The 57077-nt window shown below is 69.5% G+C and carries 54 protein-coding genes (2 of these 54 running past the window's edge); 28 read left to right on the forward strand and 26 right to left on the reverse strand.

Translation table 11 applies throughout. The features are described from left to right. Positions 1 to 1722 carry the 5' portion of a phosphomethylpyrimidine synthase ThiC gene (gene thiC, locus ACZ45Q_RS22705; protein ID WP_468264275.1) on the reverse strand. It extends 72 nt beyond the left edge of the window, so only the first 1722 of its 1794 coding nucleotides appear in the window; the start codon lies at positions 1720 to 1722; the stop codon falls past the left edge of the window. A gap of 253 nt (positions 1723 to 1975) precedes the next feature. Here thiC and ACZ45Q_RS22710 point away from each other — a divergent pair, with 253 nt between their 5' ends. After that, on the forward strand, positions 1976 to 3319 hold the full coding sequence (locus ACZ45Q_RS22710; protein ID WP_468264278.1) for a YibE/F family protein: 1344 nt from the start codon (positions 1976 to 1978) through the stop codon (positions 3317 to 3319). An 81-nt stretch (positions 3320 to 3400) separates the two neighbouring features. On the opposite strand, the gene ACZ45Q_RS22715 is transcribed toward ACZ45Q_RS22710, so the two are convergent. The 4 genes from ACZ45Q_RS22715 to ACZ45Q_RS22730 all read right to left on the reverse strand — a co-directional run bounded on the left by ACZ45Q_RS22715 (position 3401) and on the right by ACZ45Q_RS22730 (position 5726). Beyond that, positions 3401 to 3838 carry an SsgA family sporulation/cell division regulator gene (locus tag ACZ45Q_RS22715; RefSeq protein ID WP_468264281.1) on the reverse strand — a complete coding sequence of 146 codons (438 nt, stop codon included), beginning with the start codon at positions 3836 to 3838 and terminating at the stop codon, positions 3401 to 3403. Positions 3839 to 3961: 123 nt separating this feature from the next. Beyond that, positions 3962 to 4747 (reverse strand): IclR family transcriptional regulator, encoded by a 786-nt coding sequence (locus tag ACZ45Q_RS22720; RefSeq protein WP_468264284.1) that lies wholly within the window; start codon positions 4745 to 4747, stop codon positions 3962 to 3964. A 242-nt stretch (positions 4748 to 4989) separates the two neighbouring features. Next, positions 4990 to 5202, reverse strand: coding sequence for a DUF5326 family protein (locus ACZ45Q_RS22725; RefSeq protein WP_095756015.1), 213 nt, complete (start codon positions 5200 to 5202; stop codon positions 4990 to 4992). A gap of 206 nt (positions 5203 to 5408) precedes the next feature. Next, positions 5409 to 5726 (reverse strand): cupin domain-containing protein, encoded by a 318-nt coding sequence (locus ACZ45Q_RS22730; RefSeq protein ID WP_468264287.1) that lies wholly within the window; start codon positions 5724 to 5726, stop codon positions 5409 to 5411. Positions 5727 to 5786: 60 nt separating this feature from the next. Here ACZ45Q_RS22730 and ACZ45Q_RS22735 point away from each other — a divergent pair, with 60 nt between their 5' ends. The 6 genes from ACZ45Q_RS22735 (at position 5787) to ACZ45Q_RS22760 (ending at position 10540) form a co-directional block, all read left to right on the forward strand. Continuing rightward, the gene (locus ACZ45Q_RS22735; protein ID WP_468264290.1) at positions 5787 to 6164 is read left to right on the forward strand and encodes a phage holin family protein; all 378 of its coding nucleotides are present in this window, start codon (positions 5787 to 5789) and stop codon (positions 6162 to 6164) included. 4 nt (positions 6165 to 6168) lie between these two features. Next, complete coding sequence (locus ACZ45Q_RS22740; RefSeq protein ID WP_468264292.1) at positions 6169 to 6663, forward strand: low molecular weight protein-tyrosine-phosphatase; 495 nt, start codon at positions 6169 to 6171, stop codon at positions 6661 to 6663. Then, on the forward strand, positions 6660 to 7838 hold the full coding sequence (locus ACZ45Q_RS22745; RefSeq protein ID WP_468264295.1) for a cystathionine gamma-lyase: 1179 nt from the start codon (positions 6660 to 6662) through the stop codon (positions 7836 to 7838). Before ACZ45Q_RS22740 ends, ACZ45Q_RS22745 begins: the two co-directional genes overlap by 4 nt. Before the next feature lie 205 nt (positions 7839 to 8043). After that, the gene (locus ACZ45Q_RS22750; RefSeq protein WP_468264299.1) at positions 8044 to 8949 is read left to right on the forward strand and encodes a LysR family transcriptional regulator; all 906 of its coding nucleotides are present in this window, start codon (positions 8044 to 8046) and stop codon (positions 8947 to 8949) included. Positions 8950 to 9022: 73 nt separating this feature from the next. After that, the gene (locus tag ACZ45Q_RS22755; protein ID WP_468264302.1) at positions 9023 to 9505 is read left to right on the forward strand and encodes an NUDIX domain-containing protein; all 483 of its coding nucleotides are present in this window, start codon (positions 9023 to 9025) and stop codon (positions 9503 to 9505) included. A gap of 168 nt (positions 9506 to 9673) precedes the next feature. Further along, positions 9674 to 10540: a GNAT family N-acetyltransferase gene (locus ACZ45Q_RS22760; protein WP_468264305.1), complete on the forward strand. Its 867-nt coding sequence runs from the start codon at positions 9674 to 9676 to the stop codon at positions 10538 to 10540. 69 nt (positions 10541 to 10609) lie between these two features. On the opposite strand, the gene ACZ45Q_RS22765 is transcribed toward ACZ45Q_RS22760, so the two are convergent. Then, positions 10610 to 11029 carry a GlcG/HbpS family heme-binding protein gene (locus ACZ45Q_RS22765; protein ID WP_468264308.1) on the reverse strand — a complete coding sequence of 140 codons (420 nt, stop codon included), beginning with the start codon at positions 11027 to 11029 and terminating at the stop codon, positions 10610 to 10612. A 152-nt stretch (positions 11030 to 11181) separates the two neighbouring features. Continuing rightward, entirely contained in the window at positions 11182 to 12390 is a 1209-nt protein-coding gene (locus ACZ45Q_RS22770) for an MFS transporter (RefSeq protein ID WP_468264311.1), read from the reverse strand. Between the two features lie 140 nt (positions 12391 to 12530). Between ACZ45Q_RS22770 and ACZ45Q_RS22775 the strand changes: the two genes are divergently transcribed. Both ACZ45Q_RS22775 and ACZ45Q_RS22780 read left to right on the forward strand, forming a co-directional pair. After that, the gene (locus tag ACZ45Q_RS22775) at positions 12531 to 12995 is read left to right on the forward strand and encodes a MarR family winged helix-turn-helix transcriptional regulator (protein ID WP_468264314.1); all 465 of its coding nucleotides are present in this window, start codon (positions 12531 to 12533) and stop codon (positions 12993 to 12995) included. Positions 12996 to 13050: 55 nt separating this feature from the next. Further along, positions 13051 to 13503: a GNAT family N-acetyltransferase gene (locus ACZ45Q_RS22780; protein WP_468264316.1), complete on the forward strand. Its 453-nt coding sequence runs from the start codon at positions 13051 to 13053 to the stop codon at positions 13501 to 13503. 85 nt (positions 13504 to 13588) lie between these two features. Here ACZ45Q_RS22780 and ACZ45Q_RS22785 read toward each other — a convergent pair whose 3' ends face one another. Both ACZ45Q_RS22785 and ACZ45Q_RS22790 read right to left on the reverse strand, forming a co-directional pair. Further along, entirely contained in the window at positions 13589 to 14986 is a 1398-nt protein-coding gene (locus tag ACZ45Q_RS22785) for a serine hydrolase domain-containing protein (RefSeq protein WP_468264319.1), read from the reverse strand. Between the two features lie 101 nt (positions 14987 to 15087). Then, on the reverse strand, positions 15088 to 15516 hold the full coding sequence (locus tag ACZ45Q_RS22790) for a VOC family protein (protein ID WP_468264322.1): 429 nt from the start codon (positions 15514 to 15516) through the stop codon (positions 15088 to 15090). Positions 15517 to 15679: 163 nt separating this feature from the next. Here ACZ45Q_RS22790 and ACZ45Q_RS22795 point away from each other — a divergent pair, with 163 nt between their 5' ends. After that, positions 15680 to 16246 (forward strand): dihydrofolate reductase family protein, encoded by a 567-nt coding sequence (locus ACZ45Q_RS22795; RefSeq protein ID WP_468264326.1) that lies wholly within the window; start codon positions 15680 to 15682, stop codon positions 16244 to 16246. Between the two features lie 36 nt (positions 16247 to 16282). Here the strand turns inward: ACZ45Q_RS22795 and dnaB are convergent, their stop codons facing one another. Further along, positions 16283 to 17761 (reverse strand): replicative DNA helicase, encoded by a 1479-nt coding sequence (gene dnaB, locus ACZ45Q_RS22800; protein WP_468264329.1) that lies wholly within the window; start codon positions 17759 to 17761, stop codon positions 16283 to 16285. Positions 17762 to 18221: 460 nt separating this feature from the next. Between dnaB and ACZ45Q_RS22805 the strand changes: the two genes are divergently transcribed. After that, positions 18222 to 19559: an MATE family efflux transporter gene (locus ACZ45Q_RS22805; RefSeq protein ID WP_468264332.1), complete on the forward strand. Its 1338-nt coding sequence runs from the start codon at positions 18222 to 18224 to the stop codon at positions 19557 to 19559. A gap of 122 nt (positions 19560 to 19681) precedes the next feature. Here the strand turns inward: ACZ45Q_RS22805 and rplI are convergent, their stop codons facing one another. From rplI to rpsF, 4 genes are all read right to left on the reverse strand, one after another. Continuing rightward, entirely contained in the window at positions 19682 to 20128 is a 447-nt protein-coding gene (rplI, locus tag ACZ45Q_RS22810; protein WP_468264335.1) for a 50S ribosomal protein L9, read from the reverse strand. 18 nt (positions 20129 to 20146) lie between these two features. Further along, positions 20147 to 20383: a 30S ribosomal protein S18 gene (rpsR, locus tag ACZ45Q_RS22815; RefSeq protein ID WP_003949403.1), complete on the reverse strand. Its 237-nt coding sequence runs from the start codon at positions 20381 to 20383 to the stop codon at positions 20147 to 20149. Between the two features lie 45 nt (positions 20384 to 20428). Next, on the reverse strand, positions 20429 to 21010 hold the full coding sequence (locus ACZ45Q_RS22820) for a single-stranded DNA-binding protein (RefSeq protein ID WP_468264338.1): 582 nt from the start codon (positions 21008 to 21010) through the stop codon (positions 20429 to 20431). 77 nt (positions 21011 to 21087) lie between these two features. After that, positions 21088 to 21378 carry a 30S ribosomal protein S6 gene (gene rpsF, locus ACZ45Q_RS22825; protein ID WP_003991486.1) on the reverse strand — a complete coding sequence of 97 codons (291 nt, stop codon included), beginning with the start codon at positions 21376 to 21378 and terminating at the stop codon, positions 21088 to 21090. 275 nt (positions 21379 to 21653) lie between these two features. Between rpsF and ACZ45Q_RS22830 the strand changes: the two genes are divergently transcribed. From ACZ45Q_RS22830 to ACZ45Q_RS22840, 3 genes are all read left to right on the forward strand, one after another. After that, entirely contained in the window at positions 21654 to 21968 is a 315-nt protein-coding gene (locus ACZ45Q_RS22830; protein WP_468264342.1) for a hypothetical protein, read from the forward strand. Positions 21969 to 22140: 172 nt separating this feature from the next. Further along, entirely contained in the window at positions 22141 to 23262 is a 1122-nt protein-coding gene (gene femX / locus ACZ45Q_RS22835; protein ID WP_468264344.1) for a peptidoglycan bridge formation glycyltransferase FemX, read from the forward strand. An 88-nt stretch (positions 23263 to 23350) separates the two neighbouring features. Continuing rightward, positions 23351 to 24382, forward strand: coding sequence for an alanine racemase (locus tag ACZ45Q_RS22840; RefSeq protein ID WP_468264346.1), 1032 nt, complete (start codon positions 23351 to 23353; stop codon positions 24380 to 24382). 131 nt (positions 24383 to 24513) lie between these two features. On the opposite strand, the gene ACZ45Q_RS22845 is transcribed toward ACZ45Q_RS22840, so the two are convergent. Next, entirely contained in the window at positions 24514 to 26022 is a 1509-nt protein-coding gene (locus ACZ45Q_RS22845; RefSeq protein WP_468264348.1) for a glycosyltransferase family 87 protein, read from the reverse strand. 138 nt (positions 26023 to 26160) lie between these two features. After that, positions 26161 to 28854, reverse strand: coding sequence for a transglycosylase domain-containing protein (locus ACZ45Q_RS22850; RefSeq protein WP_468264350.1), 2694 nt, complete (start codon positions 28852 to 28854; stop codon positions 26161 to 26163). 395 nt (positions 28855 to 29249) lie between these two features. Between ACZ45Q_RS22850 and ACZ45Q_RS22855 the strand changes: the two genes are divergently transcribed. The 4 genes from ACZ45Q_RS22855 (at position 29250) to ACZ45Q_RS22870 (ending at position 33037) form a co-directional block, all read left to right on the forward strand. Next, a complete protein-coding gene (locus ACZ45Q_RS22855) occupies positions 29250 to 29927 on the forward strand; it encodes a PadR family transcriptional regulator (protein WP_468264352.1) in 678 nt (225 codons plus the stop codon). 44 nt (positions 29928 to 29971) lie between these two features. Further along, the gene (locus tag ACZ45Q_RS22860) at positions 29972 to 31054 is read left to right on the forward strand and encodes an inositol-3-phosphate synthase (RefSeq protein ID WP_468264354.1); all 1083 of its coding nucleotides are present in this window, start codon (positions 29972 to 29974) and stop codon (positions 31052 to 31054) included. A gap of 129 nt (positions 31055 to 31183) precedes the next feature. Further along, positions 31184 to 32446 (forward strand): MFS transporter, encoded by a 1263-nt coding sequence (locus ACZ45Q_RS22865; protein WP_468264356.1) that lies wholly within the window; start codon positions 31184 to 31186, stop codon positions 32444 to 32446. Between the two features lie 126 nt (positions 32447 to 32572). Next, positions 32573 to 33037, forward strand: coding sequence for an LppU/SCO3897 family protein (locus ACZ45Q_RS22870; protein ID WP_468264358.1), 465 nt, complete (start codon positions 32573 to 32575; stop codon positions 33035 to 33037). 118 nt (positions 33038 to 33155) lie between these two features. Here ACZ45Q_RS22870 and ACZ45Q_RS22875 read toward each other — a convergent pair whose 3' ends face one another. Continuing rightward, positions 33156 to 34625 carry a CCA tRNA nucleotidyltransferase gene (locus ACZ45Q_RS22875; protein ID WP_468264360.1) on the reverse strand — a complete coding sequence of 490 codons (1470 nt, stop codon included), beginning with the start codon at positions 34623 to 34625 and terminating at the stop codon, positions 33156 to 33158. 226 nt (positions 34626 to 34851) lie between these two features. Here ACZ45Q_RS22875 and ACZ45Q_RS22880 point away from each other — a divergent pair, with 226 nt between their 5' ends. The 7 genes from ACZ45Q_RS22880 to trxA all read left to right on the forward strand — a co-directional run bounded on the left by ACZ45Q_RS22880 (position 34852) and on the right by trxA (position 44682). Further along, a complete protein-coding gene (locus tag ACZ45Q_RS22880; RefSeq protein WP_468264362.1) occupies positions 34852 to 37242 on the forward strand; it encodes a DUF6049 family protein in 2391 nt (796 codons plus the stop codon). A 43-nt stretch (positions 37243 to 37285) separates the two neighbouring features. Next, positions 37286 to 39652: a murein biosynthesis integral membrane protein MurJ gene (gene murJ / locus ACZ45Q_RS22885; RefSeq protein WP_468264364.1), complete on the forward strand. Its 2367-nt coding sequence runs from the start codon at positions 37286 to 37288 to the stop codon at positions 39650 to 39652. A gap of 138 nt (positions 39653 to 39790) precedes the next feature. Next, complete coding sequence (locus ACZ45Q_RS22890; protein ID WP_468264366.1) at positions 39791 to 41512, forward strand: protein kinase family protein; 1722 nt, start codon at positions 39791 to 39793, stop codon at positions 41510 to 41512. A gap of 31 nt (positions 41513 to 41543) precedes the next feature. Continuing rightward, on the forward strand, positions 41544 to 42296 hold the full coding sequence (gene sigM, locus ACZ45Q_RS22895; protein WP_468264368.1) for an RNA polymerase sigma factor SigM: 753 nt from the start codon (positions 41544 to 41546) through the stop codon (positions 42294 to 42296). A gap of 17 nt (positions 42297 to 42313) precedes the next feature. Continuing rightward, entirely contained in the window at positions 42314 to 43210 is an 897-nt protein-coding gene (locus ACZ45Q_RS22900; RefSeq protein WP_468264435.1) for an anti-sigma factor family protein, read from the forward strand. A 129-nt stretch (positions 43211 to 43339) separates the two neighbouring features. Beyond that, the gene (trxB, locus tag ACZ45Q_RS22905; RefSeq protein ID WP_468264369.1) at positions 43340 to 44308 is read left to right on the forward strand and encodes a thioredoxin-disulfide reductase; all 969 of its coding nucleotides are present in this window, start codon (positions 43340 to 43342) and stop codon (positions 44306 to 44308) included. Positions 44309 to 44349: 41 nt separating this feature from the next. Continuing rightward, entirely contained in the window at positions 44350 to 44682 is a 333-nt protein-coding gene (trxA, locus tag ACZ45Q_RS22910) for a thioredoxin (protein ID WP_468264370.1), read from the forward strand. A gap of 95 nt (positions 44683 to 44777) precedes the next feature. On the opposite strand, the gene ACZ45Q_RS22915 is transcribed toward trxA, so the two are convergent. The 9 genes from ACZ45Q_RS22915 to rpmH form a co-directional block, all read right to left on the reverse strand. Then, on the reverse strand, positions 44778 to 45395 hold the full coding sequence (locus ACZ45Q_RS22915; protein ID WP_468264372.1) for a GNAT family N-acetyltransferase: 618 nt from the start codon (positions 45393 to 45395) through the stop codon (positions 44778 to 44780). 337 nt (positions 45396 to 45732) lie between these two features. After that, entirely contained in the window at positions 45733 to 46833 is a 1101-nt protein-coding gene (locus ACZ45Q_RS22920) for a ParB/RepB/Spo0J family partition protein (protein ID WP_468264374.1), read from the reverse strand. After that, positions 46830 to 47903 carry a ParA family protein gene (locus tag ACZ45Q_RS22925; RefSeq protein WP_468264437.1) on the reverse strand — a complete coding sequence of 358 codons (1074 nt, stop codon included), beginning with the start codon at positions 47901 to 47903 and terminating at the stop codon, positions 46830 to 46832. Before ACZ45Q_RS22925 ends, ACZ45Q_RS22920 begins: the two co-directional genes overlap by 4 nt. Before the next feature lie 332 nt (positions 47904 to 48235). Next, positions 48236 to 48955, reverse strand: coding sequence for a 16S rRNA (guanine(527)-N(7))-methyltransferase RsmG (gene rsmG, locus ACZ45Q_RS22930; RefSeq protein ID WP_468264376.1), 720 nt, complete (start codon positions 48953 to 48955; stop codon positions 48236 to 48238). Between the two features lie 127 nt (positions 48956 to 49082). Next, on the reverse strand, positions 49083 to 49595 hold the full coding sequence (locus ACZ45Q_RS22935; RefSeq protein WP_468264378.1) for a Jag family protein: 513 nt from the start codon (positions 49593 to 49595) through the stop codon (positions 49083 to 49085). A gap of 15 nt (positions 49596 to 49610) precedes the next feature. Continuing rightward, positions 49611 to 50924, reverse strand: coding sequence for a membrane protein insertase YidC (gene yidC, locus ACZ45Q_RS22940; RefSeq protein ID WP_468264380.1), 1314 nt, complete (start codon positions 50922 to 50924; stop codon positions 49611 to 49613). A gap of 3 nt (positions 50925 to 50927) precedes the next feature. Further along, entirely contained in the window at positions 50928 to 51281 is a 354-nt protein-coding gene (gene yidD / locus ACZ45Q_RS22945; RefSeq protein WP_468264382.1) for a membrane protein insertion efficiency factor YidD, read from the reverse strand. Continuing rightward, positions 51278 to 51649 (reverse strand): ribonuclease P protein component, encoded by a 372-nt coding sequence (rnpA, locus tag ACZ45Q_RS22950; RefSeq protein ID WP_323375921.1) that lies wholly within the window; start codon positions 51647 to 51649, stop codon positions 51278 to 51280. Before rnpA ends, yidD begins: the two co-directional genes overlap by 4 nt. A gap of 21 nt (positions 51650 to 51670) precedes the next feature. Next, on the reverse strand, positions 51671 to 51808 hold the full coding sequence (gene rpmH, locus ACZ45Q_RS22955) for a 50S ribosomal protein L34 (protein WP_003956500.1): 138 nt from the start codon (positions 51806 to 51808) through the stop codon (positions 51671 to 51673). Positions 51809 to 52178: 370 nt separating this feature from the next. On the opposite strand from rpmH, the gene dnaA reads away from it, so the two are divergent. The 3 genes from dnaA to gnd form a co-directional block, all read left to right on the forward strand. Further along, positions 52179 to 54212 carry a chromosomal replication initiator protein DnaA gene (gene dnaA, locus ACZ45Q_RS22960; protein ID WP_468264384.1) on the forward strand — a complete coding sequence of 678 codons (2034 nt, stop codon included), beginning with the start codon at positions 52179 to 52181 and terminating at the stop codon, positions 54210 to 54212. Positions 54213 to 55127: 915 nt separating this feature from the next. Beyond that, positions 55128 to 56258, forward strand: a complete 1131-nt coding sequence (dnaN, locus tag ACZ45Q_RS22965) for a DNA polymerase III subunit beta (protein ID WP_468264386.1) — start codon at positions 55128 to 55130, stop codon at positions 56256 to 56258. A gap of 264 nt (positions 56259 to 56522) precedes the next feature. Continuing rightward, positions 56523 to 57077, forward strand: partial view of a phosphogluconate dehydrogenase (NAD(+)-dependent, decarboxylating) gene (gene gnd, locus ACZ45Q_RS22970; RefSeq protein ID WP_468264388.1) — the 5' portion only. Its footprint extends 321 nt past the window's final position; 555 of the gene's 876 nt are visible here — the first part of the coding sequence; it begins with the start codon at positions 56523 to 56525; its stop codon lies beyond the right edge, outside the window.

Here is a 57077-nt window from a genome sequence, read left to right on the forward strand (position 1 = left end):
CTCGATCTCCGCCTGACTGCCGCCGTGCTCACGGCGGATGTCCTGCGAGATCTTCATCGAGCAGAACTTCGGCCCGCACATCGAGCAGAAGTGCGCCGTCTTGGCGGGCTCGGCCGGGAGTGTCTCGTCGTGGAACTCCCGGGCCGTGTCCGGGTCGAGGGCCAGATTGAACTGGTCCTCCCACCGGAACTCGAAGCGCGCGTCGGACAGCGCGTCGTCCCACTCCTGCGCACCGGGGTGCCCCTTGGCGAGGTCGGCAGCGTGCGCGGCGATCTTGTAGGTGATCACACCGGTCTTGACGTCGTCACGGTTGGGCAGGCCCAGGTGCTCCTTGGGTGTGACGTAACAGAGCATGGCCGTGCCCCACCAGGCGATCATCGCGGCGCCGATGCCGGAGGTGATGTGGTCGTACGCCGGCGCGATGTCCGTGGTCAGCGGGCCGAGCGTATAGAACGGGGCTTCCTCGCAGATCTCCTGCTGAAGGTCGATGTTCTCCTTGATCTTGTGCATCGGGACATGGCCCGGGCCCTCGATCATGGTCTGGACGTTGAAGCGCTTCGCGATCCGGTTGAGCTCCCCGAGCGTCTCCAGCTCGGCGAACTGGGCCCGGTCGTTGGCGTCCGCGATCGATCCCGGACGGAGACCGTCACCGAGGGAGTACGTGACGTCGTAGGCGGCGAGGATCTCGCACAGCTCCTCGAAGTTCTCGTAGAGGAACGACTCCTTGTGGTGCGCCAGGCACCACGCCGCCATGATCGAACCGCCCCGCGAGACGATGCCCGTCTTGCGGTTCGCGGTCAGCGGCACATACGGCAGACGCACGCCCGCGTGGACGGTCATGTAGTCCACGCCCTGCTCGGCCTGCTCGATGACCGTGTCCTTGTAGATCTCCCAGGTGAGCTCCTCGGCCTTGCCGTCGACCTTCTCCAGGGCCTGGTACAGCGGCACGGTGCCGATGGGGACGGGGGAGTTGCGCAGCACCCATTCCCGGGTGGTGTGGATGTTCCGCCCGGTGGAGAGGTCCATGACCGTGTCGGCGCCCCAGCGGGTCGCCCAGGTCATCTTCTCGACCTCTTCCTCGATGGAGGAGGTGACGGCCGAGTTGCCGATGTTGGCGTTGACCTTCACCAGGAACCGCTTGCCGATGATCATCGGCTCGATCTCGGGGTGGTTGACGTTGGCCGGCAGCACGGCCCGTCCCGCCGCGATCTCCTCGCGCACCACCTCCGGGGAGACGTTCTCCCGGATGGCCACGTACTCCATCTCGGGTGTGATCTCCCCCCGGCGGGCGTACGCGAGCTGGGTGACCGCCTGTCCGTCCCGGCCACGCCGCGGCTGACGCGGCCGTCCGGGGAAGACCGCGTCGAGATTGCGCAGGCCGCCACGGGGAGACGTGTGCTTGATCCCGTCGTCCTCGGGACGGACGGGACGGCCCGCGTACTCCTCGGTGTCGCCACGGGCGATGATCCAGTTCTCCCGCAGCGGCGGCAGGCCCCTGCGGACGTCGGTGTCCACCCGTGGGTCGGTGTACGGGCCGGATGTGTCGTACAGCGTGACGGACTGCCCGTTGGTGAGATGCACCTGCCGGACCGGCACGCGCAGATCGGGGCGGGAGCCCTCGATGTACGCCTTGTGCCAGCCGATGGACTTCCCGGCCTCCGCGGCGTCACCGCTGGCGGAGTTCTGCGTGGAGGCAGGCGTGCGTGTGTCCTTGCTGGTCATGAGACCTACTCCCTACGCCGGCATTACCCGGTAACAGGTTCGGCGGTCGACGCAGCGGTGTCCGTCCTCCGACGTTCCGTGTGAAACATCACTCGGCGTCGGTGATGTTTCATGTGAAACATCGCTGGGACGAAGGTCAGCGCCCTCTCAGCCCGGTGCTCCGAGCTCCCGCGTGTACAAACGTGCCCCCACGCTAGCGTCAATTCGGGCGTGCTGAACAGGGGGCCCTCTCGGTTCTTGCGATGATCGGTCGGTGACCACATCGCAGCAGCCCCCCACGCAGCCGCCCGGCGGCCATGGACATGTGCACGGACACAGTCACAGCCATGGGCCCGCGACGCCGGTCTCCCAGCACCTGCGCAAGGTCATCGCCGCGGTCCTCATCCCGTTCGCCGCGGCGGTGGTCGTGGGGCTGGCGGTGCTCTGGCCGGGCGGTGCGCCGCCGCACGAGCGCACCGGCGTCGGTTTCGACCGGCAGACGCAACAGGCCACGGTCACCGAGGTGGTGGAGATCAGTTGCCAGGACGCCAACGCCTCGGGTGTCCCGCCGACCGGCGACACCTCCACGGCCGAGGGTTCCTCGGCGGTCCAGCGGCAGAACGGCACCTGCAACAAGGCGACGATCCGGGTCGACACCGGCAAGGACAAGGGCCGGACGTTCACCGAGATCGTGCAGCCCGACCAGTCACGCCAGTTGCACGAGGGCCAGGAGGTGGTGGTCGCCTACGAGCCCTCCGCCCCCGAGGATCTCCAGTACTCGGTGGCCGACATCAACCGACGGCTCCCCCTGGCGCTGCTCGCCGGGATCTTCGCGGTCGCCGTGGTGATCGTCGGACGGCTGCGGGGCCTGATGGCGCTGATCTCGCTGGCCCTCAGCTTCCTGGTGCTGAACTTCTTCATCCTGCCCGCGATCCTCCAGGGCTCGAACCCGTTGCTCGTGGCGGTGGTCGGGGCGAGCGCCATCATGCTGATGGCCCTGTACCTGTGTCACGGGCTGTCGGCACGGACCTCCGTCGCGGTGCTCGGCACCCTGATCTCACTGGTGCTGATCGGCATCCTGGGCTCGCTGTTCATCGGCTGGGCGGCACTGACCGGCAACACGGACGACAACACCGGGCTGATCCACGGGCTGTACCCGGGCATCGACATGAGCGGCCTGCTGCTGGCCGGCGTCATCATCGGCTCGCTCGGTGTCCTGGACGACGTGACGGTCACGCAGACGTCGGCGGTCTGGGAGCTGCACGACGCCAACCCGACGATGGGCTGGCGGGGCCTGTACCGGGCGGGCATCCGCATCGGGCGCGACCACATCGCGTCCGTCGTCAACACGCTGGTCCTCGCCTATGCGGGCGCCGCCCTGCCGTTGCTGCTGCTGTTCTCGATCGCGCAGAGCGGGGTGGGGACGGTGGCCAACAGCGAGCTGGTCGCCGAGGAGATCGTGCGCACGCTGATCGGTTCGATCGGCCTGGTGGCGTCGGTGCCGGTCACCACGGCGCTGGCGGCGCTGGTGGTCTCGGCCGACCGTCCCGGGCGCGAGGCGGCGGCAGCCGGTGCCGCGCCAGTACGCGGTGGGCGGGGCCGCCGCCGCAAGCGGTGAGGTGACGACCCAGGCTCACGGCCGGGCCGTGGCAGTCACCGGCGAAGCGTTACAGCACCGTCGTAGAGCTGCCGTAACGCTTCAGCCGGCGCTCTGTTCCTCCGCCAGGATGCGGTCCAGGGCCTCGTCGAGGTGGGCGTCGAAGTCGGCGAGCGCCCCCTCCTGGCCCAGGGGCACCAGCTTGTCGGTGCGGTCGAGGAAGGCCACCAGGGGAGCCGCCGAGGAGCGGAACAGGGCCTGGTCGCTGCCGACCTGAAGGCGGATCAGCACCTCTGCCAGCGGCTCCGGATCGACGGGCGAGATGCGCACGTCGCCGTCCCCACAGGGCCGCCCCACCCCGTCGATCAGCAGCTCACGGCCGAAGGCCCAGGTCACCGGGGCATCACCGGGCAAATGGAAGGTCAGCCGCACGGCATAGGGATCACAGGTCTCGTAGCGCAGCTCCACCGGGATGCGGAAGGAGAGCTCCTCGGACACGAGAAAGCTCATCATGACCTCTGCCTGTACGGACTCGCGCATCGCCTACCCCGTCATTCGCCGTCGACTGGCCGGGAATCAAAGTGCTCGGAACCATCTGCATCAAACCTCTGACACAGGTGGCATCTTGCTGAACGTACACACCAGATCACAAGGAGTGAGTTTTCAGATACTGATAGAGAGGGCGAGCGAGCCGATGAGCCGCCCCATCTCCTCCTGGAGCCGCAACGCCGCGGGCAGCAGCCGGTCGGCTTGGTGGACCGGCAGGGAGATCGCCACCGTCGCGGCGGTGGTGCCGACCGTGATGGGGATCGCCGCGCAGACGGTGCCCAGGGCGTACTCCTGGTGTTCGACCACGGGGTCCATCCGCCGGAGGCCGCTCAGCCGGCACAGCAGCCGCTGTTGGTCACGGACCGTGTACGGCGTGACGGGGTGTACGGGGTAGCGGTCGAGGTGGTCCCGGCGGGCCTCCTCGTCCAGCTGGGAGAGCAGGCACTGCCCGATCGCGTGCGCGTGCCCGGTCTCGCGGAAGTCGGCCCACTCCTCGACCGCCGGATTGCCCGGGGTGTCGGAGACGCAGACGACGTCGATCTCGCCGTCGCGGTACATGGCGTAGTACACGGGCACGCCGATCACGTCCCGCCAGCGGGCGAGCGCGTCGACGACCGTGGTGCGACGTTTCTGCCGAGCGCCGCTGCTGCCCAGCCGCTCGGTCGCCTCGCCCAGGAAGAAGAGCCCCTTGTCCCGCCGGAGGTAGCCCTCGTGCACGAGCGTCCGCAGCAGGTGGTACGCCGTGGGCAGGGCCAGCCCGGTCTCGCGGGCCAGTTGCTTGGCCGGGGCTCCGTACGGGTGCTCGGCCACGCACTCCAGCAGGCGCATGGCCCGCTGCACGGAACCGATGAGGGTCGCGGTGGGCGGATCCGCGGAGGCGGGCGCCGCTTGGGGCTGCACAGGGAGTGCGTGCAGCGAGGCGGATGCGGTCTGAGCCGTGGCCAAGGGTCACTCCCGAAGCGCGAGGGGGCAGCCCGTGCGGGTAGACACGGGTGGGGGTGTACGCCGCTCGCGGGGATCGTCCCCGCGTCGAGTTCCGGACTCTAACGGCCTGTCATCGCCCGTATACGCGCCGTGCAGCAAACTTCCCTCGCGCGAGGGAACCAGCGATTCCTGTTACCCCCACCCGTGTCCCACAGCCCTCACCAGTCGCTACGGGAGGAAGAACTCGTCGTGAACTTCCGGACGACGTAGATCAGTCCGCCGACCAGTGCGACGAAGACCAGCACCTTGAACAGCAGTCCGATCACGAAGCCGACCACGCTGGCGATCAGCCCGCCGAACACGACCAGGGCGATGACCGGCACCGCGACCCACTTCACCCACCACGGCAGTCCCGCGAAGATCTCTCGCATCGCCCTCGTCCTCACGTCGTCCGCCCGCCCCCGCCACCCGGCCGACATGCCGGGTTCCGCGGAGTCCGGGACACCTGTTCGGGAGCCCTGTGCCGGAGTCTCCCCCTGTCCTGCCCTCGATGCTAGAGCCGCGAGGTGCCCCCGCGGGGCCCCCGCGGCCCCCGTCCTCCCCTGAGCCGTCCCCTAGGGAATCCCGGGCCCGCGGCTCAGCTCTCGGGCGGAGAGAACACCACCAGGACCCTCAGGTCCTCGCTGATGTGGTGGAACTTGTGGGCGACCCCGGCCGGCACGTACACCACGCTGCCGCGGGCCACCTCGGTCGTCTCCATGCCGACGGTGATCGAGGCGCGGCCGCTCACCACGAAGTAGACCTCGTCCTGCTCGTGCGGCTTCTGCGGATCCACCGTCCCCGCGTCCAGCGCGTACAGCCCCACCGACATGTTCCGCTCCCGCAGGAACTGGAGGTACGCACCGTCGTTGGCGGCGCGCTCCGCCTCCAGTTCGTCCAGCCGGAATGCCTTCATCGTCCCTGTCCGCCCCTGCCTCGCCAGTCGTTTCCGAGCGTGTCTGCCACGATCAGACACATGAGGAATTTCCTAGTCAAGACGATCGCCAACGCGGGGGCCCTCGCGGTCGCGGTGTGGCTGCTGGACAAGATCACCCTGACCGGCGGCAGCACGGGCGAGAAGGCCGGCACGCTGATCCTCGTCGCGCTGGTCTTCGGCCTGGTGAATCTGCTGGTCAAGCCGATCGTGCAGCTGCTGACCCTGCCGCTGTTCATTCTGACCCTCGGCCTGTTCACGCTGGTCGTCAACGCACTGATGCTGCTGCTCACGTCCTGGCTGGCCGACCAGCTCGACCTGAGCTTCCACGTGGAGGGATTCTGGACCGCGGTCCTGGGCGGCCTGATCATCTCGGTCGTCTCCTGGGCCCTGAACGCCTTCCTGCCCGACAAGGACTGAATCGATGACGTACCGCGTCTGTTTCGTCTGCACCGGCAACATCTGCCGTTCCCCGATGGCCGAGTCGGTCTTCCGCGCGCGGGTGGCGGGGGCCGGCCTTGAGAGCCTGGTCGAGGTGGACAGCGCCGGCACGGGCGGCTGGCACGAGGGCGAGGGCGCCGACCCGCGCACCCTGACCGTCCTGGAGCGCAACGGCTACGAGCTGGACCACACGGCCCGCCGGTTCCAGGCCTCCTGGTTCCCCCGCCTGGACCTCGTCGTCGCGCTCGACGCCGGGCACCTGAGGGCCCTGCGCCGGCTGGCCCCGACCGAGCAGGACGCGGCCAAGGTACGGCTGCTGCGCTCCTACGACCCCGCCGCCCAGGGCGCCGCCCTCGACGTCCCGGACCCCTACTACGGGGGCGCGGACGGCTTCGAGGAGTGCCTTGAGATGGTGGAGGCGGCGAGCACCGGACTGCTCGCCGCGGTACGGGAACAGGTGGAAGGACGGGCGGCATGAGCGATTCCGCTGCGCACGACGGGGACGGCAGCACCACGGAGGGCCTGCCCCCGGGCACCGGCGACGGCACCCGCGCGGTGCGGGCGGGGCTGCCGGAGCCGGTCAAGCACGAACCGACGCTGCCCGGCCCGGTGTTCGCCGCCCACTTCCATCTGCCGGGCGACCCCACCGGCCCGTACACCTACGGACGGGACGAGAACCCGACCTGGACCCTGCTGGAGCGGGCCGTCGGCGAGCTGGAGGCGCCGGGGCGGGACGACGCGGAGACGCTCGTCTTCGCGTCGGGCATGGCCGCGATCTCGTCGGTGATCTTCTCGCAGCTGCGGGCGGGCGACGCCGTCGTCCTGCCCAGCGACGGCTACCAGGTGCTCCCACTGGTGCGCGAGCAACTGGAGGCGTACGGCGTCGAGGTCCGCACCGCCCCGACCGGCGGCGACGCCCAGCTCGACGTCCTGGACGGCGCCCGGCTGCTGTGGATCGAGACACCGTCGAACCCGGGGCTCGACGTGTGCGACGTCCGGCGGCTCGTCGAGGCCGCACACGCGCGCGGCGCGCTCGTCGCCGTCGACAACACTCTCGCCACCCCGCTGGGTCAGCGGCCGCTGGAGCTCGGCGCCGACTTCTCCGTGGCGAGCGGGACCAAGCAGCTCACCGGACACGGCGACATCCTGCTGGGCTACGTCGTCGGCCGCAGGGGCGCGGCCATGACCGCCGCACGGCGCTGGCGCAAGATCGTCGGCGCGATTCCCGGGCCGATGGAGGCCTGGCTCGCCCACCGGTCCATCGCCACCCTCCAGCTCCGCGTCGACCGGCAGGACGCCACCGCGCTGAAGGTGGCCGAGGCCCTGCGGGAGCGGCCCGAGGTGTCCGGGCTGCGCTACCCGGGGCTGCCCGACGATCCGTCGCACAAGGTCGCCTCCCAGCAGATGCGGCGCTATGGGTGCGTCGTCTCCTTCACGCTGCCCACGCGCGCGCGTGCCGATCGTTTTCTCGACGCCCTGCGACTCGTGGACGACGCGACGAGCTTCGGCGGGGTGCGGTCCACGGCCGAGCGGCGCGGACGCTGGGGCGGCGACGCGGTGGAGGAGGGCTTCATCCGGCTGTCGGTCGGGGCCGAGGACCCCGCGGACCTGGTGGCGGACATTCTGCGGGCCCTGGACGTCTCGGCCGGCTGAGCCGGGGCCAGGGGCGACGGGCGGTCCGAGCCTCCCCCCTCGTGGCTCGGACCGCCTTCGGTTCCGCGCGCGAAGAACCGCGCGACCAAGGCTAGTTGACTCTGTGTCAGTGTCCAATCACCGTAGCGACGGAGACCTATCGACATATTTATAGTGGTGCGTGGTCGGGGGGCCGGGAGAAGGGCCGTGGAGGGGAAGGTTTTCCGTGGATCTGGCCTTGCTGCGCACCTTCGTGACCGTGCACCGGGCCGGTTCCTTCACACGCGCGGCCGCCCTGCTCGGCCTCTCCCAGCCGGCCGTCACCTCACAGATCCGCACGCTGGAGCGGCAGCTCGGACGGCCCCTGTTCCTGCGCCAGGCCCGCGGAGTGACGCCGACCAGCATCGGCGACGAACTCGCCCACCGAGCCGCGCCCCATCTCGACGCCCTGGTGGAGATCGCGGAGTCCGGGCTCGACGACGCCTCCTTGTTGCGCACGCTGCATCTGGCCGGTCCCCCCGAATTCACGGCCGAGCGCGCACTGCCCGCCCTCATGGAACTCACCGGGGAGGACGGACAGGGATTCGCCCTGCGCGTCTCCTTCGGAACCGCCGAGGAGTCCCTGGAGGGGCTCGCCGCCGGACATCATGATCTGGCCATCAGCACCGTCCGCCCGCGCGGCGCCCTGCTCACGGCGACTCCGCTCTGTGACGAGGAGCACGTACTCGTCGCCGCGCCGCGCTGGGCCAAGCAGGCCGACGCCACCGCCCCCGGCCATGACGGCGCACCGGCCCTCGACCAGGTCCCGGTCGTCGAGGTGCACGAGTCACTGCCCTTGGTCACCCGCTACTGGGCGTCCGTCTTCGACTCCTGCCCGGCCGCCACGGGCACGGTCATCGTCCCCGATCTGCGCGCGGTGCTCGCCTGTGCGGTCGCGGGCGCCGGTCTCGCCGTCCTGCCCCGCTATCTGTGCACGGAAGCGCTGCGGCGCGGTGATGTCGTCGCCCTGCACGAGCCCGCCGTGCCACCGCTGCGGACGTACTTCCTCGCCGTGCGCACCGGCACCCTGGCGATGCCGCACATCGCGAGAGCGCACGAGTGGCTGCTGCGGTCGGCGGCCGAGTGGGCCTGAGGCCGTCGCCCGCGTCGCCGAGGCCATCACCCTGCGAGGTTTCACGTGGAACCAGCCGGGCCACATTTCCTCCATGACCGACCGACCCGTGGTCAAGCGCACCGCCCGCGCCGTTCTCCTGGACGGCGACGACCTCATTCTGATCAAGCGCACCAAGCCCGGCGTGGACCCCTACTGGGTCACTCCTGGGGGCGGGGTCGAGCCGGACGACACCACAGTTGTCGATGCCCTGCACCGCGAGGTGTACGAGGAGTTGGGCGCCAAGATCACCGATGTGGTTCCGTGCTTCGTCGACACCGTGGAACACATCGGCGAGGACGGCGGGGCAACCGGTGTGAAGGTCCAGCACTTCTTCGTCTGCCGTCTGGAGTCCATGGACCCGGCCCTGAGGCACGGCCCTGAGGTCGAGGAGCCCTCGGGCGAGTACGAAATCGTGCGGGTGCCGTTCACACGGGTCGGGATCGCCTCCGTGCATCTCGTCCCGCTGTCGCTGCGGCACTATCTGGACGGCAACATCGAGGGGGTACGTGCCATGCACGCCCCGGATCTGGGGTGACGTTCGACCACCACCTGTCCTCGCGTGTGCTCGCCCTCTGGGTGTTTCACGTGAAACATCGCGCGGGTGGCCCTGCGCTGTGCAGCCGGACACAACATGGCCAAAAGCTCGCGTCTCTCCGGTGAAACAGGTGGACGCCGGGGTCCGCCGTCGGACAGCCTGACCTGCGTGCCGACTCCTTCCCTTGCCGATCTGCCGATCCGCCGTCTGACGCTTCGCGATCTCACCGCGTGCTCCGATCTGTCCGAGGATCGGGGGTGGCCACGCGAAGAGCACAAGTGGAGCCTGCTCCTCACTGCCGGGAGGGCATACGGCATCGACGACCCCGACGGCGGACTCGTGTGCGCCTGCACCGTCACGGAGTACGGGCCGCAGGACAATCCCGCCCTAGCCGCCATCGGCATGGTGCTGGTCGCCGAACGGCACGCCCGGAAGGGGGTCGGGCGTCGGCTGATGCGTCATGTGACGGCCACGATGGGCCCCACCCCCCTCACCCTGCACGCGACACCCAGCGGCCGTCCGCTCTACGAGGAGATCGGCTTCAAGATCACCGGGCGCGCGGAGATGGTGCGCGGACACTTCACGCCGGACGACGAGGTACCGCCGGTCGTCACGCGAGCGGCGACGGCCGAGGATCTCACCGCCATCCTCCGGCTCGACGAGGAGGTGTTCGGCGTCGACCGCACGCACATCGTCACCCGGCTGCCCGCCTTCGCCGATCAGCTGCGTGTGGCGGAGGAGAAGGGCCGGCTCATCGGCTACGCGGCGGCCTGGCCCAACATGGACACCCACGTCGTGGGGCCGCTGATCGCCCGGGACACGGACACCGCCAAGGCCCTGGTCGCCTCCCTCGCCGCCCACACCGGCCGGCCGCTGCGCACGGACATCGACGTGCGCCACGAAGAGCTGCTGGCCTGGGTCAAGGCCCACGGCCTGGCGCCCGTCGCCTTCAACGCCGTCATGACGTACGGCATCCCGGAGCTGCCCGGCGACTGGCGTCGGCGGTTCGCCCCGCTGACGGTGGCGGCGGGCTGACCGCGCCGTACGACGCGGTCAGCGGAGTGCCCGGCCCCTCGGGTCAGCCGAGGGGTCGGGCCTTTCGCGTCAGCCGAGGGTCGCCACGGCGGCCGTCGCGAAGGCGTGGTCCTGCTCCGGAGCGCCGCCACCGACACCGATCGCGCCGACGAGCCGGCCGTCGCGGTGGATCGGCACACCGCCCGCGATGAACAGCAGCGGCCGGTCGAGTGCGGTGGGCAGGGTGTGGAAGAGGCCACCCGGCTGGACGGCGTCGACGACGTCGGCCGTGGCGGTGTTCAACTGGAGTGCCGTGTAGGCCTTGCGGGTGCTGGTCTCCCCGGAGATCAGCACGGCGCGGTCGTCCCGCCGGAAGGCGAGCAGATGGCCGCCGGCATCGAGGACGGTGACACTGACGGTCACCCCGGCGGCCTCGGCGGCCCGGTGCGCCGCGGCGACGAGCGCGTCGGCGTCCTGGGTGGTCAGCGGGGTGACGGCGGTGGTGCTCATGGGAACTGCTCCTTGGCTGGTACGAGATGGTGCCGCACCCGGCGGAAGGCCGGGGCGCTGCCGGGCACCGGCGCGGGGACGGCCCTGGCCCCGCGTCGTGGCGGCCCGGTGGTCGAAGGGCCAGTGGTGGAAGGGGTCGGTGGGGGAAGGGGTCAGTGGTGGGCGGCGGTCCGCCGCTCGGCGGGTTCCGAGGCCGCCACCACGGTGCCGACGCCGCTGCCGCGCCGCTCGAGGGCGGCGGAGAGGACGGCGAGGACCAGGGCGGCCGCGGCCAGGACGGCACCGACCCAGTTGGGGGCGGTGTAGCCGAACCCGGCGGCGATGACCAGGCCGCCGAGCCAGGCGGACAGCGCGTTGCCGAGGTTGAAGGCGCCGATGTTCACCGCCGAGGCCAGGGTCGGGGCGCCGTGTGCCTGGTCCAGCACGCGCTTCTGCAGCGGCGGGACGGTGGCGAAGCCCAGCGCGCCGATCAGGGCGATGGTCACGGCGGCCGCGAGCTTGTTGTGCGCGGTGAACGTGAACAGTGCGAGCACGACGGCCAGGGCACCCAGGGAGACGTAGAGCATCGGCATCAGGGCGCGGTCCGCGAACCGGCCGCCGACGAGGTTGCCGCCGACCATGCCGAGTCCGAACAGGACCAGCAGCCAGGTGACCGAGCCGTCGGCGTAGCCGGCGACATGGGTCATCATCGGCGCGATGTAGGTGATGGCCGCGAAGACGCCGCCGAAGCCGAGGACGGTCATCGCCATGGCGAGCAGGACCTGGACGTTCTTGAGGGCGGCCAGTTCGTGGCCCAGTCGCACGCCCTCGGGCTTCGGCATGTCGGGAACCAGCCGGGCGATGCCCAGCAGGCCCACGACACCGAGCGCGGCGACGATCGCGAAGGTGACGCGCCAACCGACGGACTGGCCGATGAGGGTGCCCAGCGGGACGCCGACGACGTTGGCGACGGTCAGACCGGTGAACATCGTCGCGATGGCGCCGGCCCTCTTGTGCGGAGCGACCAGGTCGGCCGCGACGACCGAGCCGATGCCGAAGAAGGCGCCGTGGGCGAGCGAGGCGACCACACGGCCGATCAGCATGAGCGAGAAGGCGGGCGCGACGGCGGAGATCAGGTTGCCGGCGATGAACAGACCCATCAACAGCATCAGCATCCGCTTGCGGGAGACCTTGGTGCCGAGCACGGTCATCAGCGGGGCGCCGAGCATCACGCCGAGCGCATAGCCGGTCACCAGGAAGCCTGCGGTGGGGATGGAGACCCCGTAGTCACTCGCGACCTCGGGCAGCAAGCCCATGATCACGAATTCGGTCGTTCCGATCCCGAAGGCCCCGATCGCGAGGGCCAGAAGCGCGAGAGGCATGGGGGTACACCTTCCCAGAAGATTGCATGAGCGCTTTGCGTGCGTCGACAATAGTTGCAGACGCGGGCTATATGCACAAGCTGTCTATTGCGGCCCTGGTCTACTCTTGTGTCAGCCTCTCCGGGATGGAGGAAACGCCCATGACAGCGACGGACCCCGCGCTCACCGCTCTCGCACAGGGCTGGTGCGCCCTCTCCCTGCTGCACGGGAGGATCGAGGCACACATCGAACGCGCCCTGCAGGCCGGACACGGACTGAGCGCACGCGAGTACTCCCTGCTCGACGTGCTCAGCCGGCAGCACGACGGCGACGGCGGGCATCTGCAGATGAAGCAGGTCGCCGACGCCGTGGTCCTCAGCCAGAGCGCCACCACCCGCCTGGTCACCCGGCTCGAGGACCGTGGGCTGCTCGAGCGCTATCTGTGCCCCACCGACCGTCGCGGCATCTACACCAACGTCACCGAAGCCGGTCTGAAGCTCCTGGAAGAGGCTCGGCCCACCAACGACGCCGCACTGCGCGAGGCCCTCGACGCGGCTGCGCGGAACCCCGAGCTGGCACCTCTGGTCCGTGCCGTGGAGACCCTCAAGGCGCCGGTCGTGGCGTAGGCCCTGGAGGCCCGGACCTGCCCACTGTGTGCCCGCGCCTGCATAGGGTGCGGTCATGGAAGATCTTGAAATACGGCCCGCGGCCGAGAACGACGTGCCCGCGATCGTCGCGATGCTCGCCGACGACCCCCTGGGCGCGCAGCGCGAGTCACCCGACGACCTGAGTCCCTATCTCTCGGCGTTCGCCCGGCTCAGCGCCGACCCGAACCAGCACCAGGTGGTCGCCGTCCGAGACGGCCGGGTCGTCGGCACTCTCCAGCTGACGATCATCCCCGGGCTCTCCCGGCGGGGAGCGACGAGGTCGGTCATCGAAGGAGTCCGGATTCACGCCGACGAACGCGGTAGCGGTCTGGGCACACGCCTCATCGAGTGGGCGATCGACGAGTCCCGTCGCCAAGGCTGCCAGTTGGTGCAACTGACCTCCGATGCCAGCCGCACCAAGGCTCATCGCTTCTACGAGCGGCTGGGTTTCACGTCCTCCCACTTGGGCTTCAAGCTCGCACTGTGATCGACACGGGCCTTGTTTCACAGGAAAGCGGGGTCCTGTTTCACGTGAAACAGGACCCCGCACAGTCCGTCCCGCAGTCGGTCCGTCAGCGCCTGTCCTGGCCGATGCCCCGCCAGCCCTCCGGGTCCACCCCGCCCGGCACGGGAGCCTCCTCGTCGTACGGCTCACGGGTGAACACGAAGGACCCCAGGTCCAGATGGCTCACGCTCCCGTCCGGGCGGCGCACGGCCTGCAGCAGCTCACCCGCGTAATAGCCCTCCAGCCCGGTCCAGGTCCCGTCCGCGTTCGCCCGGAAGCGTGAGCGGCGGCCGCTGCCGGACAGCGGCTCCAGCGAGACGCCCCCGTCTGCCGTGATGCGCAGGGCGAAGGACTGGGTCCCCCAGTACCACGGCCCGGCCAGTTCGAGCACGGATGCGTCGACCTCGGGCGACGGACGCCACGGCTCGGGAATCCGGGGCTCGGCCTCGGCGACGATGCGCACCAGATCGGCACCCACCGTGGCGAGAGGCGGCCCGGAGGTGCAGTTGGCGAGCACCACCGCCGCCACGTCGTCCTCGGCGCTGATGGTGAGATTCGCCAGGAAGCCCGGCAGCGAGCCGGAGTGCCCCACCAGCAGCCGGCCGTGCTGGTGCCGGACCTGCAGTCCGAGTCCGTACGTGACCCCGTCCGCGAGGTCCGCCGCCTCGGCCGGCGCTGCCGGGACCCGCATCTCCCGTACGGCCTCCGGGCCGAGCACCTTCTCGTCGCCGTACGTCAGGAACGCCGCGAACCGCGCAAGGTCCCCGGTGGTGGACCAGAGCTGTCCGGCCGGGGCCATCCGGCCGAGGTCCTCGGCGGGCTCGGCCAGCATCACATCGGCCCAGGGATGCACCGCCCAGCCCCCGGCGTGCGGCGCCCGCGGCCGACCGGTGGTGCGCTCCAGACCGAGGGGTTCGAGCACCTCCTGCCGCAGGACGTCCTCCCAGGGGGCGCCACGCAGTTTCTCGACCAGCGCGCCGAGCAGCGTGTATCCGGGGTTGGAGTAGTGGTGTCGCCGGCCCACCCGATGAAGGAAGGGCTGGTCGCCCAGTACGTCGGTGAGCTCCGGGCGCAGTGAGCCGGGCGTCCGCTCCCACCACGGCGCGGGTGACTCCGCCGCCAGTCCCCCGGTGTGCGCGAGCAGTTGCGCGATCGTGGCCTCGCCCGCCCCCGTGTCCGGCAGATGCTTCTCCAGCGGGTCCCCGAGATCGAGCAGGCCCTCGTCACGCAGCCGCAGAACGAGAACGGCGGTGAAGGTCTTGGTGATCGAGCCGATCCGGTACTGCACGTTCTCGTCGGGGCCGTGCCCGTCCACCGAGGTCCGTGCCCCGTGCCAGACGGCCCGACCGCCCCGGACCACCGCCGCGACCAACGACGGTGCCCGGCCCTCGGCCTGGGCGACGGCGATCCGGTGCAGCAACGCACGTCGAGTACTGGGGAGCAGCTCATCCTGAGGTGTCGTCATACGCCCAGTCCATCCGCCGTTCCTGCTCCAGTCGAGTCCATTTCCCCTGGGAACGGTCCCCTGCGGTGGGCGCGGACCGGGGCAGTGCGTGGCTGCGGCCTCTAGTCGAGGCAGAACTCGTTGCCCTCGATGTCCAGCATCGGGATGCAGGCATCCTTGCCGTCATACAGCGTTCGCACGTGGACCGCGCCGAGCGGGACCAGTCGTGCGCACTCGGCCTCGAGTGCGGCGAGGCGCTCCTCACCCACGAGCCCGGTGGCGACCCGCACATCAAGATGCACCCGGTTCTTGGCGGCCTTCCCTTCGGGAACCCGCTGGAAGTACAGGCGCGGGCCCACACCCGAGGGGTCCACGCAGGCGCACCACGCATCCCGCTCCTCGGGCGGCAGCGACCGCTGGAAGTCGTCCCACGTGGCGAACCCCTCCGGTGGCGGCGGTATGACATAGCCCAGCACCTCGCACCAGAAGCGAGCGAGACGCTCGGGTTCCGCGCAGTCGAAGGTGACCTGGAATTTCTTGATCGCTGACATGGGGCCACCCTAGGGGCCGCGACATCCACCTGTGAGGGCTTCCCGCTCATGCCATGCTGAGCCCCGGGCACGAGGACTCTCGGCGAGCCCGGGTCGCACACCGATGAGTTTCCCGCGCCGCGCCGGTCTCCACGTCGGACACCCACGGACGGAAGGCTGGGTCATGCGGAAACTGATCTACGGCATGAACCTGTCCCTGGACGGCTACATCGCCGCGGCCGGCGACGACATCGACTGGAGCGGACCGCCGAGCCACGAGCTGTTCCAGTGGTGGCTCGAACAGGAGCAGGCGAGCGGCCTGTCACTGTACGGGCGCAAGCTCTGGGAGACGATGAGTTCCTACTGGCCGACCGGCGACCAGCAACCCGGCGCCAACCCGGCGGAGATCGAGTTCGCGCGGAACTGGCGGGACACCCCGAAGGTGGTGTTCTCCTCGACGATCGACACGGTCGACTGGAACACCCGCCTGGTCACCGGCGACGCGATCGCCGAGATCACCCGGCTCAAGGCCGAGGACGGCGCCCCCATGACCATCGGCGGCGCCACGCTCGCCGGGGCGGCCATGCGCGCCGGCCTGATCGACGAGTACGTGATCGCCACCCATCCGGTCCTGGTGGGCGGCGGCACGCCGTTCTTCACCGCGCTGGACAGCTGGGTGAACCTGGACCTGGTGGAGACGCGGACGTTTCCCGGCGGCGTGGTCATGACCAGGTACGAGACGAGGCGCTGAACGGCTTCCCACCATCCGGGCCCTGCACCGCAGGGCTCAGGTCTGCGCCATGTCGACGAAGCGCGAATAGTGGCCCTGGAAGGCGACGGTGATGGTCGCCGTCGGGCCGTTTCGGTGCTTGGCGACGATCAGGTCGGCCTCGCCCGCGCGCGGGGACTCCTTCTCGTAGGCGTCCTCGCGGTGCAGGAGGATGACCATGTCGGCGTCCTGCTCGATGGACCCGGACTCGCGCAGGTCGGAGACCATCGGCTTCTTGTCGGTGCGCTGCTCGGGACCGCGGTTCAGCTGGGACAGCGCGATGACCGGGATCTCCAGCTCCTTCGCCAGCAGCTTCAGGTTCCGGGACATGTCCGAGACCTCCTGCTGACGGCTCTCGGCGCGCTTGGAGCCGCCGGACTGCATCAGCTGGAGGTAGTCGATGACCACCAGCTTCAGGTCGTTGCGCTGCTTGAGGCGGCGGCACTTGGCACGGATCTCCATCATCGACAGGTTCGGTGAGTCGTCGATGTAGAGCGGCGCGGCGGAGACATCGGGCATCCGCCGCGCCAGCCGGGTCCAGTCGTCGTCCGTCATCGTGCCGGACCGCATGTGGTGCAGGGCGACCCGGGCCTCGGCGGACAACAGGCGCATCGCGATCTCGTTGCGCCCCATCTCCAGGGAGAAGATCACGCTGGGCAGGTTGTTCTTGATCGAGGCCGCCCGGGCGAAGTCCAGCGCCAGCGTCGACTTGCCCATCGCCGGACGCGCGGCGATGACGATCATCTGGCCCGGGTGCAGCCCGTTGGTCAGCGAGTCGAAGTCCGTGAAGCCCGTGGGCACGCCGGTCATCTCACCGCTGCGCGAGCCGATCGCCTCGATCTCGTCGAGGGCACCCTCCATGATGTCGCCGAGCGGCAGATAGTCCTCGCTGGTGCGCTGCTCGGTCACCGCGTAGATCTCCGCCTGGGCGCGGTTGACGATCTCGTCGACGTCGTCGTCGGCCGCATAGCCCATCTGCGTGATTCGCGTGCCCGCCTCGACCAGGCGTCGCAGCACGGCGCGCTCATGGACGATCTCCGCGTAGTACGCCGCGTTCGCCGCCGTCGGCACCGTCTGGACCAGCGTGTGCAGATACGCGGCCCCGCCGACCTTGTTGATCTCGCCCCGCTTGGTCAGCTCGGCCGCGATCGTGATCGGGTCGGCCGGCTCGCCCTTGGCGTAGACGTCGAGGATCGCCAGGTAGATGGTCTCGTGGGCCGGCTTGTAGAAGTCGTGGCCCTTGAGGATTTCCACGACGTCGGCGATGGCGTCCTTGGACAGCAGCATGCCGCCGAGGACCGACTGCTCGGCCTCCAGATCCTGGGGCGGCACCCGCTCGAACGACGGGCCGGGCTCTTCCCACATGCCGGCGTCCCGGCCGCGCTCGTGCTGCTCGTCACGGCCACGGCCACCGTCGCCACGACGGCGGGAGGCAGGCAGACGATCACTGGGCCCGCTGTCGGCCCACGGCTCGTCCAAGGGCTCGGAAATGCTCACCGAGCCACCTCCTCCCGTCCGCCACGCGGACCTCGCCGTGCCCCTCATTTCTACGGCACGGCACTGACAAACAAGAGACCCAACTCCGGTTGCGGCGCGTCGGTTTTGGGCCTTTTGGCAGGGCGACGGTCGGAGCGGGCGCCGCACCACGGTAGGCCTGCGGGCACCGTCAGCCAATCTGGTTATCCACAGGCCATGTGGACGACGGCCCAGATGCTGTGGAGAACTCCGCCAAACCTGTGCACGAGCCGGTGGACAGCCCTGTGAACAAGCCCTCGACGCCTCCACCGAGACACCCTGTGACCTGCGCTTTTCCCATCCACCGGCTGTGCAGAAGAAAAACTTCCCCAGTCGGCTCAAGATCACTGGGGACCACGCACAGGAGTGCGCACACCTCATCCACAAGTAAGGGCCCCAAGCCCTTTGCATCTCTTACTTGTGGACGATTAGATTGGTGCACATGACACAGGCCCCCGAGCGCCCGCGGACCGACCGCCGCCGGCACGACCGAGAGATCATCGCGCTGGCCGTCCCGGCCTTCGGCGCGCTCGTCGCCGAGCCCCTTTTCGTCATGGCCGACAGCGCGATCGTCGGCCATCTCGGCACCGCCCAGCTCGCCGGTCTCGGTGTCGCGTCGGCCCTCCTCACAACCGCCGTGAGCGTCTTCGTCTTCCTCGCCTACGCCACCACGGCGGCGGTGGCCCGCAGGGTCGGAGCCGGGGATCCACAGGCCGCCATCCGCCAGGGGATGGACGGCATCTGGCTCGCCCTGCTGCTCGGAGCGGCTGTCATCGCCGTCGTGCTGCCCACGGCACCGTCCCTCGTGGAACTCTTCGGTGCCTCGGACACCGCGGCCCCCTACGCGACCGCCTATCTGCGGATCTCCACGCTCGGCATCCCCGCCATGCTCGTCGTCCTCGCCGCGACCGGCGTTCTACGGGGGCTGCAGGACACCCGTACACCCCTCTACGTGGCCGTCGCCGGGTTCGTCACCAACGCCCTCCTCAACGTCGTCCTCGTCTACGGCTTCGACCTGGGCATCGCCGGGTCCGCCTGGGGCACCGTCATCGCCCAGTGCGGCATGGCCACGGTCTACCTGGTGGTGGTCGTCCGCGGAGCCCGGCGCCATGGTGCCTCCCTGCGCCCGGACGCCGCCGGGATAAGGGCCTCCGCACAGGCAGGTGTGCCACTCCTGGTGCGCACCCTGTCGCTGCGGGCGATCCTGATGATCGCCACGGCGGTCGCCGCCAGGCTCGGTGACGCCGACATGGCCGCCCACCAGATCATCCTCTCCCTGTGGAGCCTGCTCGCCTTCGCCCTGGACGCGATCGCGATCGCCGGGCAAGCGATCATCGGACGCTACCTGGGGGCCGGCGACGCGCAGGGCGCCCGCGACGTCTGCCGCCGGATGGTGGCCTGGGGCATCGTGGTCGGCATCGTCCTGGGGTTGCTGGTGGTGCTCAGCCGTCCTGCCTTCCTCCCCCTGTTCACCAGCGACTCCGCGGTCAAGGACGCAGCCCTGCCCGCTCTGGTGATCGTGGCGCTCTCCCAGCCGATCTGCGGTGTCGTCTTCGTGCTGGACGGTGTGCTGATGGGCGCGGGCGACGGCCCGTATCTGGCCTGGGCGATGCTGGTCACCCTGGCGGTGTTCACGCCCGTGGCACTGCTCGTCCCCACCGTCGGTGGCGGGCTCACCGCCTTGTGGGCCGCCATGACGCTGATGATGACCGTGCGGATGCTGACCCTGTGGCTGCGCACGCGGTCGGGGCGCTGGATCGTGACCGGCGCAACGCGCTGACTGTTTCACGTGAAACGTCCCCCAGACGCACTGTCCGTTTCACGTGAAACACCCGGCACGACGATGGGGCCGCCCCCCGAAGGGAGCGGCCCCATCGCTCACTCGTCCAGCGAGTGCAGCCCTTACGCGGCGACAACCTCGACGTTGACCGTAGCGGCAACCTCGGGGTGCAGACGCACGGACGCCTCGTGGGCGCCCAGCGTCTTGATCGCCGAGGCGACCTCGATACGGCGCTTGTCGACCTCGGGGCCACCGGCAGCCTTGATCGCCGAGGCGATGTCGGCCTGGGTGACGGAACCGAAGAGACGACCGGCGTCGCCGGCGCGGACGGCCAGGCGGACCTTGACGCCCTCGAGCTGGGCCTTCACCTGGTTGGCCTGCTCGATGGTCTGGATCTCGTGGATCTTGCGAGCACGACGAATCTGCTCGACGTCCTTCTCGCCGCCCTTGGTCCAGCGGATCGCGAACTTCCGCGGGATCAGGTAGTTACGGGCGTAACCGTCCTTGACGTCGACGACGTCGCCCGCGGCACCGAGGCCGGAGACCTCGTGGGTGAGGATGATCTTCATGAGTCGGTCACCCTTCCCTTATCGCGCGGTGGAGGTGTAGGGCAGCAGCGCCATCTCACGGCTGTTCTTCACGGCCGTGGCGACGTCACGCTGGTGCTGGGTGCAGTTGCCGGTCACGCGGCGGGCACGGATCTTGCCGCGGTCGGAAATGAACTTCCGCAGCATGTTCGTGTCCTTGTAGTCCACGTACGTGACCTTGTCCTTGCAGAACGCGCAGACCTTCTTCTTCGGCTTGCGCACAGGCGGCTTCGCCATGGTGTTTCTCCTGTGTGATCAAGAAGTTGGGGTACGAGCCCGCCCTTAGAAGGGAGGCTCGTCCGAGTAGCCGCCGCCCTGGCCGCCGCCGGGGCCACCGCCCCAGCCACCGCCGCCACCCTGCTGGCCGCCGGCGGGAGCGCCGGTCGCCCACGGGTCGTCGGCGGGAGCGCCGCCGCCCTGCTGGGCGCCACCGGGGCCACCGCCCCAGCCGCCGCCCTGCTGGCCGCCACCGCCGCCGTAGCCGCCCTGGCCACCGCGGCCCGAGGTCTTGGTGACCTTGGCCGTGGCGTTGCGCAGGCTGGCGCCGACCTCGTCGACGTCCAGCTCGTAGACCGTGCGCTTGACGCCCTCACGGTCCTCGTAGGACCGCTGCTTCAGCCGGCCCTGCACGATGACGCGCATGCCTCGCTGGAGCGATTCGGCGACGTTCTCCGCCGCCTGGCGCCAGACCGAGCAGGTGAGGAAGAGGCTCTCGCCGTCCTTCCACTCGTTCGTCTGGCGGTCGAAGGTGCGGGGGGTCGACGCGACACGGAACTTCGCGACGGCCGCACCGGACGGGGTGAAGCGCAGCTCGGGGTCGTCGACAAGATTGCCGACGACCGTGATGACGGTCTCGCCTGCCATGGGGGAACCTCTCGGCGGGTTTGCTGCTGGCTGCTTGTGCTGCTACTCGGAGCCCGGGATCAGCTGAGCGGAAGGGCTCAGTGGGTCTCGGGACGGAGGACCTTGGTCCGGAGGACCGACTCGTTCAGGTTCATCTGGCGGTCGAGCTCCTTGACGACCGCAGGCTCGGCCTGCAGGTCGATGACCGAGTAGATGCCCTCGGGCTTCTTCTTGATCTCGTACGCGAGACGACGACGGCCCCAGGTGTCGACCTTCTCGACCTTTCCGCCACCGTCACGGACGACGGAAAGGAAGTTCTCGATCAGCGGAGAGACAGCGCGCTCCTCGACGTCGGGGTCGAGGATGACCATCACCTCGTAGTGACGCATGTGGAACCCACCTCCTTTGGACTCAGCGGCCACGGTCGTTCCGTGGCAGGAGGGTTGTGATGCGTACGCCTCGGTGTCTGTCAGTAAAACAGCGGCCACTGACAATCGGGTGATGGTCAGGGCTCTCGGGGCTGTGCCTGGGCAGACGCCGACGCAGACGGTACACAGTACCCGTACACCGGCTTCCGGTTGAAATCCGGCGGCTGAGCCGGTCAATCTGTACACATCGGGTGTGTATGGCGCTACGATGCGCCGCTTTTCGCAGGAGGTGCCCTATGGCACAGGCATTGCGACCCAACACCGGCGGAGGCCTCTTCGCCACGGACGGCAAGCCCCACCCCCTCCAGGACGCCCTGCTCGCGGTGACCCTGGTGCTGGGGATCACGTCGTTCATCACGGCGATGTTCCACCATCTGCACCTGCTCAGCTCCTGGACCGGCCTGCTGGGGATCCTCACCGGCGCGTACGGCCAGTGGGTCTCGGAGACGACCCGTGAGCGCTTCGGCCTGATCGTGGGCCTGGGAGCGGCGGGCATCGGCTTCTTCCTGGGCATGGCCCACGGCGGCCTCTTCGGCGGAGTCGTCGACTGACGCCAGGGACACCACGACCACACTCCGCACACCGTCGCAGGCCCCGGCCGACCGCCGGCCGGGGCAAAGGTGTCGTGCGCCCGGTCGGGGCGCCCGGCTGGCGCAGTAGGCTTCGCGCGAGAGCCGGAGCCCCTGTACCCATGGGGACACACCAGCCCGAGGAGCGCCCCGAATGAGCCTGACCCTGAGGACCATCAGTCGCGAGCAGCATCTGGCGTACATCCAGAGCCTGCCCTCGGCGAGTCACATGCAGGTCCCGGCCTGGGCTGACGTCAAGGCGGAATGGCGTTCGGAGAACCTCGGCTGGTTCGACGACCGGACCGGCGAACTGGTGGGCGCGGGCCTGGTCCTCTACCGGCAGCTGCCCAAGATCAAGCGCTACCTCGCCTACCTGCCCGAGGGCCCGGTCATCAACTGGTTCGCGCCGAATCTCCAGGAGTGGATCGAGCCGATGCTGGCGCACCTGAAGCAGCAGGGCGCCTTTTCGGTCAAGATGGGCCCCCCGGTGATCATCCGCCGCTGGGACGCGGCGTCCATCAAGAAGGGCATCCAGGACCCCGACGTCAAGCGTCTGCGCGACATCGAGGCCGACCACATCGAGCCGCGCGCCTTCGAGGTCGCCGACAAGCTGCGCCGGATGGGCTGGCAGCAGGGCGAGGACGGCGGCGCCGGCTTCGGCGACGTGCAGCCCCGGTACGTCTTCCAGGTGCCGCTGGCGGGCCGCTCCCTGGAAGAGGTCCACAAGAACTTCAACCAGCTGTGGCGCCGCAACATCAAGAAGGCCGAGAAGGCCGGTGTCGAGGTCGTCCAGGGCGGCTACCACGACCTGGAGGAGTGGCAGCGGCTGTACGAGATCACGGCCGTGCGCGACCACTTCCGGCCGCGTCCGCTGTCGTACTTCCAGCGCATGTGGACGGCCCTGAACTCCGAGGACCCCAACCGCATGCGGTTGTACTTCGCCCGCCACAACGGCGTGAACCTCTCGGCGGCGACCATGCTGATCGTCGGCGGCCACGTCTGGTACTCCTACGGCGCCTCGGACAACATCGGCCGCGAGGTCCGGCCCTCCAACGCGATGCAGTGGACGATGCTGCGCGACGCCTACGCGCTCGGCGCCACCGTGTACGACCTGCGCGGCATCTCCGACTCGCTGGACGAGACCGACCACCTCTTCGGCCTGATCCAGTTCAAGGTCGGCACGGGCGGGCAGGCGGCCGAGTACCTCGGCGAGTGGGACTTCCCGCTGAACAAGCTGCTGCACAAGGCGCTCGACATCTACATGTCGCGCCGCTGACCACGGCAGCTCGGCACAGCCGCTGAACCACACCCCCTTTCGCACTCTCCGACACACCACAGCCACGAGAAAGGTTCCAGGTCCGGCCATGGCGCTCACGCTCTACGTCGACACCGCGCGCTGGCGGGCGCACCACAAGCACGTGCAGGAGCAGTTCCCCGGGCTGGTCCCGGTCTGCAAGGGCAACGGCTACGGCTTCGGGCACGAGCGCCTGGCGGAGGAGGCCACGCGGCTGGGCGCGGACATCCTCGCCGTCGGCACGACGTACGAGGCCGCCCGGATCAAGGATTTCTTCAGCGGTGACCTGCTGGTCCTGACGCCCTACCGGCGCGGTGAGGAGCCCGTGCCGCTGCCCGACCGGGTGGTGCGCTCGGTCTCGTCCGTCGACGGCGTGTACGGCCTCGTCGGCGCCCGCGTGGTCATCGAGGTGATGTCCTCGATGAAGCGGCACGGCATCAGCGAGCAGGACCTCCCGCAGCTGCACGCCGCCATAGAGAACGTCCGCCTGGAGGGCTTCGCGATCCACCTGCCGCTGGACCGCACCGACGGCTCCGACGCCGTCGAGGAGGTCATCGGCTGGATGGACCGGCTGCGGGCGGCCCGCCTGCCGCTGCACACCATGTTCGTCAGCCACCTCAAGGCCGAGGAACTCGCCCGGCTCCAGCAGCAGTTCCCGCAGACCCGGTTCCGCGCCCGCATCGGCACGCGGCTGTGGCTCGGGGACCACGAGGCCACCGAGTACCGCGGCTCGGTCCTGGACGTCACGCGGGTCGCCAAGGGCGAGCGGTTCGGCTACCGGCAGCAGAAGGCCGCCTCCGACGGCTATCTGGTGGTCGTGGCGGGCGGTACGTCGCACGGGGTGGGTCTGGAGGCCCCGAAGGCCCTGCACGGCGTCATGCCGCGTGCCAAGGGCGTCGCCCGGGCCGGCCTCGCCACCGTCAACCGGAACCTGTCCCCGTTCGTCTGGGGCGGCAAGCAGCGCTGGTTCGCGGAGCCGCCGCACATGCAGGTCTCGATCCTGTTCGTCCCCGCGGACGCGCCGGAGCCCACGGTCGGGGACGAGCTGGTCGCCCATCTGCGCCACACCACGACGCAGTTCGACCGCCTCGTCGACCGCTGAGCCGATCTCGTCGACGGTGAGCCTGCTTCGTCGCCCGGTGAGCCGGCTCACCGACCGCTGAGACGCCCTCGTCGAACCGGTGAGGCGCTGGACGCCGGGCGCTGACGGCCGGGCGCCGCCCGCCGCTCCCCTCAGCCCGGACCGCCGCCCGGCCTCCCGGCCCCCCACTCCACGGGCGGCCCCTCGACGGGCGCCGCATGCCGCGGTGGGCGGGCGGCGGGACCCAGCACGAACACGTCCTTCGCGCCGTCGAGTACCCCGCCCGAGGGGTCGTCGTCCCCGGCCCGTCGCACCGGGTCCCGTTCCGGCATGAAGATGTCGCGCAGGACCATGACGCACAGGAACAGGGTCCCGGCCAGGTGCGCCCCGATCGCCCAGTGGTAGCCATCGGTCGGCAGCCCCTTGTGGGCGTCACCGCTGGTCGTGTACGCCAGGTACATCCAGATGCCCAGGAAGTACGCCACCTCGCACGCCTGCCAGATCAGGAAGTCCCGCCACCTCGGCCGGGCCAGTGCGGCGAGCGGCACCAGCCACAGGACGTACTGCGGTGAGTAGACCTTGTTGGTGAGGATGAACGCCGCGACGATCAGAAACGCCAGCTGGGCGAAGCGCGGACGGCGCGGAGCGGTCAGGGTGAGCGCCGCGACGCCGCCGCAGCACAGCAGCATCAGAAGCGTGGCGAGCGTATTGACCGTCTCGGTGCTGAGCGGGTCGTCCGAGTTCTGGGCCATGATCAGCCAGAAGGAACCGAAGTCGACGCCCCGTTCCTGGCTGAACGTGTAGAACTTCGACCAGCCCTCGAAGGCGAAGAGCATCACCGGCACGTTCACCACGAGCCACGCGCCCGCCGCACCGGCCAGCGCGATCCCGTACTGCCGCCACTTACCGGCCCGCCAGCACAGCACCAGCAGGGGGCCGAGCAGCAGGAAGGGATAGAGCTTGGCGGCCGTGGCGAGCCCGAGCAGTACACCGAAGGCCAGGGAGCGGCCCCGCGACCACATGAACATCGCGGCGGCGGTCAGGGCCACCGCCAGCAGATCCCAGTTGATGGTGGCGGTGAGGGCGAAGGCGGGCGCCAGTGCGACCAGCAGGCCGTCCCAGGGACGCCGGGCGTGGGTACGGGTCACACAGACCGCGATGACGGCGGCGCAAGCCATCAGCATCCCGGCGTTGACCATCCAGTACCACTGCTCCTGGTCCTGGATGCTGCCGCTGCCCGGTGTGAGCCAGGCGGCCACCTCCATGAACACACCGGTCAGCACCGGGTACTCGAGGTACTGCATGTCACCGGGGAGCTTGTCGAAGTACGGCACCAGGCCGTCGGCGAACCCTCGCCCCTGGTAGAGGTGCGGGATGTCCGAGTAGCAGGCGTGCGTGTACTGCGAGCTGGCGCCGAAGAACCAGGCCCCGTTGTAGCAGGGAGCCTTCTGGACCATGCCGAGGGCGAACATGCCGATCGCCACGAGCGCGATCACCCGTACCGGGGTCCACCAGGACGCCCCCAGCAGGGCTCGTCGGCCGATGGGGCCGCCGATCAGCTCGCTGCCGCTCGCGGCTACCTCGTCCTCCCTGGTCGGCCGCACCGGGTCCGGCTCGTGCGCGCTCGGTTGCGTCGTTTCTGCACTGGGCATGGGGCACATCCTGCCGTACGCGACGGGGGAAACGGCGGGGCCGCCGCACCGGGTGGGTGCGGCGGCCCCTGTTTCACGTGAAACAAGCGGCTGTTTCACGATCAGGCGGATGTTTCACGTGAAACACCCAAGGCGGTCCATCAGCGGCTAACCGTTCGGCCCTCCGAAGAGACCGCCGTTCTGATTACCTCTGCTGGCGTCCCCTTCCGACTCGCTGGTCGACGGTGAGGGAGTCGGCCCCTCGTCCCCGCCACCGGTGTTGCCGCCGTTTTCGTTGCCGCTATTGGCGTTGCCGCCGTTCTCGCCCTCCTCGTCGCACCTCCAGTCGAAGACGCCGCAGGTGTCGCTCGGCGTCGGCGAGGGGCTGGTCTCCGTCTGGCTGGGCGTCGGACTCGGAGACGGGGTGGTCTCCTCCGACTCGGTGGGCGACGGGGTGGGAGTCGGCGACGGAGCGTCGTTGATGACCTCACCGATCGGCTGCGGCTTCGGGAACCTCTCCTTCGGCAGCCCCTTCATGGCGTCCGCCATGAAGTCCTGCCAGATCTGGGCCGGGAACGAGGCACCGTGGATCTTCTCCTCGCCGCCCGTGCCGAACATCTCCAGGAAGGTGCGGTTCTTGTTGTTCTCGTCGTCGTCCATCCGGAACATGCTGACCGCGGTCGCCAGCTGCGGGGTGTAGCCGACGAACCAGGCGGACTTGTTGCCGTCCGTGGTACCGGTCTTGCCCGCCACCTCACGGCCGGGGAGCTGGGCGTTGGTGCCCGTTCCGTCCTCCACGACCGTCTTCAGGACGTCCGTGACGTTGTCCGCGACCTTGCGCTCGAACGCCTGCTTGGTCTCCACCTTGTGCGTGAAGAGGGTGCCGTCCTTGTTCGTGACCTTGGTGACGGAGTACGGCTCACGCTGCTTGCCACTGTCCGCGAACGTGGCATAGGCGGCCGCCATGCGGATCGCGCTGGGGTCGGAGATGCCGATGGAGAATGACGGATACGTGGTACCGGTCAGGCTGCTCTCCAGGAGGCCGGCGTCGACCGCGGCCTCCTTCACCTTGTCCAGGCCGACGTCCATGCCGAGCTGGACGAAGGAGGAGTTCACCGACTCCCGCATCGCCTCACGCAGGTCGACCTTGTACTCGGGCGGCTCGCCGTAGGAGACGTCACCGTCGTTGACCTGAAGCCACTCCTCGCCCTTTTCGTTGTGCCAGACCGAGCCGTCGTAGTTCTTGATCTTGTACTTGTTCTTGCCGGTGTACAGGCTCTTCGGGGAGACGATGGTGCGCTCGTCCTGGGCCTGCTCCACGGGGCCGTCCGGGTCGCGCACGCCCCACTTCATCGCCGCCGCGAGCACGAACGGCTTGAACGTCGAGCCGACCTGGGCACCGGTGACGTCCGCGTTGTTGGTGAAGTGCTTGGTGGCGTCCGTGCCGCCGTAGATGGCCTTGATCGCTCCGGTCTCAGGATCGACGGAAGCCCCGCCGAACTGGACGTGGGTGTCCGTGTCCGGGCGCTTCTCGGGGTCGATGTTCTTCTTGTAGACCTTCTTGACCGACTTCTCGAGCTCCTCGACCTGCTTCTTGTCGAAGGTCGTGTGGATCGAGTAGCCGCCCTGCTCCAGCTGGTCCGCCGTGGCGATGTCGTTCTTGATCACCGACGCCTTGGCGAGGTCGACGAGGTAGCCGATCTGCCCGCTGAGCGCGGTGTTCGACCGCGGGTTCTGCGTCGTGGGCAGCGTGGTGTGCTTGGCGCGCTCCTCCTGGCTCAGATAGCCGTACTCGACCATCTTGTCGAGCGTGTCCTGCATCTGCCCCAGGGCCCGCTTCTTGTTCGCCGCGGGAGTGGCGGCGGGGTCGATCGAGGTGGCGCCCGCCGGGTCGTAGTACGTGGCGCCCTTGACCATGGCTGCGAGGAACGCGCACTCGCCCGCGTTGAGGTCGACGGCGTCCTTGTTGAAGTACGCCCGGGCCGCCGCCTGGATGCCGTAGGCACCGCGACCGTAGTAGGTGGTGTTCAGATAGCCGGCGAGGATGTCGTCCTTGTCGACCTCGGCGCCCACCTTGATGGAGACGAAGAGCTCCTTGACCTTCCGGGAGATCGTCTGCGACTGGTCGTTCAGCATGGCGTTCTTGACGTACTGCTGGGTGATGGTGGAGCCGCCCTGCGTCTCCCCGCCCCTGGCCATGTTGAACACCGCGCGCGCGATGCCCTTGGGGTCGATGCCGCTGTCCGTGCGGAAGGTCTTGTTCTCCTGGGCGATGACGGCGTTCTGCATCTCCTTGGGGATCTGCGCCAGGTCGATGATCTGGCGGTTCCGCTCACCGCCCGTGGCGACCATCTGGGAGCCGTCGGCCCAGTAGTAGACGTTGTTCTGGGCCTGCGCCGTCTTGTCGACGTCCGGGACGCCGACCATCGCGTACGCAAGGCCCGCGGCGGCCAGCATCGTGCCGAAGAACGCGACACACAGCCCCGACACAAGGCGCCAGGACGGCACCCAGCGGCGCCATCCGTCCCTGTCGTAGCGCGGATAGTCGATCATCCGCTTCTGGCCGGGCGCCGCGGCCCGGGAGCGCCCGGCCGGCGCCGCACGCCGGCCACGGCCCGGCTCGGCGGCTCTGCGGCGGCCGCCTCCGCCCCGCTGGGCGGCACGGCGGGCTTCGGCGCGGCCGCCATAGGGCCGCTCCGTGTCTCCCGGACCGTACGAGCCCGACCCATGGGAGCCGGCGGAGGATCCGGTGGCGCCTCGCGGTGCCGCGCGGCGGCCGGAGGACGAGCCGGACTGGCCGCGTCGGGCCGCGGCACGTCCGCCTCCCTGCGGCTGCGGCGGTTTGCGACGGTGCTCGCTCATCGAACGACTTCTCCTCGGGCAGGCGCACCCCTGCGCGCCTGGAAACGGCAGCTGGTTTCCGGTCCCCCCGAAGTACGGATGCGGCCCCTACCGCACTCAGCCCGTACTGCACCAGGGACAGGGACGCCCTCTGGCGTCACTCGGTTCCCTGTGGTCTGCATGGCGCACAGACTACGCATCGCCAAAACACCCGAGCTCCGAAGTTCACCTCAAATCAGGCAACTTGCCTCCTGTGAATCGGTGATGTGACCCCGTTCACCAACCTCCCTCTTGTCGCAGACGGAAGGCCGTTCTATCGTCGTGATGTATCGAGTCGATACATCAGCTCGGCATAAAGACCAGGACGAGCCCGTCACGGCCCCGCCGCCACGGGACGCGGCAGGAAGGAGGCGACGATGAGCCGGCGTTCCGGGATCCTCGAGTTCGCTGTCCTCGGCCTGCTCCGCGAATCCCCGATGCACGGCTATGAGCTGCGCAAACGACTCAACACATCACTGGGTGTGTTCCGGGCGTTCAGCTACGGGACGCTTTACCCCTGCCTCAAGACGCTGGTCGCCAATGGCTGGTTGATCGAGGAGCCGGGGAACACCGCCGAGGCCGCCGCTCCGCTCGCGGGGCGCCGCGCCAAGATCGTCTACCGGTTGACGGCGGAAGGTAAGGAGCACTTCGAGCAGCTCCTGTCGCAGACGGGGCCCGACGCGTACGAGGACGAGACCTTCGCCGCCCGGTTCGCGTTCTTCGGACAGACCTCGCGCGACGTACGGATGCGGGTGCTCGAAGGCCGCCGCAGCCGGCTGGAGGAGCGCCTGGAGAAGATGCGGGCCTCGCTGGCCCGCACCCGGGAGCGCCTCGACGACTACACGCTTGAGCTCCAGCGCCACGGTATGGAGTCCGTGGAGCGCGAAGTGCGCTGGCTGAACGAGCTCATCGAGAGCGAGCGGGCGGGGCGGGACCTGAAGGGTTCCGCCTCCGAGGGGACCGCTCACCAGGACACGACACATGGAGCGACGGGCGGCCTGCCCCGGCCCGGAGGCGACTCCCGGCCGGATACGCCCGACGACACCGCCACGTGAGCGCCCGGCCAGGGCCTCACTCGTACACACAGGGAGCAACCGGAATGGGTTCGGTTCGCGTAGCCATCGTCGGTGTGGGCAACTGCGCCGCATCGCTGGTGCAGGGCGTCGAGTACTACAAGGACGCCGACCCGGCGTCGAAGGTCCCGGGCCTGATGCACGTCCAGTTCGGCGACTACCACGTCGGCGACGTCGAGTTCGTCGCCGCGTTCGACGTGGACGCCAAGAAGGTCGGCCTGGACCTCGCGGACGCCATCGGCGCCTCCGAGAACAACACCATCAAGATCTGCGACGTCCCGCGGACCGGGGTGACGGTCCAGCGCGGCCACACCCTCGACGGCCTCGGCCGGTACTACCGCGAGACGATCGAGGAGTCCGCCGAGGAGCCGGTCGACGTCGTCCAGGTCCTCAAGGACAAGCAGGTCGACGTCCTGGTCTGCTACCTGCCGGTCGGCTCCGAGGACGCGGCGAAGTTCTACGCCCAGTGCGCCATCGACGCCAAGGTCGCCTTCGTCAACGCCCTGCCGGTCTTCATCGCCGGCACCAAGGAGTGGGCGGACAAGTTCACCGAGGCGGGCGTGCCCATCGTCGGTGACGACATCAAGTCGCAGGTCGGTGCCACCATCACGCACCGGGTCATGGCGAAGCTGTTCGAGGACCGGGGCGTGATCCTGGACCGCACGATGCAGCTGAACGTCGGCGGCAACATGGACTTCAAGAACATGCTCGAGCGGGACCGCCTCGAGTCCAAGAAGATCTCCAAGACGCAGGCCGTCACCTCCCAGATCCCCGACCGGGACATGGGCGAGAAGAACGTCCACATCGGCCCGTCCGACTACGTCGCCTGGCTCGACGACCGCAAGTGGGCCTACGTCCGCCTCGAGGGCCGCGCCTTCGGTGACGTCCCGCTGAACCTGGAGTACAAGCTCGAGGTCTGGGACTCCCCGAACTCCGCGGGTGTCATCATCGACGCCCTGCGCGCCGCGAAGATCGCCAAGGACCGCGGTATCGGCGGCCCGATCCTGTCGGCGTCGAGCTACTTCATGAAGTCCCCGCCGGTCCAGTACTTCGACGACGAGGCCCGCGCCAACGTCGAGAAGTTCATCGCGGGCGAGGTCGAGCGCTGACCCGCTCTGCAACACCAGCGGGCTGAGCCGCTCTGCCGCACGAGCGGCCGACCCGCTCTCCCGCACCAGCGGTTGGGGTCCCCCGGGCGTCGTGCCCGGGGGACCCCGCTCGTATGTGAGGCTGTGCCCATGGCCGTCGTCCGTGATCTGCGCGTGCTGCTGCGCGTGCGGGGCTTCCGCCGTCTGCTCGCCGTGCGTCTGCTCTCCCAGGGAGCCGACGGCGTCTACCAGATCGGACTCGCCACCTACGTGGTCTTCGCGCCCCAGGAGGAGACCTCGCCCGCCGCGATCGCCGCCGCCATGGCGGTGCTGCTGCTCCCGTACTCCCTCGTCGGCCCCTTCGCCGGCGTCCTGCTGGATCGCTGGCGCCGCCGGCAGGTCTTCCTCTACGGCAACCTGCTGCGCGCGCTGATGGCCTCGGTGACGGCCGTCCTGATGATCGCCTCCGTCCCGGACTGGCTGTTCTACGTCTCCGCGCTCTGCGTCACCGCCGTCAACCGCTTCGTCCTGGCCGGCCTGTCCGCCGCGCTGCCGCGTGTGGTCGACGCCGAGCGGCTGGTGATCGCCAACTCGCTCTCTCCCACGGCCGGAACCCTGGCCGCCACCGCCGGCGGTGGTCTCGCCTTCGTCGTCCGCCTGGTGGTGGCCGATTCCGACGCTGCGGTGGTGCTGCTGGGAGCCGTGCTGTACCTGTGCGGGGCGCTGGCCTCCCTGCGCCTGGCCGTGGGGCTGCTCGGCCCCGACCAGGCACTGGTACGCCCCCGGCTGGTCAAGGCCGTCGCCGGCAACGCCCGGGATCTGGTGGCGGGCCTGCGCCACCTGGCCGCGCCGGAGCGCCGGGAGGCGGCGTGGGCGCTCGCCGGGATGGCACTGCTGCGGTTCTGCTACGGCGCGCTGCTGGTCATGGTGCTGATGCTGTGCCGGTACGCCCTCACCTCGGACACCGACGAAGGGCTCGCCCTGCTGGGGCTCGCGCTGGGTTTCTCGGGCGCCGGCTTCTTCGCGGCGGCGGTCGTCACTCCGTGGGCGGCGGGCCGGCTCGGGCCACGCCGGTGGATGGCCGTGTGCGCCGCGCTCGCCGCAGTGCTCGTACCCGCGCTCGGGCTGCCCTTCGCCACCGTTCCCATGCTCGCCGCGGCCTTCCTCCTCGGCCTGACCACCCAGGGCTCGAAAATCGCGACCGACACCATCGTGCAGTCCTCCGTCGAGGACTCCTACCGTGGCCGGATCTTCTCGGTCTACGACGTGCTCTTCAACGTCGCCTTCGTCGGTGCGGCCGGTGTCGCCGCCCTGATGCTGCCGCCGGACGGCCGATCCGTGCCGCTCGTCGTCACGGTCACGGCGGTCTACGCAGCGGTTGCTGTGGCTATGGGCAGATTTGCCCGGCAGTAAGTGTTACATCAGTGCCACAGAGTCCCGTGCGATTAGAGGGTTGTCAGTGGGGACCGATAGCTTACGTGCGTCTTAGGCGCGACATGTTCGCGTCATGCATCAACGCTTCTCGAGGGGGACTCCCACGTGACCACTCCGCCGCCCCAGGGCAACCCGTTCGCGCAGAGCCAGCCGCCGGCTCCGCAGCCGGCTCAGGGGATGAACCCCTACGCCCAGGGCCAGCAGGGCTTCCCCCCGCCGGGCGCTCCCGTGCCGCCGCCCACGCGCTCCAGCCGTGTGAAGAAGAAGCTGATCAGCGTCCTCACCCTGGTCGTGATCGCCGCCGTCATCGGCGTCGTGAAGTGGCAGCTGGGCAAGACCGACGCCGAGACCACCGCGGTGGGCAGCTGTATGCACAACGAGGGCACGCAGTTCAAGCCCGACCTCAAGACGGTGGACTGCTCCTCCAGCGAGGCCGAGTTCAAGGTGGTCGAGAAGTTCGACGACACCAGCGACGACAGCAAGTGTGAGGCCGTCAAGGAGGCGACGATCTCCTACTACCAGACGGGCCAGGGTCACAACGTGGTGCTGTGCCTGAAGGAAGTGGCGTAACCGGAAGTGGCATAACGCCCACGCCTTCTCTCTGCCCGAGGGGCTGTGTTTCACGTGAAACACAGCCCCTCGGGCAAGTTCATCGGCGATGTTTCACGTGAAACATCGCCCGGCGCAGTCAGCCCTGCTGTGCGGCCCACCACTCCTTGAGAGCGGCCACGGCCTCGTCATGCGCCATCGGCCCGTTCTCCAGCCGCAGCTCCAGCATGTGCTTGTAGGCCTTGCCGATCACCGGCCCCGGAGGCACTCCGAGGATCTCCATGATCTGGTTGCCGTCGAGGTCGGGGCGGATCGCGTCCAGCTCCTCCTGCTCCTGGAGCTTCGCGATGCGCTCCTCCAGCCCGTCGTAGGCGCGAGACAGGGCAGCGGCCTTGCGCTTGTTCCGGGTGGTGCAGTCCGAGCGGGTCAGCTTGTGGAGCCGGTCGAGCAGCGGGCCGGCGTCCCGGACGTAGCGGCGGACCGCGGAGTCCGTCCACTCACCGGTGCCGTACCCATGGAACCGGAGGTGCAGCTCGACCAGGCGCGAGACGTCCTTCACCAGTTCGTTGGAGTACTTCAGCGCGGTCATGCGCTTCTTGGTCATCTTCGCGCCGACCACCTCATGGTGGTGGAACGAGACACGGCCGTCCTTCTCGAACCGACGGGTGCGCGGCTTGCCGATGTCGTGCAGCAGCGCGGCCAGACGGAGGGTGAGATCGGGGCCCTCGTCCTCCAGCGCCATGGCCTGCTCCAGGACGATCAGCGTGTGCTCGTAGACGTCCTTGTGCCGGTGGTGCTCGTCGCTCTCCAGGCGCAGGGCGGGCAGCTCCGGCAGGACGTGCGCGGCCAGACCGGTGTCCACGAGCAGGGTCAGCCCCTTGCGCGGGTACGCGGAGAGGATCAGCTTGTTCAGCTCGTCCCGCACGCGCTCGGCGGAGACGATGTCGATCCGCCCGGCCATCTCCGTCATCGCCGCGACGACCTCGGGAGCCAGGTCGAAGTCGAGCTGCGCGGCGAAGCGCGCGGCCCGCATCATCCGCAGCGGGTCGTCCGAGAAGGACTCCTCCGGAGTGCCCGGCGTCCGCAGCACCCGGGCCGCGAGGTCGCCGAGCCCGCCGTGGGGGTCGATGAACTCCTTCTCCGGCAGGGCGACGGCCATCGCGTTCACGGTGAAGTCCCGGCGGACGAGATCCTCCTCGATCGAGTCCCCGTACGACACTTCCGGCTTGCGCGAGGTCCGGTCGTACGCCTCCGACCGGTAGGTGGTCACCTCGATCTGAAAACTCCGGTCGGCGTCTGCCACCCGGACCTTCTTCTGCGCTCCGACGGTGCCGAAGGCGATCCCGACCTCCCAGACGGCGTCCGCCCAGGGCCGCATGATCTTCAGGACGTCCTGTGGCCGGGCATCGGTCGTGAAGTCCAGGTCGTTGCCGAGCCGGCCGAGCAGCGCGTCCCGCACCGAGCCGCCGACCAGGGCGAGGGAGAATCCTGCCTCGTGAAAGCGGCGGGCGAGGTCGTCGGCGACAGGGGCGACCCGCAGCAGTTCGCTCACCGCGCGCTGCTGCGCCTGACTCAGGGCACTGGGGCTGACTTCGTTGGCGTTCGGCACAACAGGAAAGGGTACGTGCCCCGAGCGTGTCCCAGCGCTCGCCTTTTCTGAGGCCGAAACCACACACAGGGCCGCCTCCCTCTCTATAGAGGCATATAGAGGACACCCGGTCCGCCGTCCTCGATCTTGTGGAACACTCCGCGGCACTTCCTCTCAGCGCGCATCGTTACCATGCGTGGACGCACATTCCGACGACCACTGACGACGACGAGGGACGGGCGAGCGCGTGGCCGACGCGGCAGACTTCCAGGGGACCACTCCCTCACCTGCCCGCCGCCGAGTACGGCGCACCGCGGCGCTGCTCGCCGGTGCGCCCCTGCTGGCCGGCCTGGTGCAGTTGCCCCCCGCCGGATCGGCCCACGCCGACACCCCGTCCGGCCTCCAGGCCGACGCCGACTCGGGCCCGGTGGCCGTGGCCGTCGACTCCCTCACCCCCTCCGCCCCCACGGAGGGCGACACGGTGACCGTGTCGGGCACGGTGACGAACACGGGCAAGCAGGCGGTCACGGACGCCCATGTGGGCCTGCGCCTCGGCCCGTCCCTCGCCACCCGCTCGGCCATCGACCGGGTGGCCCGCAACAGCGACGACCTCTCAGGCACCCTCGGTGCCGAGATCGACGACAAGTACGACGCGAAGTTCTCCACACTCAACCCCGGCGTCGCCGAACACTTCAACATCTCCGTCCCCGTCGACGAGCTCGACCTCGGGGAGGACGGCGTCTACCAGTTCGCCGTGACCCTGTCCGGCGAGACCTCCGCACAGCCGTGGGAGCAGGTGCTCGGCGTCGAGCGGACCTTCCTGCCGTGGCGGCCCGACGACGCGGACACCAAGACCAGGACCACCGTCCTGTGGCCGCTGATCTCGACCACCCACATGGCGGCCGAGACGGGCTCGAACGAACGCCAGACACCGGTCTTCCTCAACGACGACCTGGCCGAGGAGATCTCCCCCGGGGGCCGTCTGAACCAGATGGTGGCGCTCGGCAAGGACCTCGACATCACCTGGGTGATCGACCCGGATCTGCTGCACTCCGTCGACGCCATGGCCGAGAGCTACGAGGTCCGCACCGAGGACGGCGGCACCACCCCCGGCAAGCACCAGGCCGTCGCCAAGCAGTGGCTCGCCGATTTGCAGGACGCCGTGTCGGGCGACGAGGTCGTCACCCTGCCGTACGCCGATCCGGACCTGGCCTCCCTCGCCCACAACGGCACGGCTGTCGCCGGTTCGCTGAGCCAGCTCAAGGACGCCACGGACGTCGCCGCCGACACGGTCGAGACCATCCTCCACGTGAAGCCCTCCACCGACTTCGCCTGGCCGGCGGAGGGCGCGGTCGACCCCTCGATCGTCAAGGTCGCCACCTCCGCGGGCGCCGACAAGGTGATCGCCCGCAGCGACAGCATCGAAGAGGGCAGGGACCTGACGTACACGCCGTCCGCGGCCCGCCCCATCGGCGGCGGCACCACGGCGGTCGTGGCGGACTCCAGGCTGTCCACGGCGTTCGAGGGCGACCTGTCCAAGGCCTCCGCCTCGACGCTCGCCGTCCAGCGGTTCCTCGCCCAGAGCCTGGCGGTCGACCTCCAGACCGGCAAGCAGCGCAGCATCGTCGTCGCCCCCCAGCGCATGCCGTCCGGCAGCCAGGCCCGGACGATGGCCGAAGCGCTGCGGACCCTGCAGCGCGGCACCTGGTCGCAGTCGCAGGACCTCACGGAGGCCGCCGAGGCCAAGCCGGACCCCGCCGCCACCACCCGGGTGCCGGGCGCCTCCTCCTACCCCAAGGAGCTGCGCCGGCGGGAACTGCCCCGTGAGGCCTTCCAGGAGATCGCGCAGACTCAGGGCAAGCTCGACGAGTTCAAGGTCATCCTGTCCGAGCGGGACCGGGTGGTGACCCCCTTCGGCCGTGCCCTGAACCGCGAGATGTCCACGTCCTGGCGCGGCCGTGCCGACCAGGCGGCCGCCTACCGCACCGGTGTGAAGGACTACCTCGACGGCCTGGCCCGACAGGTCCGGCTGATCGACAAGTCCGAGACGAAGCTCTCCGGGCGCAGCGCCACGATCCCCGTGACCGTGCAGAACAACCTGGTCCAGGGCGTCGACCACCTCGTGCTGCGACTCACCTCCACCAACCCGACCCGGCTCAAGATCGGCGGCGCGGCCTACCAGGAGCAGCGCGTCTCCGTCTCCGGCGGTCACAGCCGGTCGGTGAAGTTCACCACCTCGGCCAACGCCAACGGCCGGGCGACGGTGGTCGCCCAGCTGTACACACCGGACGGTCGCACCTACGGCGACCCCGTCACCTTCGACGTCAAGGTCACCGAGATCACGGCCACGGTGATGCTGGTCATCGGCGGCGGTGTGCTGCTGCTCGTCCTCGCCGGCTTCCGGATGTACACACAGCGCAAACGCGCCGCCGCCCGCGAGGCCGAGCAGCAGGGCCCGGAGGCGACCGAGCCGCCCGTCGACGCCGAGGAGAACCCCGAAGGCCCCGAGGACCGTCTCACGGAGGAGTCCGGGACCCGCCCGCGGGCAGGCGACCCGGAGCAGCCGAGTGACCCGGCACCGGACACCGCCCCGCAAAACACCGACCCGTCCGGCACGGGTGAGAGAGTGGACCGTTGAGATGTCGTGGCCGGTCGGCCCGGGACGATGAGGTGGGGTAGGCATGAACGCGCCGTACGACGGTGACCGCGGCCAGGCCGCGGGCAGCTCGGGCTACCCCGAGGGCCCGCCGCCCGAGCACGGCCAGGTGCCGGCGCCGGAGCAGCCCGCGGACGCGTACCTCCAGGACGCCTACGACCAGGACCCCTACCGGGGGCAGGACCTCTCCGCTCAGGACCCGGTCGGCGAGGCGCTCTACGACCGCGCCGCGCACCCGCCGCCGCCCCCGGGCGCCCATCCGCCGCAGCAGCCGCTGTACGGGCAGCCGCCCCGGTCGCCGTACGCCCCGGACCCGAGGGTGTGGGCGCAGACCCCGGCGCCGGAGCCGGAGGGCCCCACGCAGTACCTGCCGTACGGCGACGACCCCCGCACGACGCAGTTCGTCGGCGTGGACGACCTGGTCGGCCGGGCGGGCGAGCAGCGCCACGAGCCGGACGCGTTCGCGCACCTCTTCCGCGACCAGCAGCAGGCGGGCGGCCACCCGTCGTACGACAACCCGACCGGTCATCCGTCGGTGCCCGGGCCCTCCCCGGCACCCGGCCCGTACGGCGCGACGCCGGGCCCGCACGGCGATGCACCGCCACCCGGCCCGCACGACGCCCAGCCGCCGGCCCCGGGCCAGTACGCGGCACCGGCCCAGGCTCCGTACACGACCGCGCCGCCCCCGGCCGCGGAGACCCCGGCCCAGGAACCGGAGGCCACCCCGCCGACCGCGCCGCCGGCCGCCGCGCCCAAGAAGGGCGGCCGTGCCTCGGGACTGCTGAAGTCCAGCGCGGTGATGGCGGCGGGCACGATGGTGTCCCGGCTGACGGGCTTCATCCGGTCCGCGATGATCGTCTCGGCGCTGGGCCTGGCCCTGCTGGGCGAGTCCTTCCAGATCGCCTACCAGCTGCCGACGATGATCTACATCCTGACCGTGGGCGGCGGCCTCAACTCGGTCTTCGTTCCGCAGCTCGTCCGGGCGATGAAGAACGACGAGGACGGCGGCGAGGCGTACGCCAACCGCCTGCTGACCCTCGTGATGGTGGCCCTGGCAGCCCTCACCGCGCTGGCGATGCTGGGGGCGCCGCTCCTGGTCCGGATGCTGTCGAACCCCGTCGCCAGCGATCCCCAGGCCAACGAGGTCGCCGTCACCTTCACCCGCTACTTCCTGCCCTCGATCTTCTTCATGGGCATCCACGTGGTGATGGGGCAGATCCTCAACGCCCGCGGCCGGTTCGGCGCGATGATGTGGACCCCGGTCCTGAACAACATCGTCATCATCGTGACCCTGGGCATGTTCATCTGGGTCTACGGGACCGCCGCGGACTCCCGGATGACCGTCACGAACATCCCGCCGGAGGGGCAGCGCCTGCTGGGCATCGGCATCCTCCTCGGCCTCGTCGTCCAGGCGCTGGCGATGATCCCGTATCTGCGCGAGACCGGGTTCCGGCTGCGGCTGCGCTTCGACTGGAAGGGCCACGGTCTCGGCAAGGCCGCGATGCTCGCCAAGTGGACGATCCTCTTCGTCCTCGCCAACCAGGCGGGCGCTCTCGTCGTCACCCAGCTGGCCACGGCCTCCGTCGTGGACACGGACATCGCCGGTACCGGCTTCAGCGCCTACGCCAACGCCCAGCTGATCTGGGGCCTGCCACAGGCCATCATCACCGTCTCCCTGATGGCCGCCCTGTTGCCCCGCATCTCGCGCTCGGCGGCCGAGGACGACGCCGGCGCGGTCCGCGACGACATCTCCCAGGGCCTGCGCACCACGGCCGTCGCCATCGTGCCCATCGCCTTCGGCTTCGTCGCGCTCGGCGTTCCGATGTGCACCCTGATCTTCGGCTCCTCCGGGACCGGCGCGGCCACCAACATGGGCTACATGCTGATGGCCTTCGGCCTCGGCCTCGTCCCGTACTCCGTGCAGTACGTCGTCCTGCGCGCCTTCTACGCCTACGAGGACACCCGGACGCCCTTCTACAACACGGTCATCGTCGCCGTGGTCAACGCGACCGCCTCCGGGCTGTGTTACCTGCTGATCCCGTCGCGCTGGGCCGTCGTCGGCATGGCCGCCTCCTACGGCCTCGCCTACGCGATCGGTGTCGGCGTCGCCTGGCGCCGGCTGCGCAAGCGGCTCGGCGGGGACCTGGACGGCGCGCGGGTGCTGCGGACGTACGCACGGCTGGCCATCGCCTCCGTGCCGGCGGCCCTGCTGAGCGGCGCGGTCTGCTACGGGATCGGCCACACGCTCGGACTGGGCGTGCTGGGCTCGCTCGCCGCTCTCGTGGGCGGCGGGGCGGTGCTGCTCGCCGTCTTCTACGTGGCAGCCCGCCGGATGCACATCGAGGAGCTCAACTCGCTCGTCGGAATGGTCCGCGGGCGCCTGGGACGCTGAGACGTGGGGTAGACGCACAACCATCGTTCGCCGCCGTGTGTCGTGCATAGCGGCGGACTGTGGGCACAATTGGTTTCGGCGTCGGACGGCGCGCAGCGGGTGTTCGGCGCGCAATTGAATGGGGAGGCAGGAACGACGGTGGCGGAACGGAGCACGGCTGCCGTCGACGTGGCAGACAACAGCGGCGAGGAGTCGCTGACCGCACAGGCGGACCAGTCCACGGCCGACGGGGTGGCCAACAACCGGGAGCGGGACACGGACAGCGACGAGGTACAGGGGAGCGCCGGAACCGAGGACGCGGGCAGGACCTCGCCTCCCGAACTGCACAGTGGCCACAAGCTCGCCAGACGCTACCGCCTCGAGGAATGCGTCACCCGTCTGGACGGGTTCAGCAGTTGGCGTGCCGTGGACGAGAAGCTCCGCCGTGCCGTCGGCGTCCACGTCCTGCCCGCCGACCACGCCCGCGCCCGTTCCGTGCTGGCCGCGGCCCGGTCCTCGGCGCTGCTCGGCGACCCCCGCTTCGTCCAGGTGCTGGACGCCGTGGAGGACAACGACCTCGTCTACGTCGTCCACGAATGGCTCCCCGACGCCACCGAGCTGACCACGCTCCTGGCCTCCGGACCGCTGGAGGTCTACGAGGCGTACCAGATGGTCAGTCAGATCGCCTCCGCCATGGCCGCCGCCCACCGCGAGGGCCTCGCCCATCTGCGTCTGAACCCGAACGCGGTGCTGCGCACGTCCACCGGACAGTGGCGCATCCGCGGGCTCGCCGTGAACGCCGCGCTGCGCGGCATCAGTTCCGACACCCCGCAGCGGACCGACACCGAGGCCATCGGTGCCCTGCTCTACGCCTCGCTCACGCAGCGCTGGCCGTACGAGAGCGACGCCTACGGGCTGTCCGGCCTGCCGAAGGACATCGGTCTGATCCCGCCCGACCAGGTGCGCGCCGGCGTCCACCGCGGCCTGTCCGAACTCGCCATGCGGGCGCTCGCCAACGACGGTGCCACCGCCTCGCGCCATGAGTCCCCGTGCACCACGCCGGAAGAGCTGGTCAAGGTGATCGGCGAGATGCCCCGCATCCGCCCGCCGGAGCCGGCGTTCACCGCACCCCCCGACTACCAGCGCACGACGTACCAGCAGGGCAACTACGGACGTCCTGCCGGTCCTCGTCCCGGCGCCACCCAGCCCGTGCCGGCTCCGCCGCCGCCCCTGCAGAGCCGTACGGGCAAGGCACTGAAGTGGGCCGTCTCGGCCCTGCTGATCGCCGCCCTGGGGCTCGGCAGCTGGCAGCTCGCCGACGCCCTCATGGAGCGCGGCGGCACGGCGGACGACCCGAACCAGACGCAGACGACGGACGAGAACGACAAGGGCGAGCAGAAGCCGAAGCCGGCCAAGCCCCTCGCCGTCCAGGCGGCCCAGGAGTACGTCGCCAAGGGAGAGGCCCAGGCGCCGGGCGACGTGGCCAACACCTACGACGGTGACAGCTCCACGTACTGGCGCACCAAGCGGTACAACGAGGGCCCGACCCTGGCTCCGTACAAGCCGGGCGTCGGCATCGTCTACGACCTCGGCTCCGCCAAGGAGATGTCGACGGCGTCGATAGACCTCCGGTACGCGGGCGATCACACCACGGTGAAGCTGTACGCCACGGACTCGCTCTCCCCTTCCACCGGGATCGACGGTATGAAGGAGATCGGAACCGCCACCACCAGCGGCACCTCTCTCACCGTGAAGGCGTCGAAGCCGGTGAAGACGCAGTACGTGCTGCTGTGGATCACGGCCGTGCCGAACGCACCCGCCGACGGCTACAGCAGCGCCGGCTACAAGCAGGCAGTCACCGACGTCACCTTCAAGGGCTGACGGCCGGGGGAACAGCAGGGGAGGGGGTCCGATGTCCGACGGCACCGCATACGGCAACGTGGACGACCAGGACCTCCTCGCCCGCCACGTGGCGGGAGATCCCGACGCCTTCGGGGAGATCGTCCGCCGTCACCGGGACCGCCTGTGGGCCGTGGCCCTTCGGACGCTCGGGGACCGCGAGGAGGCCGCTGACGCGGTGCAGGACGCCCTCGTCTCCGCCTACCGGGCCGCTCACACCTTCCGCGGCCAGTCGGCCGTCACCACGTGGCTGCACCGCATCACGGTGAACGCCTGCCTCGACCGCGCCCGCAAGGCGGCTTCCCGCAAGACCGCGCCGGTCGAGGACACGGAACGGCTGGAGCAACTGCTGGAGCCGCACGAGTCGGCCTCCGCCCCGGCCGAGCGCAACGACCTCCATCGCCAGCTCGTCGAGGCCCTCGGGACCCTGCCGGCCGACCAGCGAGCCGCTCTCGTCCTCGTCGACATGCAGGGCTACCCGGTCGCCGAGGCCGCCCGCATCCTCGATGTGCCGACCGGCACGATCAAGAGCCGCTGCGCCCGCGGCAGAGCCAGACTCCTGCCGCTCCTCACCCACCTGCGCCCGGACCGGAGCGGCCATGCCGATGAGGCCGCCGGTCCGGCGGACGGCCAGCACCCGGGCGCGGAACGGAACCGGACGCAGGGGGCATCCGTCCCACCCGCAGCGGGGCCGCACCAGACGGGCCCGCCGGGCACCGGGCCGAGCGATTCAGCCACAGTGAAGGGCGGAGGTGGACGAGCGTGACGTCGTCGACGACAGACATGGCCGGGCACCCGGACGTCGCGGAGATCTCCGACCTCGCCGAGGGCCTCCTGCCGCCGTCCCGCACCACGGACGTTCGCCGGCACGTGGACGCCTGTGAGCTGTGTGCCGACGTGTATGCCTCGCTCGAAGAGATCCAGTCACTGCTGGGCGCCGTGCCGGGACCGGCGCGGATGCCGGATGACGTGGCCGACCGCATCGATGCCGCCCTCGCCGCCGAAGCGCAGAGCAGCGCCACAGAAGAAGCAGGAGCGTCCACGTCTCCCGCTCGGAGCGGTCCCGTCTCTCATACGGCCGAGGACGACCATGCGCATGTTTCACGTGAAACATCGGGGGCGGCGGACCGTCCCGCCGGGCGTGCCCGCACGGCAACCACCGGGCCGGGCCGCAAGGAGCGCAGGCGCGGCAGCCGCCGCAGGCTCGCCGCTCTGGGCGCCGTCTTCGCTGCTGCAGCACTGGGGCTCGGATCGGTGATCGTGTCGTCCGTCAACGACGGCACCCCGTCCGACGAGGCGCACAACCAGTCCGCTCCCTCCGACACCTTTTCCGAGGGGCGGCTCAAGGAGCAGGTCACCACCCTGCTCGCCAAGAACGACGACCCCCGGGGCGGGTCCCGGACGCCGGACTTCGGAGCGGAGTCCGAGACGGGACCGGAGAACCGGGTGTTCACCCAGCCCGCCGTCCCCTCGTGTATTCAGAAGGGCATCGGCCGTGGCGACGCGGCGCTCGCCACCGAGGAGGGTGTCTACCAGGGCAAGAAGGCCATGCTCGTGGTCCTGCCCGACGCCTCCGACGCCGGCCGGGTCACCGCCTATATCGTCGAGGCGACCTGTGTGAACCAGGCCTCGCCATCACCGGCGAAGGTGCTGCTCAAGCACTCGTACACGCGGCCCTGATTCCGGACGACACCAGCGCCTGGTCTTCGCGGGAATGCGAGCCCTTTAGGATCCGTTGGGTGGGGTGAGAGCTCTGAGAAGGGCGACCACCGGTCCTGAAGACGCAGTCCAGAGACGAGGAATCCAGCCGTGAGCGACGTCCGTAACGTGATCATCATCGGCTCCGGGCCCGCCGGCTACACGGCGGCGCTCTACACCGCGCGCGCGTCGCTGAAGCCGCTGGTGTTCGAAGGCGCCGTCACCGCCGGTGGCGCGCTGATGAACACCACCGAGGTGGAGAACTTCCCCGGCTTCCAGGACGGCATCATGGGCCCCGAGCTCATGGACAACATGCGCGCCCAGTCCGAGCGCTTCGGTGCCGAGCTGGTCCCGGACGACGTTGTGGCCGCCGACCTGACCGGTGAGATCAAGACCGTCACGGACACCGCGGGCACGGTCCACCGTGCCAAGGCGGTGATCGTCGCCACGGGTTCGCAGCACCGCAAGCTCGGCCTGCCGAACGAGGACGCGCTGTCCGGGCGTGGCGTCTCCTGGTGTGCCACCTGCGACGGGTTCTTCTTCAAGGACCAGGACATCGCTGTGATCGGCGGCGGAGACACCGCGATGGAGGAGGCCACCTTCCTCTCCCGCTTCGCCAAGTCGGTGACGATCGTCCACCGACGGGACACCCTGCGTGCTTCCAAGGCAATGCAGGAGCGTGCCTTCGCCGACCCGAAGATCACCTTCGTCTGGGACAGCGAGGTCGCCGAGATCCAGGGCGACCAGAAGCTCTCCGGCCTGAAGCTGCGCAACGTCAAGACCGGCGAACTCTCGGACCTCCCGGTGACGGGCCTGTTCATCGCGATCGGCCACGACCCGCGCACCGAGCTCTTCAAGGGCCAGCTCGACCTGGACGAGGAGGGCTACCTGAAGGTCGCCGCGCCCTCCACCCGCACCAACGTGACCGGTGTCTTCGGCGCGGGTGATGTGGTGGACCACACCTACCGCCAGGCGATCACCGCGGCCGGCACCGGGTGCTCGGCCGCACTCGACGCCGAGCGCTACCTGGCCGCCCTCTCCGACGAGGACCAGGCCGAGCCCGAGAAGACCGCTGTCTGACCCCCATCCGCCCCACGCACCAACCAGATAAGGAGCCCGCCGTGGCCGGCACCCTGAAGAACGTGACCGACGACTCCTTCGAGCAGGACGTCCTCAAGAACGACAAGCCCGTTCTGGTGGACTTCTGGGCCGCCTGGTGCGGTCCCTGCCGTCAGATCGCACCGTCCCTGGAGGCCATCGCCCAGGAGTACGGCGACAAGATCGAGATCGTCAAGCTGAACATCGACGAGAACCCGGGTACGGCCGCCAAGTACGGCGTCATGTCCATCCCGACCCTGAACGTGTACCAGGGGGGCGAGGTCGCCAAGACGATCGTCGGCGCCAAGCCGAAGGCCGCGATCGTGCGCGACCTGGAGGACTTCATCGCCGAGTAGGCGACCGCGTCCAGGACGCATGTTTCACGTGAAACACGGATGGGCCAACCCGGTGACGGTTGGCCCATCCGTGTTCTCAGCCCAGCCGGTTGCGCTCACAGCGGTCTGAGCGCCGGCTCCTTCTGCACCGCCCCGAGCAGCCGGTCGAGAGCCAGCTCGACGTCTTCCTTCCAGGAGAGCGTGGACCGCAGCTCCAGCCGAAGCCTGGGATGTACCGGATGCGGCCGCACCGTCTTGAAGCCGACGGCCAGCAGATGATCGGCCGGCAGCAGACAAGCGGGTTCCTTCCAGCGGGCGTCCCCGAATGCCTCGATGGCCTTGAAGCCACGGCGCAGCAGATCCTTGGCGACCGTCTGGACCATCACCCGGCCCAGTCCCTGCCCCTGGTAGCCGGGGACGATGAACGCGGTCATCAGCTGCACCGCATCCGGTGAGACGGGACTGGTGGGAAACGCTGTCGAGCGCGGCACATAGGCGGGAGGGGCGTAGAGCACAAAGCCGACCGGCACGTCATCGACATAGACGACCCGGCCGCAGGAGCCCCAGTCCAGCAGGACTGCGGAGATCCAGGCTTCCTTCTCCAGTGCCGGTGTACCGGCCTTCACCGCGGCTTCGCTGCTGACGGGGTCCAGCTCCCAGAAGACACACGAGCGACAGCGCTGGGGAAGGTCCTGAAGGTTGTCCAGCGTGAGCGGTACGAGCCGACGCCCCATGAAGGCTGTTCCTCGCTTCCTTCGCCCGCTGCGTCGCGGGCGGCCGTCAAGGCACTCCGTTCCCTGAGCAGACTGCCGATGAACCCACCGACCGCGCCCAGGCCCAGACCCGCGCTCACCAGTCCGGTGCGGCTCATCGTTCGCATGGTCCCTGCCTCGCTCTCCGAGGGACTGTCAGGTGAATCCGCAATACCCGAACGCATCGTATCCATGATGTGATTCCGCCGATACCGACGAAAAGCAAAGAGCGGGACGTGTCCGGTGCACACCGGACACGTCCCGCTCTGCCACCTACCCGGCGGACGGGGCACCCATCGGTGCCGCGTCTGCCGTCGGCTCAGGAGTCCGCCTCTTCGGCTTCCCCTTCCAGAAGGCTCTTCTGGAGCACCGGGCCCTCGCCGGGAGCGAGGGTGCCGAGGATTCGCTCAAGATCCTCCACAGAGGCGAACTCGACGGTGATCTTGCCCTTCTTCTGGCCCAGGTCGACCTTCACCCGGGTCTCGAAGCGGTCCGAGAGACGTGTCGCCAGTTCGGACAGGGCCGGGGTGACCCGAGCACCGGCCCGGGGTCCCTTGGCCCGCGGCGCCTTCTGCGGCCGCGACCCCATCAGGGTCACGATCTCTTCCACGGACCGTACCGAGAGGCCCTCGGCCACGATCCGATGCGCCAGCCGGTCCTGCTCTTCCGTGTCCTCGACGGAGAGCAGTGCCCGGGCGTGCCCTGCGGAGAGCACTCCGGCCGCGACCCTCTTCTGGACCGCCGAGGAGAGCTTCAGCAGACGCAAGGTGTTGGAGACCTGCGGACGGGACCGGCCGATGCGGTCAGCCAGCTGGTCATGCGTGCAGTTGAAGTCCCTCAGCAGCTGGTCGTAGGCCGCCGCCTCTTCGATCGGGTTGAGCTGGGCCCGGTGCAGGTTCTCCAGGAGGGCGTCCAGGAGGAGCTTCTCGTCCTCCGTCGCCCGCACGATGGCCGGGATCGCCTCCAGTCCCGCCTCGCGGCAGGCACGCCAGCGGCGCTCGCCCATGATGAGCTCGTAGCGCTCGGGGCCCGTCTGCCGGACGACGATCGGCTGGAGAAGACCGACTTCCTTGATCGAGGTGACCAGCTCCGCGAGGGCGTCATCATCGAAGACCTCGCGTGGCTGCCTCGGGTTGGGCGTGATGGCGTCCAGCGGAATCTCGGCGAAGTGGGCGCCCATCGGAGGCGCGGGCGCCTCTGCGAGAGCCTGCTCCGCCGGCTCCTCTGTTTCACGTGAAACCGAGGGCAGTGTCGCCACCTTCGCGGCGGCCACGCCACGGTCGGTCGACAGGCCGGGCACGGCGGTGGGGGACGTCGATCCGACGCTTCCCAGCGCGGCCGAGGCCACCGTCTTCTCCGTCGGGGCAGGGGGAATCAACGCGCCGAGCCCACGGCCCAACCCCCTCCGTCGCTCGCTCACTGGATCCCCTCCACCATGCTCGGATCGTTCTGGGCGCCGATATGGGCGCGCGTGCCGTCGTAGCTGACGCCGACACCCTTCAGTGCGATTTCTCGTGCCGCCTCAAGATAGGAGAGGGCACCGCTCGATCCTGGATCGTAGGTCAGTACCGTCTGCCCATAGCTCGGCGCCTCGGAGATACGGACGGAGCGAGGGATGCTCGTCCGCAGTACCTCGTCGCCGAAGTGGTTGCGCACCTCGTCAGCGACCTGGGACGCAAGCCGCGTCCGGCCGTCGTACATGGTGAGCAGAATGGTCGACACATGCAGCGCGGGGTTGAGGTGCCCCCGCACCAGGTCGACGTTCCGCAGGAGCTGACCCAGCCCCTCCAGCGCGTAGTACTCGCACTGGATCGGGATCAGCACCTCCTGGCCGGCGACGAGTGCGTTCACCGTCAGCAGGCCGAGCGAGGGCGGGCAGTCGATGAGGATGTAGTCCAGCGGCTGCTCGTACGCCTGGATCGCCCGCTGCAGCCGGCTCTCCCGCGCCACCAGGGACACCAGCTCGATCTCCGCACCGGCGAGATCGATGGTGGCGGGGGCACAGAAGAGACCCTCGACGTCAGGGACGGGCTGAACGACCTCCGAGAGAGGCTTGCTCTCGACCAACACGTCGTAGATGGACGGGACTTCGGCGTGGTGGTCGATGCCCAGTGCAGTGGACGCATTCCCCTGGGGGTCGAGGTCCACCACCAGGACTCGGGCGCCGTGCAGGGCCAGTGACGCGGCAAGGTTGACGGTCGTCGTCGTCTTGCCGACACCACCTTTCTGGTTGGCGACCACGATGATGCGGGTCTGCTCGGGCCGTGGCAGACCCTCGCCGGCGCGGCCCAGAGCCTCCACCGCCAGTTGGGCAGCACGACCGATCGGAGTGTCGTCCATCGGAGGCGGTGTTTCACGTGAAACATCCGTCCCCATCGACTCGGTACGGGGACCGGGGACCGGATCGGTCATCGGTCCCGCGATGTTGGCGTCGGACCGCAAGGATTCACTCTCCTCGACTTCAGGCTCGCGATGAACAGAGCCTCCCATGCCTTCGGGGTCGTGAACCAGTGAGGCCTGGTCTTCTGTGGAGAAATCCACCTCTGTGGACAACTCCGCACCCGTTTCGGGGGGCTGAGTGGCCTCGAAAGCAGCCTCGTTTTCCTCTCTGAGGGAGCCGAGAGGCTTTCGGTCGCGGGGTTCGGCCGCAGCGCGGCCGCGACTGATGATGCCGTGCAGCAGTGAGCGACGTTTCACGTGAAACACGATGCACAGCCGCCGAGGCCGAACTGTCGCGACACTCCGGCATGCGTAGGTTTGGAGGCTTGTGTGGAGTACGTCTCGTCGGCAGGACAGATCACTCCGATCAGTCCCGCCGAGCCCTATCCGCGACGGCGCCGCGCCCGCCCCGCCCGGGCCGCCTTCGCCCGTTTGGCCGCGAACCGCACACCGCCGGGGCTCTCCCCGACCTCGACCCGGACGACCGTGGACCTGGGGTCCACGATGCCCTCACCGACGTGAAGGATGGACGTCTCCACAGCACCCAGCTTGCTGAGGGCCGTGGCGGCGCTCTTCAGTTCCTCCTCCGCGGTGTCGCCCTTGAGGGCGAGCATCTCGCCGTACGGGCGCAGCAGCGGAATACCCCAGGTGGCCAGGCGGTCCAGCGGTGCGACGGCGCGGGCGGTCACCACATGCACCGGCGGCAGCTTGCCCATGACCTCCTCGGCCCGGCCCCGCTCGACGGTGACGTGGTCCAGGCCCAGCAGCTCCACGACCTCCGTCAGGAAGGTGGTCCGGCGCAGCAGCGGTTCCAGCAGGGTGATCTTGAGGTCGTCACGCACGAGCGCCAACGGGATCCCGGGCAGTCCGGCACCCGAGCCGACGTCGCACACCGTCACGCCCGCAGGTACCACCTCCGAGAGCACCGCGCAGTTCAGCAGGTGCCGCTCCCACAGCCGGGGCACCTCACGCGGGCCGATCAGGCCGCGCTGCACACCCGCCTCGGCCAGCAGCTCCGCGTAGCGGACCGCATCCGCAAAGCGATCGCCGAACACTTCGCGGGCCTGCTCGGGCGCAGGGGGAAGCTCCGCTGCCTCCGTCACGGGGGAACCGTCCTTCCGTACCGCATCGGCGCGCCGGCGCCGACACCAGAACCACCAGAACTATCAGGCTGACAAAGTTCGGCCCCGCCTGCGCAACAGACGGGGCCGGAGGAGCGCGGGGGACCGGTCAGGCGGGAAGCACGACGACGAAGCGCTGCGGCTCCTCGCCCTCGGACTCACTGCGCAGGCCCGCCGCCTTGATCGCGTCGTGCACGACCTTGCGCTCGAACGGCGTCATGGGCTTCAGCCGCACCGGCTCACCGCTGCTCCTGGCCTCCGCGGCGGCCTTGGCCCCCAGCTCGGACAGCTCGGTGCGCTTCTTGGCGCGGTAGCCCGCGATGTCGAGCATCAGCCGGCTGCGGTCGCCGGTCTCCCGGTGCACAGCCAGGCGGGTGAGCTCCTGCAGGGCCTCCAGCACCTCGCCGTCCCGGCCGACCAGCTTCTGCAGATCACGGCTGCCCGTGTCGCTGATGATCGAGACAGAGGCACGGTCGGCCTCGACGTCCATGTCGATGTCGCCGTCGAGGTCGGCGATGTCGAGCAGACCCTCCAGGTAGTCCGCCGCGATCTCGCCCTCCTGCTCCAGGCGGGTCAGGGTGTCTGCACCCTCGGCAGCGGCGGAGGTGGTGCCTTCCGTCACGGGATGGACTCCTTCTTACTTCTTCGACGGGGACTTGGGCCGCTGCGGGCCCTTGCGCTGACCGGACTGGGCCTTGCTGCGGGCGGCGGAGCCGGGCTTCTGCCCCTTCTTGGCACCGGCCGCCGAACCGCTCGACCCGGAACCGCCGGACCCCGCGGGCTTGCCGCCCTCGGGCTGGTCGGACTTGGTGAGCGAGGTCGGCTCCCCGGCTTCGTTGTCCCCGCCGGCCTTGGTCGCGGTGGACTGGCGCCGGGCCTTGGACTGGCGCTTCGGCTGCTGACGCTTGGGGGCCGTGGCGGTGGCCGTGGTGGCGCCGTCCGCCTGGGCGGCGACCGCGGTCTCGCTCTTCAGGACGGTGCCGTCGCTCTGCGCGGCCAGGCCGGCCTTGTTGAGCCCGTTGATGAACTTGCGCTCGTACTCGTTGCGGTCGCGGCCCTTGTCCACGATCGCCTTGACGATGGCACGCTCGCGCCGGCTGCGGGTCTTGCCGCGGGAGACGACGTGCTTGGTGAGGCGCTCCAGGTAGGCGGCCTGGGCCTTGGAACCCGGCGTCGGGTTGTTGTGGATGATGTACATCTGCTGGCCCATGGTCCACACGTTGGTGGTCAGCCAGTAGACGAGGACACCGACCGGGAAGTTGATGCCGAAGACGGCGAACATGATCGGGAAGACGTACATCAGCATCTTCTGCTGCTGCATGAACGGCGTCTTCACCGTGGTGTCGACGTTCTTCGTCATCAGCTGGCGCTGCGTGTAGAACTGCGACGCCGACATCAGGACGATCATGATGGCGGTGACGACCCGCACGTCGGTGATGGAGGCTTCGAGGGAAGCGACCTTGGACGCGCTGTCGGTGAACTTCGCCGCGAGCGGGGCGCCGAAGATGTGCGCCTTCTGCGCGCTCTCCAGCAGCCGCTCGTTGATCACGCCGATGGTGTCGTTCGACGCGATGCTGTTGAGCACGTGGTACAGGGCGAAGAAGAACGGGGACTGCGCCAGGATGGGAAGACACGAGGAGAGCGGGTTGGTGCCCGTCTCCTTGTAGAGCTTCATCATCTCTTCGGACTGGCGCTGCCGGTCGTTCTTGTAGCGCTCCTGGATCTTCTTCATCTCCGGCTGGAGCGTCTGCATCGCCCGCGTCGCCTTGATCTGCTTCACGAAGAGCGGGATCAGGCAGATGCGGATGAGAATCACCAGGGACACGATGGACAGGCCCCAGGCCCACCCCGTGTCAGGGCCGAAGACGGCGCCGTACACCGAGTGGAACTGGACGATGACCCAGGAGACAGGTGTCGTGATGAAGCTGAAGAGGCTGGCAATCGTGTCCACTAATCATGCTCCTTGGGCATGGGACGAGGTCTCTGCGGCCGGGCTCGAAGCACCTTGGTCTTCGATGGCCGGTTCGGCGGCGGAGGGCCCGCCCTTGCGTGCCCGCCATGCGTCGCGCAGCATTTCGTGCCACCGCGGACGCCTGCGGGGCGGGACATGGTCCACTCCGCCCAGCGACCACGGGTTGCACCGCAGGATGCGCCAGGCCGTGAGTACCGTGCCCTTGACGGCACCGTGCCGGTCGATGGCCGTGTAGCCGTAGTGAGAGCACGACGGGTAGTACTTGCACACCGGCCCCAGCAGCGGACTGATCGTCCACTGGTAGATCTTGATCAGAGCCAGCAGCGGGTACTTCATCGCGCGCCCCCTCCCAGCAGCCGCTGAACGGCGGCGTCCAGGTCTCGGGCCAGCTGTGCATGGTCGGCGTCACCCGCACCGGGCAGCGCTCGTACGACTACCAGGCTACCGGGGGGAAACAGGTCGACCCGGTCGCGCATCAGATGGCGAAGCCTGCGCTTCACCTTGTTGCGCACGACCGCACCGCCGACAGCTTTGCTCACGACGAAACCCGCACGCGTCGGAGGAGCGCTCTCCCCAGGCGCGTGCGGGTCCGTGGCACCGCTACGAAGGTGGACGACGAGGGACGGGCGGCCTGCCCGGCGACCCCGTCGTACCGCGGTCGCGAAGTCCTCGCGCCGCCTCAGCCGGTTCTCGGTGGGCAGCACGACGTCATGACCTGATCGGGATCAGGCGGACAGACGGGCGCGACCCTTGCTGCGGCGGGACGCGAGAATCGCGCGGCCGGCACGGGTGCGCATACGCAGCCGGAAGCCGTGGGTCTTCGCGCGACGACGGTTGTTCGGCTGGAAGGTGCGCTTGCTCACTCGGGGGCTCCAGAAAGAAATCGATGGTGGCGGGGTGCCGTCTTGGCTGTCACCGTGCGCCCACGAGTAGCTCGCGTTACGCCCGTGTGCACCGCTTTCCCGATCACCTGACGCGATCTGTGCCCATCGGAGGCAGGCGGCAGCAGCCATCGACAACTCGACCTGGTTACGGTACGCGGGGCTGCGCCATCCGGTCAAACCCGTGGTCGCCGGGAGACACTTGTCCACAGGCTGGGGACAACAACTTGAACCGCACGGGCCGCCCTGACTACCGTGACTGGACTCCGATTCGTTCCCTTGTCCCGACCCATCTGTTTTCGACCGGTCCCCGATCACACCTTCGAGGGACCCCCGTGAGAGAGCGTGCCCTGTGGCTGACGTACCTGCCGATCTTGCCGCAGTGTGGCCACGCGTACTGGAACAGCTCCTCGGGGAGGGTCGCGGCCAGGGCGTCGAGACCAAGGACGAGCACTGGATCCGGCGCTGCCAGCCGCTGGCGCTGGTGGCCGACACCGCTCTGCTCGCCGTACCGAACGAATTTGCGAAAGGCGTACTGGAGGGCCGCCTCGCGCCGGTCGTGAGCGAGACGCTCAGCCGGGAGTGCGGCCGCCCGATCCGCATCGCGATCACCGTCGACGACTCCGCGGGCGAGCCCCCGGCCCCCGCCCCGTCGCCGCCTCCCGTCCGCCCCCAGCCGCGCTACGAGGAGCCCGAGCTGCCCTCCGCCGGGCAGCAGGGCCGCGAGGACTACGAGAGCTACGACGGCTACGAGGGATACGGCCGCCCGCGCGGCGACCAGCTCCCCTCGGCCCGCCCCGCCTACCCGTCGGAGTACCAGCGCCCCGAGCCCGGCTCCTGGCCGCGACCGGCGCAGCAGGACGACTACGGCTGGCAGCAGCAGCGCCTCGGCTTCCCGGAGCGGGACCCGTACGCGTCGCCGCCCCAGGAGACGTACGGATCGCCGGGGCCGGACTCCTACGGCCCTGCGGCGAAGGACTCCTACGCCCCGCCGCCCGCGCCGGACGCGTACTCCCAGGAGACCTACTCCCAGGACGCGTATTCCCCGGACGGATACCCGCAGAACTACCGGCCGCAGCCGCCGGAGCGCCCCTCCTACGAGGGCCAGCGCCCCGACTACGAGCAGCCGCGCCCCGACTACGACCAGCCCCGCCCGGACTACGACCAGAAGCGCGGCGACTACGAGGCGTCACGCGGCGACTACGAACACCGCGACGCCCGTCGCGAGCTCCCCGAGCCGCAGCCGGGCTCCGGCCATGTGCACCGCGGCGGCCCGGTGGGCCCCGGCCCCGCCACGGGCGCCCCGGGGCCGCTGGCCGCACAGCCCGCGCCGGCGCCCGGCCCGGGGGAGCCGACCGCCCGGCTGAACCCGAAGTACCTCTTCGACACGTTCGTGATCGGCGCCTCCAACCGCTTCGCACACGCGGCGGCGGTCGCCGTCGCGGAGGCGCCGGCGAAGGCGTACAACCCGCTGTTCATCTACGGCGAGTCCGGACTGGGCAAGACCCACCTGCTGCACGCCATCGGGCACTACGCGCGCAGCCTCTACCCCGGCACGCGCGTGCGGTACGTGAGCTCGGAGGAGTTCACCAACGAGTTCATCAACTCCATCCGCGACGGCAAGGGCGACAGCTTCCGCAAGCGCTACCGCGAGATGGACATCCTGCTGGTCGACGACATCCAGTTCCTGGCGGACAAGGAGTCGACGCAGGAGGAGTTCTTCCACACCTTCAACACGCTCCACAACGCCAACAAGCAGATCGTGCTCTCCAGCGACCGGCCGCCCAAGCAGCTGGTCACGCTGGAGGACCGGCTGCGCAACCGTTTCGAGTGGGGCCTGATCACCGACGTCCAGCCGCCCGAACTGGAGACGCGCATCGCGATCCTGCGCAAGAAGGCGGTGCAGGAGCAGCTCAACGCCCCGCCGGAGGTGCTGGAGTTCATCGCCTCCCGGATCTCGCGCAACATCCGCGAGCTGGAGGGCGCGCTGATCCGGGTGACGGCGTTCGCGTCGCTCAATCGTCAGCCGGTGGACCTGGGACTGACGGAGATCGTCCTCAAGGACCTCATCCCGGGCGGCGAGGACTCGACGCCGGAGATCACCTCGACGGCCATCATGAGCGAGACCGCGGACTACTTCGGCCTCACCGTAGAGGACCTGTGCGGCAGCTCGCGCGGCCGCCAGCTCGTGACGGCCCGCCAGATCGCCATGTACCTGTGCCGGGAGCTGACGGACCTGTCCCTGCCGAAGATCGGCGCGCTGTTCGGCGGCCGGGACCACACGACCGTGATGCACGCCGACCGGAAGATCCGCAATCTGATGGCCGAGCGGCGCTCCATCTACAACCAGGTCACCGAGCTCACCAACCGCATCAAGAACGGCTGACGGACGCGGAGCCGGCTTCGTACGACGCCCTGGGCGCCCTCCGGAGGAGATCCGGACGGGCGCCCTTCGTCGTCCCCTGACCCCTGCCTCCAGCCCACGCGGCACCGGCCCACGCGGCACCGTAGGACACCCGCTGTTCGATTTCGGGCCAGGTCACGGCCACTCTCCACAGATTGGGCGACTTTCTTCCGTCCACACCTTGGGGACTGCGAAGTTGTCCCGATCCTGTCCACAGCGCAGGCTGTTGAGGCCCCATCAGGGCAGGTCAGCCCCTTGTGGATTCGTGGACGAACGATCTCCACAGACTGTGGACGACGAGATGGTCCACATGCTGTGCACGAAGTTGTCCACGGGCAACCCACAGGCTGAGGCGGGTTGTCCCCAGCGATCCCCAGGTTCTCCACATGACTGTCCACTGTTCGGCAACCCGACGCGCCTGATCACCGTGTCGAGTGAAAGCGGTCACACGAAGCTGCCGGATCGGGCTGTGGGAAAGACGGGCAAAGCTGGGGACGAGGCTGGGGAGAAGTCGCCCTTCCCTGTGCACGGCGTGTGCAGAACTTTCCGTTCTCCACAGCGACCCCTGGTTGTCCACGGCCGCGGCCCACAGCCCCCGTGGACAAAATTTCCGCGCTGACCTGGGCAAACGCAGTTATCCACGGTATCCACAGGCCCTACTACTACTCCCGACTAGAGAGAGCGAGGAATTCGTTTCGAAGCGGGACCTGTGCACAACTCGCCCTCTCGGGCCCGGCCGCCCCTCGTCACGACTTGACCCCGAAGGGCACCTACTGTCAGTGCGGTGCGTCAGACTGGTCCCCGGTGTCCTTCCCTTCACAGGGGCCGGCGACACCGAGTCAGACGACGAAGGCGAAGCAGGGCGAAGAGCGCCGGCAACAGCAGGAGGCGGCAACGGTGAAGATCCGGGTGGAACGCGACGTACTCGCGGAGGCAGTGGCCTGGGCGGCGCGCAGCCTCCCGGCCCGTCCGCCGGCGCCTGTCCTCGCCGGCCTGCTGCTGAAGGCCGAGGACGGGCAGCTGAGCCTGTCCAGCTTCGACTACGAGGTCTCCGCGCGGGTGTCGGTCGACGCCGAGGTCGAGGAGGAGGGCACGGTCCTCGTCTCCGGCCGCCTGCTGGCCGACATCTCCCGCGCCCTGCCCAACCGGCCGGTGGAGATTTCCACAGACGGTGTACGGGCGACGGTGGTGTGCGGTTCCTCGCGCTTCACCCTCCACACCCTGCCTGTGGAGGAGTACCCCGCCCTGCCGCAGATGCCCAATGCCACGGGCACGGTCCCGGGCGAGGTCTTCTCCGCGGCCGTGCAGCAGGTCGCCATCGCCGCGGGCCGGGACGACACGCTGCCCGTCCTCACCGGTGTGCGCATCGAGATCGAGGGCGACACGGTGACGCTGGCCTCCACCGACCGCTACCGCTTCGCGGTCCGCGAGTTCCTGTGGAAGCCGGAGAACCCGGAGGCCTCGGCGGTCGCCCTGGTGCCCGCCAAGACGCTGCTGGACACGGCCAAGGCGCTGACCAGCGGTGACCAGGTGATCCTGGCGCTGTCCGGCTCGGGCGCGGGCGAGGGCCTGATCGGTTTCGAGGGCGCCGGCCGCCGGACGACCACCCGCCTGCTCGAGGGCGACCTCCCGAAGTACCGCACGCTGTTCCCGACGGAGTTCAACTCGGTCGCCACCATCGAGACCGCCCCCTTCGTGGAGGCCGTCAAGCGCGTGGCCCTGGTCGCCGAGCGCAACACCCCGGTGCGCCTCAGCTTCGAGCAGGGCGTGCTGATCCTGGAGGCGGGCTCCAGCGACGACGCACAGGCTGTGGAAAGGGTCGACGCCCAGCTGGAGGGCGACGACATCTCGATCGCCTTCAACCCGACCTTCCTGCTGGACGGTCTGAGCGCGATCGACTCCCCGGTGGCCCAGCTGTCCTTCACCACGTCCACCAAGCCCGCGCTGCTCAGCGGCAAGCCGGCGGTGGACGCCGAGGCGGACGAGGCCTACAAGTACCTGATCATGCCGGTGCGCCTCAGCGGCTGAGCGACCGCGGCCGGCGGCCGGTACACCCGTCCGCCGGCCCCGCGCCGGCACGGCTTCGGACCCGCGCAGGCACCGTGCAGGCCCCGCACCGGTCCCGTCATCGCCGTCGCCGCCGGTTGTCCACAGGCGAAACCGCAGGTGGGGACGTACGGATGAGCGCGTATGCCCACAGCTGTGCGTGGCCGTCCGGGTTTAGGCTCGGACGCCGGTACGGGAGTGCCTCACGTGCCTCACACGCCACAGCGACCCTAAGGAACGCAACTGATGGAGCTCGGTCTCGTCGGCCTCGGCAAGATGGGCGGCAACATGCGCGAGCGGATCCGCCGCGCGGGCCACACCGTCGTCGGATACGACCGCAACCCGGAACTCGCCGATGTCCACAGCCTGCAAGAGCTTGTGGGCAAGCTCAGCGGCCCGCGCGTGGTCTGGGTGATGGTCCCGGCCGGTGACGCCACCCAGTCGACCATCGACGCGCTCGCCGAACTGCTGGAGCCGGGCGATGTGGTCGTGGACGGCGGGAACTCCCGCTGGACCGACGACGAGAAGCACGCCGAGGAGCTGGCCGCCAAGGGCATAGGTTTCGTCGACTGCGGTGTCTCCGGCGGCGTCTGGGGCCTGGAGAACGGGTACGCGCTGATGTACGGCGGCGACGCCGAGAACGTCGCCAAGGTGCAGCCGATCTTCGACGCGCTGAAGCCCGAGGGCGACTTCGGGTCCGTCCACGCGGGCAAGGTCGGTGCCGGCCACTTCGCGAAGATGGTCCACAACGGCATCGAGTACGCGATGATGCAGGCCTACGCCGAGGGCTGGGAGCTGCTG

This window comes from Streptomyces sp. NPDC031049 (assembly GCF_055571015.1).

Excerpts from the sequence above, each read along its gene's own strand:
- ACZ45Q_RS22715 (WP_468264281.1), bottom strand. The coding sequence starts at position 3,838 with ATGCGCGAGTCCGTACAGGCAGAGGTCATGATGAGCTTTCTCGTGTCC.
- ACZ45Q_RS22725 (WP_095756015.1), bottom strand. The coding sequence starts at position 5,202 with ATGCGAGAGATCTTCGCGGGACTGCCGTGGTGGGTGAAGTGGGTCGCG.
- ACZ45Q_RS22730 (WP_468264287.1), bottom strand. The coding sequence starts at position 5,726 with ATGAAGGCATTCCGGCTGGACGAACTGGAGGCGGAGCGCGCCGCCAAC.
- ACZ45Q_RS22735 (WP_468264290.1), top strand. The coding sequence starts at position 5,787 with ATGAGGAATTTCCTAGTCAAGACGATCGCCAACGCGGGGGCCCTCGCG.
- ACZ45Q_RS22740 (WP_468264292.1), top strand. The coding sequence starts at position 6,169 with ATGACGTACCGCGTCTGTTTCGTCTGCACCGGCAACATCTGCCGTTCC.
- ACZ45Q_RS22745 (WP_468264295.1), top strand. The coding sequence starts at position 6,660 with ATGAGCGATTCCGCTGCGCACGACGGGGACGGCAGCACCACGGAGGGC.
- ACZ45Q_RS22755 (WP_468264302.1), top strand. The coding sequence starts at position 9,023 with ATGACCGACCGACCCGTGGTCAAGCGCACCGCCCGCGCCGTTCTCCTG.
- ACZ45Q_RS22765 (WP_468264308.1), bottom strand. The coding sequence starts at position 11,029 with ATGAGCACCACCGCCGTCACCCCGCTGACCACCCAGGACGCCGACGCG.
- ACZ45Q_RS22770 (WP_468264311.1), bottom strand. The coding sequence starts at position 12,390 with ATGCCTCTCGCGCTTCTGGCCCTCGCGATCGGGGCCTTCGGGATCGGA.
- ACZ45Q_RS22775 (WP_468264314.1), top strand. The coding sequence starts at position 12,531 with ATGACAGCGACGGACCCCGCGCTCACCGCTCTCGCACAGGGCTGGTGC.
- ACZ45Q_RS22780 (WP_468264316.1), top strand. The coding sequence starts at position 13,051 with ATGGAAGATCTTGAAATACGGCCCGCGGCCGAGAACGACGTGCCCGCG.
- ACZ45Q_RS22785 (WP_468264319.1), bottom strand. The coding sequence starts at position 14,986 with ATGACGACACCTCAGGATGAGCTGCTCCCCAGTACTCGACGTGCGTTG.
- ACZ45Q_RS22790 (WP_468264322.1), bottom strand. The coding sequence starts at position 15,516 with ATGTCAGCGATCAAGAAATTCCAGGTCACCTTCGACTGCGCGGAACCC.
- ACZ45Q_RS22795 (WP_468264326.1), top strand. The coding sequence starts at position 15,680 with ATGCGGAAACTGATCTACGGCATGAACCTGTCCCTGGACGGCTACATC.
- ACZ45Q_RS22805 (WP_468264332.1), top strand. The coding sequence starts at position 18,222 with ATGACACAGGCCCCCGAGCGCCCGCGGACCGACCGCCGCCGGCACGAC.
- rplI (WP_468264335.1), bottom strand. The coding sequence starts at position 20,128 with ATGAAGATCATCCTCACCCACGAGGTCTCCGGCCTCGGTGCCGCGGGC.
- rpsR (WP_003949403.1), bottom strand. The coding sequence starts at position 20,383 with ATGGCGAAGCCGCCTGTGCGCAAGCCGAAGAAGAAGGTCTGCGCGTTC.
- ACZ45Q_RS22820 (WP_468264338.1), bottom strand. The coding sequence starts at position 21,010 with ATGGCAGGCGAGACCGTCATCACGGTCGTCGGCAATCTTGTCGACGAC.
- rpsF (WP_003991486.1), bottom strand. The coding sequence starts at position 21,378 with ATGCGTCACTACGAGGTGATGGTCATCCTCGACCCCGACGTCGAGGAG.
- ACZ45Q_RS22830 (WP_468264342.1), top strand. The coding sequence starts at position 21,654 with ATGGCACAGGCATTGCGACCCAACACCGGCGGAGGCCTCTTCGCCACG.
- femX (WP_468264344.1), top strand. The coding sequence starts at position 22,141 with ATGAGCCTGACCCTGAGGACCATCAGTCGCGAGCAGCATCTGGCGTAC.
- ACZ45Q_RS22840 (WP_468264346.1), top strand. The coding sequence starts at position 23,351 with ATGGCGCTCACGCTCTACGTCGACACCGCGCGCTGGCGGGCGCACCAC.
- ACZ45Q_RS22845 (WP_468264348.1), bottom strand. The coding sequence starts at position 26,022 with ATGTGCCCCATGCCCAGTGCAGAAACGACGCAACCGAGCGCGCACGAG.
- ACZ45Q_RS22850 (WP_468264350.1), bottom strand. The coding sequence starts at position 28,854 with ATGAGCGAGCACCGTCGCAAACCGCCGCAGCCGCAGGGAGGCGGACGT.
- ACZ45Q_RS22855 (WP_468264352.1), top strand. The coding sequence starts at position 29,250 with ATGAGCCGGCGTTCCGGGATCCTCGAGTTCGCTGTCCTCGGCCTGCTC.
- ACZ45Q_RS22860 (WP_468264354.1), top strand. The coding sequence starts at position 29,972 with ATGGGTTCGGTTCGCGTAGCCATCGTCGGTGTGGGCAACTGCGCCGCA.
- ACZ45Q_RS22865 (WP_468264356.1), top strand. The coding sequence starts at position 31,184 with ATGGCCGTCGTCCGTGATCTGCGCGTGCTGCTGCGCGTGCGGGGCTTC.
- murJ (WP_468264364.1), top strand. The coding sequence starts at position 37,286 with ATGAACGCGCCGTACGACGGTGACCGCGGCCAGGCCGCGGGCAGCTCG.
- sigM (WP_468264368.1), top strand. The coding sequence starts at position 41,544 with ATGTCCGACGGCACCGCATACGGCAACGTGGACGACCAGGACCTCCTC.
- ACZ45Q_RS22900 (WP_468264435.1), top strand. The coding sequence starts at position 42,314 with ATGGCCGGGCACCCGGACGTCGCGGAGATCTCCGACCTCGCCGAGGGC.
- ACZ45Q_RS22915 (WP_468264372.1), bottom strand. The coding sequence starts at position 45,395 with ATGGGGCGTCGGCTCGTACCGCTCACGCTGGACAACCTTCAGGACCTT.
- ACZ45Q_RS22925 (WP_468264437.1), bottom strand. The coding sequence starts at position 47,903 with ATGGGAGGCTCTGTTCATCGCGAGCCTGAAGTCGAGGAGAGTGAATCC.
- yidD (WP_468264382.1), bottom strand. The coding sequence starts at position 51,281 with ATGAAGTACCCGCTGCTGGCTCTGATCAAGATCTACCAGTGGACGATC.